Below are 57,671 nucleotides of genomic sequence, written 5' to 3'. Positions count from 1 at the left end.
GAATCGCAATTCAACCGGCTCTGGGAGCAACGCAACGTCCAGTTGCCGATGCTCAATGCGATGCGCGACCCGAAGGGCCTGGGTGCCTTCTGGTGCGACAACTCGCGCACGCCCGCCCACGAGAGCTGTGCGGACACGATCGGGCTGGCATGGCAGCGGGCGATTGCCGATCTGGATCGTCGCTATGGCGATGACACGGCCAAGTGGCGTTGGGGCAAGGCGCACACCGCGCGTTCCGAGCACAAGCCGTTCGGCAAGGTGCCGTACCTGTCCAGCCTGTTCAACGTGCGCGTGCCTACTGGTGGCGATACGTATACGGTGGATGTGGGCCGCCACAACCTCCGCGACGAGCACGCACCATTCGAGAGCACGCACGCGGCCAGTCTGCGCGCCATCTACGATCTGGACGATCTGTCGGAGTCGCGTTTCATGACATCGACCGGGCAGTCTGGCAATGCGCTGTCGCCGCACTACCGCGACTGGACCGAGGAGTGGGCCGCCGTGCAATTCATCACGATTGGCGCCCACCGGCGCAATCCGGGCGGGGACAGCTTTGACACGTTGGTACTGCGGCCGCTGACTGATGGCAACTGAGCGACGGCAACTGATCGACGGCAACTGACCCGCCCGATGTTGTCAAAGATTGTGTCAATGGAAATCATTCCCGGTAAGCGGGCAGTACCATGACGAGACCTTTCCTTGCAGGAGTCATTCGATGAGCGATACCCATGCACCTCGCAGCCCGCGCCGCACCGACGTGATCCAGCATGTGGGATTCGAGCACGCCGGCGTGATTGCCGATGCAGCCCGTGCGCGTGGTCACGAAATCCGCATGTATCAGGCCGGCGTGGATGACCTTGCACTGGTGCAGGATGATCCCGCCGATCTGCTCGTGGTGCTCGGCGGCCCGATCGGGGTCTATGAGACCGAAGCCTATCCGTGGCTCGAAGCCGAGATCGCCGTCATTCGCGAGCGTCTTCATGCGCGGCGGCCAATGATCGGTGCGTGCCTGGGTGCGCAACTGATTGCAGCCGCGGCCGGTGCGCGCGTGTATCCGGGCACGCGGGAAATTGGCTGGGCGCCGATCACGCCCACGGAAGCCGGTCGGCGGTCGCCGCTGGCCGCGCTGGCCGAGGCCGACTGGCAGGTGCTGCACTGGCACGGTGATACCTTCGACCTGCCCGCCGGCGCCGAACTACTTGCCTCCACGGCTGCCACGCCGCACCAGGCCTATGCCATCGGCTCGCATGTGCTGGCGTTGCAGTTCCACCCCGAGGTCAAGCCGGGCGATATCGAAACCTGGCTGATCGGGCATACGGTCGAACTGGGGCGCGCCGGCATTGATCCGCGCACGATTCGTCGCCGTACCGGTGAAATCGGCGCCGTCGTTGCCAATGCCGGTGAGCGGATGTTTGCACGGTGGATGGAAGAGGCCGGGGTTTGATGGATGCGGTGATCAACATCCCGATTGCCGCCGTATTGGCGGGCAGGGTAAAGCCGTTCGGCCCCAAAGGGGTACCGAGCGGGATCGAAAAGACAGTGGTCAGCGGGCCGGTTCGCATCACGAAGCTCGGCTTCGATATCGACGAGCAGGGCGATCCGAAGCATCACGGCGGCCCGGAGAAGGCGCTGCACCACTATCCGCGCGACCACTATCCGGTCTGGCACGAAACGCTGGCGGCCCATGGCGGTAACGTCGACGTGCTGAATGGCCCGGGTGCCTTCGGCGAGAACTTCAGCACGCACGGTCTGACGGAGGCGGAAGTCTGTATTGGCGACCGCTTCCGTGTCGGCACGGCGCTGGTGGAAGTCTCGCAGGCCCGGCAGCCGTGCTGGAAGCTCAATCATCGGTTCGGCTATGCGGCCATGTCGCGCTCGGTGCAGGAAGGCGGACGCACGGGCTGGTACTACCGGGTGATCGAGGAGGGCGAAGTGTCCGCCGGCGACAGGATGGTGCTCGTAGCGCGCCCTTACCCGCAATGGTCCCTGCAACGGTTGCTGCACGTGCTCTACGTGGATCGCCTCAACTACAGGGCACTGGCCGAGATGGCCGATCTGGCGCCGCTGGCGGAAAGCTGGCGCAAGCTGGCCCGCCAGCGCGTGGCGAGCCATCTCGTGGAGGATATGGAGAAGCGGCTGGCCGGAGGCTAGGGTCAGCCAGCGCGGCGTATCTGCCGGTCAATCCGGCTGGAATCGACGCGCCGTGCCTTCGCGGGTGATCCGCTCCCAGATCACCTGCTTTTCCTCGTCGGAATAGAACACCCAGTTGCTGACCTCGGCCGCCGTGCGACCGCAGCCCTGGCAGATCTCGTCGAACAAGGTCGAACAGATGCCGATGCAGGGGCTGTCCGGACGATCGCTCAACTTCGCCTGACCATCGGTATCGACGGTGGCGGACGGGGCAAGTGACGCGGACGGGTTGACGGGCATAAAGACGGAGTGGCGGCGACAGGAACGACAGGCCGCACATTATAAACGCCTGTCCGATTCGGAATTACCCCCGAGGTCATTGTGGTTGGCTGGTCACCCGTCTACGCTTGATGGGTCATGTTTCCACCGCAACTGATTACCGGGAGATTGCCGATGTCCGAGTCCGCCAACGCTGTCGACCCGCGCAATGCCGCAATGATCGAATCGGTGCTGATTGCCTCGCCGGTGGCGCAAGCGCTGGGTATCCGGCTCGATGCGCTTGCTGCCGAGCGCGTGGAGATGCTGCTGCCATTCAGCATGAAGAACATCACGGTTGGCGATATCGTCCATGGAGGCGTCATTGCAACGCTGATCGATGTGGCCGGCGCGGCTGCGGCGTTTTCGAAAGTCGATCTGGATGTCGTCAAGACCGGGGCGACGGGTTCGCTGTCGATCCAGTATCTGGCGCCGGCGCGGGCAGCCCCACTGCGGGCCGTGGCCGAGGTGATTCGCCGTGGCAAACGGCAGGTGGCGACCGAGGTCTCGGTCTATGCGGAGGGCGATGCCGAGGCCGTGCTCGTTGCCAAGGCATTGATGAGCACGGCCCTGATCTAGTTCACACCAGGTTCACCAGGATCAGTACTTCCAGAAGATGTCTTGCAGTGCCTTCGGGTCGTTGGTCTTGGTCAGTGCCAGCGCCATCAGGATGCGAGCCTTCTGCGCGATCTGGTCGTCGGTGACGATCCAGTCGTACTTGTCGTCGGGCTGTTCGCCGTTACGGATCACGACGCCGCTGCCCGTGCGCGAGGCACGCACGATGAACACGCCCTTGGCGCGGGCGGCCTTGAGCGGTTCGACCATGTAGTCGCCGACGCTGCCATTGCCGGTGGCGTCGAAGATGATGGCCTTGGCGCCGCTCTTCACCGCGGCATCGACCGCAGCAGGGTTCATGTTGCCGTACGCGTAGACCACGGCCACTTCAGGCAGCTTGTCGATCTTGTCGATGTCGAACTCCGTCTGCGTCGTGTGAGGACGGGCCGGCAGGCGGAAGTACAGCGTGCGGCCTTCCACCACGTAGCCGAGCGGTCCGAACGGCGAGCGGAACGTCTCGACCTTGAACGTGTTGGTCTTTGTCACGTCACGGCCGGTCTGGATCTCATCATTGAGCACCACCAGCGTGCCCTTGCCCTTCGAGGCGGGGTTCGACGCTACCAGCACGGCGTCGTACAGGTTCAGCGCGCCATCGGCGCCCAGCGCGGTGCCCGGGCGCATCGAGCCAACCACCACCACGGGTTTGTCGCTCTTGAGCGTCAGGTTCAGGAAGTACGCGGTCTCCTCGATCGTGTCAGTGCCGTGCGTGATGACGATGCCGTCGACGTCGGGCTGCTTGAGCAGTTCGGAGACGCGCTTGGCCAGCTTGATCAGGCGCTCGTTGTTGAAGCTTTCGGAGCCGATCTGGAAGACCTGTTCACCCTTGACGTTGGCGATCTTCGAGATCTCCGGCACGGAAGCGATGATCTTGTCGACTGGCACCACGGCGGACTGATAGGCCGCGGTATTGGTGGCGGCAGCACCCGCGCCGGCGATGGTGCCGCCGGTGCCGATGATGACGATGTTGGCCTTGCGTGCTTCGGCGGTCGTGCCTGTCGGCGCATTGGCGCTGGCGGCCGGCGTGGGGCTGAGCTGGGCGTGGGCCACGCCAGTGAACAGGCTGGCCGAAAGCATCAGGGCGGCCAAGGGTTTGAGACGGGCAGTGCGTTGCATGATTCTCCTCATATCGGCGAACGGCGCGCGTCTTGTGGAAGCGCGAGAGCCGCAGGTTTTCGATTCATGGATTCCATTCGTCAGGCGCCGCAGGGTTTTCCAGCGGTCGTTTCCGGGAATGGAGCGAGCACTATACCGAGGCCCCAGAGTTGCGTCGACAACTGCACAAGCAGGGTCACAGCCGCATACGTATGCCTGAAAAGACAAAGCGGCATCCTCTGCGAGAGAGGATGCCGCTTTGCACAAGCAGCGAGGAACTTCCGTCTGTACGCGCTTAGAACGCGTCGCCCGGAATGCGAACCCAGCCTTCCATCAGCACGCGTGCACTGCGGCTCATGATGGCTTTCGTCACGGTCCATGCGCCATCGGACTGGACGGCCTGCGCGCCCACGCGCAGCGTGCCGGATGGGTGGCCGAACCGCACCGCCTCGCGTTCGCCGCCGCCGGCCGCCAGGTTCACCAGCGTGCCAGGTACCGCAGCCGCCGTGCCGATGGCCACCGCAGCCGTGCCCATCATCGCATGGTGCAGCTTGCCCATCGACAGCGCACGCACCAGCAGGTCCACGTCGCCGGCATTGACGGTCTTGCCGCTCGATGCCGTGTACGTCGCCGGCTTCGCCACGAACGCCACCTTCGGCGTGTGCTGGCGACGCGCGGCTTCGTCGATGTCGCGGATCAGGCCCATGCGTTTGGCGCCATAGGCACGGATCGTCTCGAACATCGCCAGCGCCTTCGGGTCGCCGTTGATGGCTTCCTGCAGTTCCGTGCCGGTGTAGCCGATGGCCTCCGCATTGACGAAGATCGTCGGAATGCCGGCATTGATCATCGTGGCCTTGAGCATGCCGACGCCGGGCACTTCGAGGTCATCGACGAGGTTACCGGTCGGGAACATCGCGCCGCCACCGTCATCGCCTTCCTCGGCGGCCGGGTCCATGAACTCGAGCTGGACTTCGGCCGCGGGGAACGTGACGCCGTCGAGCTCGAAGTCGCCCGTTTCCTGCACCGCGCCGTTGGTGATCGGCACGTGCGAGATGATGGTCTTGCCGATGTTCGCTTGCCAGATCCGGATCGTCACGGTGCCATTCTCGGGAATGCGCGCCGCGTCGATGAAGCCGTTGCTGACCGCGTACGGACCGACCGCCGCCGACAGGTTGCCGCAGTTGCCGCTCCAGTCGACGAACGGTTGGTCGATCGACACCTGGCCGAACAAATAGTCGACGTCGTGGTCTGGTCGGGTGCTCTTCGAGATCAGCACGGTCTTGCTGGTGCTCGAGGTGGCCGCGCCCATGCCGTCGATCTGCTTGCCGTACGGATCGGGGCTGCCGATCACGCGCATCAGCAGCGCGTCACGCGCCTTGCCAGGGACCTGCGCGGCCTCTGGCAGGTCCTGCACGCGGAAGAACACGCCTTTGCTGGTGCCGCCACGCATGTAGGTGGCGGGAATCCTGATTTGGGGTACATGTGCCATTCGTCGGTCTCCCGTCATGCCGCCGCGCGCGAGGACTCGAGGAAGTCCTGCGCAAAGCGTTGCAGCACGCCGCCTGCTTCGTAGATCGAAACTTCCTCGTCGCTGTCCAGGCGGCACAGCACCGGCACTTCCACGCGCTCGCCGTTCTTGCGGTGGATGACCAGCGTCAGTTCCGCGCGCGGCTTGCGCGCGCCGATGATGTCGAAGGTTTCCGTGCCGTCGATGCCGTACGTGGCGCGGTTCTCACCGGCCTTGAACTCCACGGGCAGCACACCCATGCCGATCAGGTTGGTGCGGTGAATGCGCTCGAAGCCTTCGGCGACGATGGCTTCCACGCCGGCCAGACGCACACCCTTGGCGGCCCAGTCACGTGACGAGCCCTGGCCATAGTCGGCCCCGGCCACCACGATCAGCGGCTGCTTGCGGTGCATGTACGTCTCGATCGCTTCCCACATGCGCACGACCTTGCCTTCCGGCTCGATGCGCGTCAGCGAACCCTTCTTGACCGCGCCTTCGACCACGGCCATCTCGTTGATCAGCGTCGGGTTGGCGAATGTGGCGCGTTGCGCGGTCAGGTGGTCGCCGCGGTGCGTCGCGTACGAGTTGAAGTCTTCTTCCGGCAGGCCCATCTTGGCCAGATACTCGCCGGCCGCGCTGTTCAGCAGGATCGCGTTCGACGGCGAGAGGTGATCGGTGGTGATGTTGTCACCGAGCACCGCCAGCGGACGCATGCCGCGCAGCGTGCGCTCGCCGGCCAGCGCGCCTTCCCAGTACGGCGGACGGCGGATGTACGTGCTTTGCGGGCGCCAGTCGTAGAGCGGGCTGATCGACGTGTCGTTTTCCGCCTGCAGCGCGAACATCGGCTCGTAGACCTTGCGGAACTGCTCGGGCTTCACGCTCTGCTTGACGATCGCGTCGATCTCTTCGTCCGTCGGCCAGATGTCCTTCAGGTACACCGGCTTGCCGTCGGCATCGGCGCCCAGCACGTCGCGTTCGATGTCGAAGCGGATCGTGCCGGCGATGGCGTAGGCCACCACCAGCGGCGGCGATGCCAGGAACGCCTGTTTCGCGTACGGGTGGATGCGGCCGTCGAAGTTGCGGTTGCCGGAGAGCACGGCCGTGGAGTAGAGGTCACGGTCGATGATTTCCTGCTGGATCTTCGGATCGAGCGCGCCGGACATGCCGTTGCAGGTCGTGCAGGCGAACGCCACGATGCCGAAGCCGAGCTTTTCCAGATCGGGCAGCAGGTTGGCTTCTTCCAGATAAAGCTCCACGGCCTTCGATCCCGGCGCCAGCGACGATTTGACCCAGGGCTTGCGCGTCAGGCCGCGTGCGTTGGCGTTGCGCGCCAGCAGGGCGGCGGCAATCACGTTGCGCGGGTTGCTGGTGTTCGTGCAGCTGGTGATGGCGGCGATGATCACGGCGCCGTCGGGCATCTGTCCCGGTACTTCTTCCCACTTGCCGGCGATGCCGCGGGCAGCCAGGTCGGAGGTCGGCAGGCGCTTGTGCGGGTTCGACGGGCCGGCCATATTGCGCACGACCGTGGACAGATCGAAATGGAGCACGCGCTCGTACTCGGCCTTCGTCAGCGCGTCGGCCCACAGGCCAGCGGTCTTGGCGTAGGTTTCCACGAGCTGGACCTGTGCCTCGTCACGGCCGGTCAGTCGCAGATATTCGGTGGTCTGGTTGTCGATGAAGAACATGGCGGCGGTGGCGCCGTACTCGGGGGCCATGTTCGAAATCGTCGCGCGGTCGCCGAGCGTCAGCGACGAAGCGCCTTCGCCACGGAATTCCAGATACGCGCCAACCACTTTTTCCTTGCGCAGGAATTCGGTCAGGGCCAGCACGATGTCGGTGGCGGTGATGCCAGGCTGGCGACGGCCGGTCAGTTCCACGCCGACGATGTCCGGCAGGCGCATCCACGAGGCGCGGCCGAGCATCACGTTTTCGGCTTCCAGGCCGCCCACGCCAATCGCGATCACGCCGAGCGCGTCGACGTGCGGCGTGTGGCTGTCGGTGCCGACGCAGGTGTCGGGGTAGGCCACGCCGTGGTCGGCGTGGATCACGGGCGACATCTTCTCCAGATTGATCTGGTGCATGATGCCGTTGCCCGGCGGGATCACGTCGACGTTGCGGAACGCCTTCTTGGTCCAGTTGATGAAATCGAAGCGGTCTTCGTTACGGCGATCCTCGATGGCGCGGTTCTTCGTGAACGCATCGGGGTCGAAACCACCGCATTCAACGGCCAGCGAGTGGTCGACGATCAGTTGCACCGGCACCACCGGATTGACCTTGGCGGGGTCGCCGCCCTGGTCGGCGATGGCGTCGCGCAGGCCGGCCAGGTCCACCAGCGCGGTCTGGCCCAGAATGTCGTGGCAGACCACGCGGGCCGGGAACCACGGGAAATCGAGCTCACGCTTGCGTTCGATCAGTTGCTTGAGCGATGCGGTCAGCGTGGCGGGGTCGCAGCGGCGCACGAGGTTCTCGGCCAGCACGCGCGACGTGTAGGGCAGCTTGTCATAAGCGCCCGGGGAGATGGCTTCGACCGCGGCACGCGCATCGAAGTAGTCGAGCTTGGTGCCGGGTAGCGGCTTGCGGAATGCAGTGTTCATGGCGTCGTGTGAGGACTGTTTCGCGCCGGCCGTCCGTGCCCTGGGGCGCGGACGGCGGCACGTTTTTCTTGCGGATCTTGCCTGCCTGGGTATCGAATCAGGCGCGTTTTTCGATCGGCACGAACTTCAGGTTTTCCGGGCCGGTGTAGTTGGCGGTCGGGCGGATGATCTTGTTGTCGATCCGTTGCTCGATCACGTGCGCGGCCCAGCCCGAGGTACGGGCGATCACGAACAGCGGCGTGAACATCGCGGTCGGCACACCCATCATGTGGTAGCTCACCGCGCTGAACCAGTCCAGGTTCGGGAACATCTTCTTGGCGTCGGCCATCACCGTTTCCAGGCGCTCGGCGATGTTGAACATCTTCATCGAACCGGCATCCTTCGACAGCTTGCGCGCCACGTCCTTGATCACCACGTTACGCGGGTCGGAGATCGTGTACACGGGGTGACCGAAACCGATCACCACTTCCTTGTTCTCCACGCGACGACGGATGTCGGCCTCTGCCTCGTCCGGCGTGTCGTAGCGCTTCTGGATCTCGAAGGCCACTTCGTTGGCGCCGCCGTGCTTCGGACCACGCAGCGCGCCGATGCCGCCGCAGATGGCCGAGTACATGTCGGAGCCCGTGCCGGCCACCACGCGGCAGGCGAACGTCGAGGCGTTGAATTCGTGCTCAGCGTACAGGTTCAGCGAGGTCTGCATCGCGCGTTCCCACAGCTTCGACGGGGCTTCGCCGTGCAGCAGGTGCAGGAAGTGGGCGGCGATCGAGTCGTCATCGGTTTCCACTTCGATGCGGCGGCCGTTGTGGCTGTAGTGGTACCAGTACAGCAGCATCGAGCCCAGGCTGGCCATCAGGCGGTCGGCGATATCACGCGCGCCCGGGGTGTTGTGGTCGTCCTTTTCCGGCAGCACCGTGCCCAGCACCGATACGCCAGTGCGCATCACGTCCATCGGGTGGGCGCTGGCCGGCACCCATTCCAGGGCGGCCTTCACGTTGGCGGGCAGGCCGCGCAGTGCCTTCAGCTTGGCCTTGTAGGCGGCCAGTTCGGACTTGGTCGGCAGCTTGCCGTGGACCAGAAGGTGAGCGATTTCCTCGAATTCGCAGGTGTCGGCGATGTCGAGGATGTCGTAGCCACGATAGTGCAGGTCATTGCCGCTGCGTCCCACGGTGCACAGTGCGGTATTGCCGGCGGCGATACCTGACAGGGCAACGGACTTCTTGGGCTTCGGGGTGGCCAGCGGTTGGGCTTCGGACATTTGGGTCTCCTGGTTAAGCTTGGTGTGTTTACGTGCGGTCATGGCTGTGGGTGCTGGATCAGCGGCCCTTGCCTTGTGCGAAGAGCGCGTCGAGCTTCTGCTCGAAGTCATGGTAGCCGATGCGGTCGTACAGTTCGGCGCGCGTCTGCATCGTGTCGACCACGTTCTTCTGGGTGCCCTCGCGGCGGATCGCCTGGAAGACATTCTCGGCCGCCTTGTTCATGGCGCGGAACGCCGACAGCGGGTAGAGCGCCATGGCAACGCCGGCGTTGCGCAGTTCGTCCAGCGTGTAGTACGGCGTGGCGCCGAATTCGGTCAGGTTGGCCAGCACGGGCACCTTCACGGCATCGACGAACTTGCGGTACATGTCCATGTCGGTCATAGCCTCGGGGAAGATGGCGTCGGCGCCGGCTTCCACGCAGGCCACGGCGCGTTCGATCGCGCTGTCGAGGCCTTCGACGGCCAGGGCGTCGGTGCGGGCCATGATGACGAAGTTCTCGTCCGTGCGGGCATCGACGGCGGCACGGATGCGGTCGACCATTTCGCCCTTGGTGACGATTTCCTTGTTCGGACGATGGCCGCAGCGCTTGGCGCCGACCTGGTCTTCGATATGCATGGCGGCTGCGCCGAACTTGATCAGCGAGCGCGTGGTGCGGGCCACGTTGAATGCCGAGGCGCCGAAGCCGGTGTCGACGTCGACCAGCAGCGGCGTGTCGCACACGTCGGTGATGCGGCGGATGTCGGTCAGCACGTCGTCCAGGTTCGAGATGCCCAGGTCAGGCAGACCCAGCGAGCCAGCGGCCACGCCGCCGCCCGACAGGTAGATCGCGCGATAACCGGCCCGCTTGGCCAGCAGCGCGTGATTGGCATTGATGGTGCCCGGGATCTGCAGGGGGCTTTCATCGATCAGGGCCTGGCGGAAGCGTGCGCCGGCGGAGCGGGCGAGTTCGTTGGCGGTAAAGGTCATGGCGTGAATCCGTTATTCGTGAATGCTGAAACCTGTCGGGACAGGGCGGCCCTATGGCGCAAGGGGTGTGCCAGCTGCCAAGTGATGCTTGCGGCAGGTGTCGGTCGGGCCCGATTTTCGACGATTTTTCCTTATCGATCAGTGGTTTATCCCATGTGGGTGCAGTGCGCGGCCCATGCCGGAAAGTGGCGCCGATGGCATTCCAGTGTTCGGCTTTGAAATTCACGCATTTCAAAGTTGAAATGCCGGGCTGGCCGGTGCAGAATCCACATCGACTATACGCCCGCGTTGGAAGCTGTTCCATGACACCGTCGCACCCTACTGTTCCTCAGCCGATTTCCCTCAACCCCGCTGGCCCCGTCGCCCCTGGCGCCCGCCCGAGGATCTGGGCCATGGGCATCAGCCGTCTCTCGCGCGCCTTTGCCGAACTGATTCCGGCCTACGCGGGCCGGGCGGAATTCCGGATCGTTGGCCGGGCCTTCGAAGCCGCAGCCAGCGCCATCAACCGGGAGGCACGGGAGAACCGCGTCGACGTGGTGGTGGCGGGCGGATCGAACGGCGCCTACCTGCGCCAGCACGTCGATGTGCCGGTGGTGCTGGTCAAGGTGACCGGCTTCGACGTCATGAGCGCGTTGGCCACCGCCCGGCGTATTTCGCCGAAGGTGGCGCTGGTGACGCATGCGTCCACCTACGCCGAGGTCGACGAGTTCGTGCGGGCCTTCTCGCTCGATATCCCGCGCTACACCTATCTGACCGAAGACGATGCGACGGCGCGCGTGCGGGCGCTCAAGGAAGAGGGCGTGCGCGTGGTGGTCGGGCCGGGCCTGGTGACAGACATGGCCGACAAGTACGGGCTCGTCGGCGTGTTTCTCTACTCGGGCAATGCCGTGCGGCTGGCGCTGGAGGATGCGATCGAGGCCGCGCGGTTGCGTCGTATCGAATCCACGCGACGCGAATACGTGAACACGATTCTTGCCCACCTGAACGAAGGCGTGGCTGCGGTCGATGGCGAGGGGCGGGTGCAGGCGTTCAATCCGGCGATGGAGCGATTCCTCGGCACGCCTGCCGGGGTTGCGGTGGGTCGCAAGCTATCCACGCTGGCGCCCGGACTGTCCCTCGACGGCGTGATGCAGAGCGGCGCGCGCGAGCTCGAAGCAATCCATCGGCTGGGCGACAAGATGGTGGTGGTCAACCGGATTCCGATCATGAGCGAGGCCGGCACGACCGGTGCCGTGCTGACGATCCAGGACGCCAACGCGATTCACCGCGCGGACCGCAACCTGCGCTCGCGCACACGCGCCCGGGCGGCTGGCGTGCGTTACAGCCTGGACGACCTGGCGGGCGATTCGCCGGCGATGAGCGATCTGCGCGCGCTGGCGCGGCGCTATGCGATGGTCGATTCGACCGTGCTGGTCAGCGGCGAAAGCGGTACCGGCAAGGAAGTGCTGGCGCAGGGGATGCACGACGCGAGTCCGCGCCGCGCCTTTCCCTTCGTGGCGGTCAACTGCGCGGCCTTCCCCGAGACACTGCTCGAATCCGAGCTGTTTGGCTACGAGGAGGGGGCGTTCACGGGCGCCCGGCGTGGCGGCAAGGCTGGCCTGTTCGAGTCGGCGCACAACGGCACGCTGTTCCTCGACGAGATCGGCGATATGCCGCCTGCGCTGCAAACGCGCCTGCTGCGGGTGCTGCAGGAGAAACAGGTGCTGCCGATCGGCGCGATCGAGGCCGTGCCGGTCAATGTGCGGGTGATCGCCGCCACGCACCGCGACCTGGCCGCGCTCGTGCGCGATGGGGCATTCCGCCAGGATCTCTACTACCGCCTGAACATCCTCCGCATCGAGATGCCGCCTTTGCGTGACCGCGCGGGAGACCTGCCCGTGCTGGCGGAACTGCTGTACCGGCGCGCGCAGGAACGGCTCGGCATGTCGGATGGGGAACCACTACCCGCGATCGTGCGGGCACGGCTGGCGCGCTACGTATGGCCGGGGAATATTCGCGAACTCGAGAACGTGACCGAGCGGATTGCAGTGCTGGTGGCCGGCGCGAACCTGACACCTGTGGCGTTGCAGCGGGAGTTGCAGGCGGCGGTGCCGGAACTGTTTTCCGGCGATTACGGGACGGCCATCGAGATGTCCGACGGCGTACCCGCGCAATCGCTGGCAGGGGTGGCCAAGGCAAGCCAGGCCGAGCATATCCGCCGTGTGCTGGCCGATTGCGGCGGTAACCGCGCAGCGGCCTGTGCCCAGCTAGGTATCAGTCCGACGACCCTTTGGCGACGGTTGCGCGAGGAGTGACCGACATCCGATCCTTCATGAAGTCCGTTATTTCGCAATTAACGGCCAGAATTATTCGCCACCAATAATTTGGGCTAAACGTCCAAGGTCTTGAAAAACCGATAAAAAGACGACAAGAAAGACCGAAAGGGACTGGCTTACGTGTCAGACATCGTCCGCAAGTCGCACCCCAGTGAACTGCCAGCGCTGGTGGGGATAGAAGAAGTTGCGGTAGCTTGCGCGGATATGGGATTCGGCGGTGACGCAGGAACCGCCGCGCAGCACCATCTGGCTGCTCATGAACTTGCCGTTGTACTCGCCCACGGCCCCCTCGCGTGGCCGGAAGCCGGGATAGGGCAGGAAGGCACTGCCCGTCCACTCCCACACGTCGCCGAACATCTGGCGCAGGGAGCCAGCCGTGTTCTGACGATCGGGCAGGGGACGTAGCGCACGGCCTTCCGCGAAATTGCCGGTGGCGGGCAGATTGTGCGCCGCGTGCTCCCATTCAGCTTCGGTCGGCAGGCGGCGCTCCGCCCAGCGCGCGAATGCGTCGGCCTCGAAGAAACTCACGTGCGTGACCGGGCTGTCCGGATCGACGGGCTGCATCCCACGCAACGTCATCTGCCACCACGTGCCGTCGCGCTCTTCCCAGTACAGGGGGGCTTCGATCTGGTTGTCGCAGACCCAGCGCCAGCCATCGGAGAGCCACAGGCCGGTCGACTGGTAGCCGCCATCCTCGATGAATTCAAACCACTGGTGGTTGCTGACCGGGTGCGAGCACAGCAGATATGGCTGCAGCAGTACCTGGTGGCGCGGGCCCTCGCAATCGAACGCGAAACCGTCTCCACTGTGGCCGATCGTCACCACGCCGCCCGGAAAGGCGATCCACTCTGGCGCAGGGCGGGGGTCAGCGATAACCGGGGACGGCAGCGTCGGCGCATAGGCCGGGCGCAGCGGATTCTGCGCGAACAGGTGCAGGATATCGGTCAGCAGGAGTTCCTGATGCTGCTGCTCGTGATGCAGGCCAAGCGTGATCAACGCCGCTTCGTCGTCGGTCTGGGCCCGCATCAGTAGCGATTCCATCACTTCATCGACGGCTTCGCGATACGCCAGTACCTCGTCGAGCGACGGGCGTGTCAGCAGGCCGCGGCGCGGACGCGGGTGGCGCGCGCCGACCGCTTCATAGTACGAATTGAACAGATAGCGATACTGCGGATCGACCGGCTCGTAATCGGGCAGCCGGGCGGATAGCACGAACTCCTCGAAGAACCAGGTGGTATGGGCAAGATGCCACTTCGCTGGGCTGGCGTCGTCCATGGATTGCACGGTGGCGTCAGCATCTGACAGGTCCGCCACCATCGCTTCCGTGGCGCTGCGCACATGACGGTACTGGCTGAGCAGGGCGGGTTCTTGCGGTGGATGACTGGCGGCGGCAGGCAGCAGGGCTGAGGTCATGCAGACTCCTGGAAGGCGCGGCAAATGTCGAACAATCATAGACCCATCCGCATGTCGGGGCGAGCGGCAAGGCCATCGGAGTTTGACGTAGGTGGGCGTTTGCGAGGCCCACAAAAAAACAGGTGCCTGGGGGAGGCACCTGTCTTAAGGATCGCCGGCACCGGGGAGGGCGCCGGGAACTACACGGAGAGGGAGAGACTGTCAGGCTCAGGCAGCGGCGCGCAGCGCGGCGTCGTTGAGCGCGGCGATCTGCGAGCGGGCAGTCGTGAGACCGGCTTCGCGCGCGTCGGGGCCCATGGCCAGACCGTGAGCGCGGACGATGCTAATGTCGGTGATACCGAGGAAGCGCAGCACTGCATCAATGGTGACTTCGTGCAGGTCCAGCGTGTTGGCGTCCTGACGCACGCCGCCTCGCGACGACACCACGATCACGCGCTTGCCGACTGCCAGGCCTTCAGGGCCGTTGGCGGTGTAGCGGAAGGTGCGGCCGGCTTGCGCGATACGGTCGATCCAGGCCTTGAGCTGGCTCGGGATGCTGAAGTTGTACTGCGGCACGCCAATCACCAGCACATCGGCAGCCATGAATTCGGCCAGGAACGTTTCGGTGCGCTCGAGTTCGGCTTGCTGCACGGCGTTCAGGCCGTCCTTCGGGCCACCCAGCACCGGCAGCAGGTGGTTGCCGAGGTGGGCGGGGGCTTCCTTGTCCAGATCGCGTACGGTCACCTTGGCGCCGGGGTTCTTGGCAACGAGGTCGGCCACGATGCTGGCGGTCAGGGAACGCGATACGGAGTTGTCGCCCAGTACGCTCGAATCGATTTGCAGGATGTTCATGTCTGGCTCCACTTGGGAATTCGGTTTGGATGGCTGAAAGATAGAGGTTCCCCATTGGTGCCGGTAGTGAGGCAAAATGCAAATGATTGTTCTATCGCTGCAACGGCATGCGCCTCGCCGCCTACGTGCCGTTGCCCGCCTTGAAGGAGCCCGCCATGCAGGATCTCAACGATTTGTCGCTGTTTGCCCAGGTGGTGCAGCACGGCAGCTTTTCAGCGGCAAGCCGGGCCACCGGCGTGCCGAAATCGCGACTTTCCCGCCGGATTGCACAGCTCGAGAAGGAGTTGGGTGTGCAATTGCTCCGCCGGACCACCCGACAAGTGCGCGTGACGCCGCTTGGCGAGGCCTACTATGCCCGCTGCCGCGAAATGCTCGATGCGGCGGAGGCCGCCCGCGAAGTGATCGAACATGCTCGCGACCAACCGGGAGGCTTTCTCCGAATCAGTTGCCCGGTCGGTATCGCACAGGTGCTGCTGGCACCCTCGATCGGTCATTTCATGCGGGCCAACCCCGGCATCCAGCTTGAAGTCGAAGCCACCAACCGTCGTGTCGACGTGATTGCGGAGGGATTCGACCTCGCCCTGCGCGTGCGAAACGTGCTGGAGGATTCAAGCCTGGCCGTGCGCACCTTCGGCAAGAGCGAGTTGCGGCTGGTGGCCAGCCCGGCACTGCTCGACAGCATTGGCCGGCCGCGCACGCCCCAGGCGCTGGAGGGGATGCCCGGCGTCAATCAGAAGCCTCACGATGGCAAGCATGTGTGGCCGCTGGTCAGCAAGACCGGCGAGCAGGTCCATGTGAGCTACGACCCTAAGCTCATCTCCGATGAGTTCGCGCTGCTGCGGGAAGCGGCAATTGCCGGTGTCGGCGTGGCACTGCTGCCGAGCATGTACTGTCGCGATGAAGTCGAGCGGGGGGAGCTTGAAGTACTGCTGCCGCAATGGGACTTGCCGATGGGGGTGCTGCACGCGGTTTTTCCGTCGCGGCAGGGGGTAACGCCCGCATTGCGCCGCTTTCTCGATTATCTGGGCGAAGTGTTGCCCGAATGCGCGCGCAAGATGGGGATGATTCCGAACGTCAGCCTGGGAATGCATGTGGCACCACCGACCGAGCCCGCGCAGCGTGGCGGCGGCAAGGCGAAGGAGCTGGAGGCGTCCTGACAGTCCCGACAGTTCCGAGAGTCCCGACAGCGGGCAACCTGTACGGTGCTGCGCCTTTACCTTCACGCCAGCACGACCTAATGTAGGGAGTACAGGTCACATGCGTTCCATGTGATACCGCATCGTCCAATGCAAGGAGCCGTCGAAATGAGTCACTCGCAAGGATCGCAGGATCTTGGCAAAGCCGTACTTCGTATCGTGCTGGGGGTGCTGATTCTGTTGCACGGTATCTCGAAGATCATGGCTGGCCCGGGTTTCGTAGTGAAGGTGGTCACCGACGCCGGCCTTCCGGTGGAGCTGTCCTACCTAGTCTACGTGGGCGAGGTGCTGGCCCCCATCCTCCTGATCGTCGGCCTGTGGACCCGGGCGGCGGCGTTGATCGTCGTCGTCAACATGCTCTTCGCGTTTGGGCTCGTCCACACCAAGCAGCTCATGGAGATGGCGCCAACCGGTGGCTGGGCGCTGGAATTGCAGGGGATGTATCTGGCGGGCGCGCTCGCGGTGGCCCTGCTCGGTGCCGGACGTCTGAGCTTCGGCGGTATTGATGGCAGGTGGAACTGACGGAGGCACCGCGATGCTGAGTCTTGGTCGATTTCGTCGTGCCGCGCCCTGGATGGTGGTGCTGGTGTCGCTGGCAGGCTGCGCGACTGGCCCTGATATTCGTGCCGACTACAACCATGCGAACGACTTCTCGAAGTACCGGACGTTTGGATTCGTGGCGCATCCCGGCACGGACCACAGCGGGTATGAGAGCCTGACTACGCAATACCTGAAGACGGCGGTCGACCGGGAGATGTCCGCGCGCGGCTATCGATATGCGGCTCATCTGCCCGACTTGCTGGTCAACTTTAACGCGCAGTTGCGCGAGAAAGTCGTCAGCAACCCGGCCCCGATGCCGCCGCCCGGATACGCCGGCTACTACGCGTATCGCGGCGGTCTCTATGCGCCATGGCCCGGTTACGGGTTCTACAGCGATACCTACACCTACACCGAAGGCACGCTGAATATCGATATCGTCGATGCGCAGAGGAACCAGCTCGTCTGGGAGGGCGTGGCGCAGGGCGACGCGAGCGACGTGGACCCGCAGACCCGCCAGCAGGCTATCGACAAGGTCGTGACGCAGATTTTCCTCAAGTACCCGTTCCGCGCGGCGCAGTAACGCGTCGCTACCCGTCGCCGCGCACCTTCATCCCTGCGTCACCATCTTTTCTCACCAAAATCGGCGCTTTCCGCGACATCGCGTCACAAATTCGCGCATGGCACCAGAGCCAGACCCGCTACAATCGCTGCCCGTAGTTTTGAACGTGTCAAATTGATCATGGGTCTGGGCTGGTTCGGATTGTCGACCTTGTGGCTGTTGCCGCTCGTATGGCAAACAGTGGGGCGTGTGCTGGCCGGCGAGCGGCGGCTGCTTGGTCGTGGCTCGCTGCGCGTGCTGCTTGGCACGGTACTCGTGCTGGGTGCCAGCGCCACGCTTGAATCGCTGACTGGCGGCGAAGGCGAGACCGCGGGCGGTGCCGTCGGGCACGCGCTGGCCGGCGTGGCATCCGGAGTGCTCGGCTGGACTGGCGCGCTGCTGATGATGCTGGCGGTGCTGGGCCTGACCGCGCCCATGGTATTCGGCGAGACATGGCGCAGCCTGTTCCTGCTGCGCAAGCCGCGCGTGGAAAGTGACGAGGACCGTGGCGACACCCGGACGAAGTCGCGCGCCGATTCCCGATTCGAATCGCGAGCCAGCACCCGTACAACAGATTTCCGTCACGACACGCGCAGCGAACCGCGCGGCGAACTCCGTAGCGATAGCACCGCGCCGCAGGCTTCGCCGCGTGATTCAGTCGAACGCTGGGAGACCACGTCGCTGCCGGCGCAGTCGGCCGGCGGCTGGCAGCCCACGCAGCCGCGCCAGAAAGGTATCGAGGCGGTTTCCGCCCGCCGTCAGCCCGCGTGGCAACCGCCGCCCCGCACGCGTGAGTCGCCGCCACAACCGGGCGAGATCTGGCTGCATCATGCCGAGGCGCCAGGGGCGGTGAAGCCGGTGGCGCCGGTGGTGCCCAAGCCTGCTCCGTCTACCGCGCAGAAGTCTTCCACGACGCCACCCACGCCTCGCGCGGCCAACCCTGTGCCGACGGCCGTCCGTCCCGCCGCAGCCGCACCGGTCCAGGCGAAGGCGGAAGCCACGGTTGCGCCGAAGCCGGCAGCACCGCGCGCGACGGTTGTCAGCAGCCCGTTCCGCAATCCGCAGCTCGGCCTGCGCTCGGCAGTTACCACGCTGCCCGAGCCGGCGGTTGCGACCACGGTGGCTGCGTCGGCGGCTACCGTCGCCCCGGCTGCCACGGCGGAGGCTGTCGAACAGGCGGTAGCCGTTGCGGCTCTCGCGGATGACCTTGCCGTCGAAGGTCAGGGCGCGTCCGCCGCTTTGGAAACGTCCGCAGTCAACGACGAATCCGAGGCGCCCGGCGAAACGCCGGAGTCGTCAGTGACGATGGACGCGATTCGCGAGGAGGCGCTGGCCTTGTTGGCCGAGTTGCAGGCGTTGGCTGGCCGGCACGTGCAGCCATCGGTGGCAGTGGAGCCTTCGCCGGTGGCAGAGGCAGTGCCCGAAGCCGCGCCGATGGTAGCCGAGGCGCTGCCGGCACGCATCGCGGAGCCGGTATTGGCTGACGTCCCGGACGTGCCAGCCGAACAGGGCGATGCCGACGACATGGCGATCCAGGTGGCCGTGGCGGCTTCAATGGCCGAGGCGGAGATCGCCCAAGCGGAAGCCATCGATGAGGCGCCAGCCGAAGCCGCAACAGCAGCCGCAACCGCAACCGCAGAACAAGAGACCACCGAAGCGATCCTCGCCGAGGCCGTCCCGGCCAGCGACGAAGCAAGCACCCCGGTGGCCGATGCCGGCGATCCCGAGTCTGACGAATCCCGAATCGAATTGCAGGCGGCAGCGGAGGAAGCAGGGGAGGGCGAAAATCAGGCCGACGATAGCCAGGCCGACGACCCGTCCGCCGTGGTGGATGCCAACACCTTCGTCCAGCCAACGCCCAAGCCACGCATCGTCCTGCCGGCCGTAGTCGGGCGGACGGTGGCACTTGGCGCCCAGGCGCCGGCGACGGTTGCCCCGGTGATGGCCGCGCCTGTGCCGCCGTCACCCCTGGCAGCGCCCCCTGCGCCGCCAGCGCCGCGAATCGTCGACTACCGCCTGCCGGGCACCAGCCTGCTGGAAGCGGCAGACGAGAACGCCGAGCAGGTGTCCGAGGAGCGGCTGGAGCAGACCGGCGAACTGATCGCCCAGCGCCTGGCCGAGTTCAAGGTGCCGGTGTCCGTGGTCGGGGCCAGCGCGGGTCCGGTCATCACACGATTCGAAGTCGACCCGGCAATGGGCGTGCGCGGCGCGCAGGTGGTGGGCCTGATGAAGGATCTGGCCCGCGCGCTGGGCGTGACATCGATCCGCGTGGTCGAGACGATTCCAGGCAAGACCTGCATGGGTCTGGAACTGCCGAACGCGAAGCGGCAGATGATCCGTCTGTCCGAAATCGTCAATGGCGGAGCGTTCCAGGCGCACGCGTCGAAGCTCGTGCTGGCCATGGGCAAGGACATCACCGGCAACCCGGTGGTGACCGATCTGGCGCGCGCGCCGCACCTGCTGGTGGCCGGCACGACCGGCTCGGGCAAGTCGGTGGCCGTCAACGCCATGATCCTGTCGATGCTGTACAAGGCCACGCCGGAAGACGTGCGTCTGATCATGATCGACCCGAAGATGCTCGAGTTGTCGGTCTACGAGGGCATTCCGCACCTGCTGGCACCCGTGGTCACGGACATGAAGCAGGCCGCGCACGCGCTCAACTGGTGCGTCGGTGAAATGGAAAAGCGCTACCGGCTGATGTCGGCGCTCGGTGTGCGCAATCTGGCGGGCTACAACCAGAAGATTCGCGTGGCGGAAGCCGCCGGGGAGAAGGTGCCGAACCCGTTCTCGCTGACGCCGGATGCGCCCGAGCCGCTGTCCACGCTGCCGCTGATCGTGGTGGTGATCGACGAGCTGGCCGATCTGATGATGGTGGCCGGCAAGAAGATTGAGGAACTGATCGCCCGGCTGGCGCAGAAGGCGCGCGCGGCCGGCATCCACCTGATCCTGGCCACGCAGCGGCCGTCGGTGGACGTGATCACGGGCCTGATCAAGGCCAATATCCCGACCCGCGTGGCGTTCCAGGTGTCTTCGAAGATCGACTCGCGCACGATCCTGGACCAGATGGGCGCCGAGAGTCTGCTGGGGCAAGGCGACATGCTGTTCCTGCCGCCGGGCACAGGCTATCCTCAGCGTGTGCACGGCGCATTCGTGGCCGACGAGGAAGTGCATCGCGTGGTCGAACACTGGAAGCAGTTCGGCGAGCCCGACTACGACGAGGCCATCCTGGCAGGCGACGCGCCCGAAGGCGCCGCGGATCTGTTCGGCGACAACGGCAGCGACGGCGAGTCCGACCCGCTCTACGATGAGGCCGCCCAGTTCGTGCTGACATCGCGGCGCGCGTCGATTTCCGCCGTGCAGCGGCAACTACGCATCGGCTACAACCGTGCCGCGCGCCTTATCGAACAGATGGAAGCGGCGGGGCTGGTATCCCCGATGGGCCGCAACGGCACGCGCGAAGTGCTGGCGCCGGGGCCGTCCGACTAAGGAACTGACGATGACGGCGACCACCGGCAATCTACTGCGAGACGTACCAGTTCACGCATCGGCGGAGATCTTTGCAGATCTGATGGCATGGCAGGCGGCGGGTCGGGTGCGCATCGAGCGCATTGTCTCGAACGGCCAGGCCAGCGCGCCCGACTTCTGGTACGACAGCACCGACGACGAGTGGGTGCTCGTGATCAGCGGCAGTGCCGCCGTGGAAGTCGACGACGGCACGACGCACACGTTGGGCGCCGGCGACTGGCTTCATTTGCCGGCCCACTGCCGCCACCGCGTGGCAAGGACCGACGCGGCACAGCCGACCATCTGGCTGGCGATCCACGTCTCCCCAACGGCCACCTGATCCGCCTGACACATCTGATCTGCCGCGGCGCTTGCCGGATGCCCTTATGATGGGGGGACATCACCGAGCGGAGGCTTCGGCTTGTCTCATTCATTCACGCGGTTCGCCCTCCGGCAATGCCGCATCCTTGGCGCGCTGTTCGTGCTGCTGGTCATGGCCTGTGGCCCGGCTGCCGGTGCCGACACGCTGCGCATCGGCTCCAAGCGATTTACCGAGTCCTACATCCTGGGCGAGATCCTGAGGCAGGTTGCCGAGCCGCACGGCCCGGTGCGATATCTGCCAGGGCTGGGCAACACCGCCATCGTGTTCCAGGCGCTCCAGGCCGGCAGCATCGACCTATACCCGGACTACACCGGCACGCTTGCCAGCGAGATTCTGAGACTGCCGGGTACCGCCACGCTGGAGCAGATCAACGCCGCGCTGGCGCCGATGGGATTGGGCGCGGCCATCGCGCTCGGCTTCGACAATACCTATGCGATCGCGGTCTCCGATGCCCAGCCAGTCAGCCTGCGCGCGCTTGGCGACCTTGCGGGGCAGCCGGATCTGCGGATCGCCCTGTCGCATGAGTTTCTTGGCCGTGCCGATGGCTGGCCCGCGCTCAAGCGCGCGTATGGACTGCCTCAGCGACCATCGGGGATCGATCATGGCCTCGCCTACGAGGCATTGGCGCACGGGCAGATCGACGCGACCGACATCTATTCGACTGATGCCAAGATCAGCAAGTACCACCTGCGCGTGCTCGAGGACAACCAGCGCGTGTTCCCGCGCTACGAGGCGGTGATCGTCTACCGGCTCGACGTGCCGGCGCGTCATGCGGCGGCGTGGCAGGCACTGCGGCGTCTGGCCGGCACCATCGGAACGCAGGACATGATCGCCATGAATGCGGCAGCGGAAGTCGATGGGAAGACGTTCTCTGCTGTGGCCCGGAATTTCCTGTCCGGGCATCCAGGGGTATCGGTGAACGGTGTGGCGAGATCGGATCAGCGCGACAACCTGGCGGCGATGTTGACGAACGCGGAGACCGGGCGCCTGACGGCCCGGCATCTGGCGCTGGTCGGCGGCTCGGTGGGAGCCGCCACGCTGGTCGGCGTGCCGCTGGGTGTGGTGGCTGCGCGCCGGCGCCGGTTCGGTCAGGTGCTGCTGGCCCTGGTCGGTATGCTGCAGACCATCCCGTCATTGGCGCTGCTGGCGATGCTGATACCGGCGCTGGGCCGTATCGGCATCTGGCCGGCACTGGTCGCGCTGTTCCTCTATGCCTTGCTGCCGATCGTGCGCAACGCGTGCACCGGCTTGCAGGAAGTGCCGGCGGGGATGCGCGATGCTGCCCTGGCACTGGGGATGCGGCCGTTGCAAGTGCTATGGTACGTGGAGTTGCCGCTGTCCCTGCCGGTGCTGCTGGCCGGTATCAAGACCGCGGCCATCATCAGCGTAGGCACGGCGACCATCGCAGCATTTGTCGGCGCGGGCGGGTACGGCGAGCGGATCGTGACCGGACTGGCGCTGAACGACGCCACCCAGCTTCTCGGCGGCGCGATCCCGGCCGCGGTGCTGGCATTGGTGGTGCAGGGTGGCTTTGGTCTGGCCGAATACTTGCGGGATCGAAAGCGCGCACGCATGGCGAAATTTGGGTAACAATGCGGTGTCCCCGAGGTGCATCACAACAAGAACGGTACCGCGATGCGTGGATTCGCAATCGGATGGCTGGCATGGATGACGTGGCTGTCGGTGAGCACCGCATGGGCGGCGCCGCCCGCTGCTTCCCAGGCGCAGGTAGAGCGCGGCCGCTACCTGGCGCGCGTCGCCAATTGCGTTGCCTGTCACACCGCCGAGGGTGGGGCGCCGATGGCCGGCGGGTTGCCACTGCAGACGGGCGCCGGCACCGTCTACTCCACCAATATCACGCCTGAGGCCAGTACCGGCCTGGGCCGCTATTCGCTCGACGACTTTGACCGTGCCGTGCGGCGCGGCGTGGCCCGTGACGGCCGGCGCCTGTATCCCGCCATGCCGTATCCGTCGTACGCGCGTATGACGCGGGACGACGTGGCCGCCGTGTATGCTTGGCTGCGCGCCGAGGTCAAGCCGGTAGCGCAGACCAATCGTGATGCGCAGATGCGCTGGCCATACAGCATGCGGTGGCTCATGGTGCCGTGGAACTTGCTCCATCTGGAGGAAGGGCCGATACCGGCCAGCGCCGATCGGGGCGCGGCATGGAATCGCGGCGCTTATCTCGTCCAGGCCGTGGCGCACTGCGGCGCCTGTCATACCCCGCGTGGCACGCTGTTCGGCGAGAAAGGGACCGATACACGCAGCCGCGACTTTCTGTCCGGCGCAACGGTCGAGGGGTGGTCGGCCACGAACCTGACCGGCGACATGCTGACCGGGCTTGGCGCCTGGTCGCTGGCGGAGATCGTCGAATACCTGCACACGGGGCGCAACGCCCATGCCACGTCGTTCGGACCGATGTCGACGGTCATTGCCTCGTCAACCCAGTACATGACCCCCGGCGATCTCGACGCCGTGGCGACCTATCTCAAGTCGATCCCGGGCGCGCGCCGGGAGGTAGAGCCGTTCCGTTATGACGCGACCGTTGCCACGCAACTCGAGCAGGGGCGGTTCGATACCGCTGGGGCACGCCAGTACGCGACCTACTGCATGCCGTGCCACAACGCCAGCGGCAAGGGCTACGCGCGGGTATTTCCGCCACTGGCCGGCAACCCGACGGTGGTGGATCCGAATCCCGCATCGCTGGTGAACCTGCTGCTCAATGGCGCCGTCACGGCGCGGGTCAACACCGCGCCCACGGACTACCACATGCCCGGCTATGGCTGGACCATGGAAGACCAGGAACTGGCACATTTGCTGACCTTCATCCGCAGCAGCTGGGGGAATCGCGCCGCGCCCGTGACGGCGCAAACCGTGGCGGAACGCCGCAAGGCAACAGGAAAGCAGGCGACGAACGCACGATGACCATAACTCGCAGAGACTTCCTGAATGGTACGGCGCTGACGATTGCCGCCGGGCTCGCGCCGGCCAGCCTGCTGCGTGCTGCGGAGGCGCAGGGCCCTGCCTATCCTCCCGCACTGACCGGCCTGCGTGGCAACCACCCCGGTACGTTTACGCTCGCGCACAGCCTGGCGCGGGAGGGTGCGAAGTATCCGGGCGTGCTGGCGCGCGAATCTTATGATCTGGTGGTGGTAGGTGGCGGCATCGGTGGGCTGGCTGCGGCGTGGTTCTACCAGCAGCGCTTCGGTGGCAACGCGCGCATCCTGATCCTCGACAACCACGATGACTTCGGCGGTCACGCCAAGCGGAACGAGTTCACGGTGCGTGGCCGCACGCTGGTTACCTACGGCGGTAGTGCCGAGATGCCGCCGTCGGCCAGCGACAACGCGGCCGTGCGGGCGTTGCTGGCGGGGCTCGACCTGGCGCCGACGATCCAGGCGCGCCCCGGGGACGACTATGCGCGGCGCGGCCTTGGGCGTGCTGTGTTCTTCGATGCCGAACATTTTGGGCGCGATCAATGGCTGGCTGGCGATCCGTTCGCGGCGCTGGTCGACGCGCGCAACGCCGGGATGCGTCCAGCACTGGACGATTTGGGCGCCTTCCTGAACGCCGCGCCATTGCCGCCAGCCGACCGGCAGGCGCTTCAGCGTCTTGCGCAAGGTGAGACTGACTATCTGTCAGGCATGGCTGGCGAGGCGCGCGCCCGTTACGCGCAATCCACGCGCTATGCGGTGTTTCTGCGCGAGAAGGCCGGGCTAGGGCTACCGGGGCTGCGGTTCCTGCGCAGCCGCAGCCAGGACGCCTACGCGCTCGATGCCGACGGCATTACGGTGGCGCAGGCCATCTCGATCGGATTGCCGGCCGGTGCCGGCATGGCCGCCCCGGCGATCGACCCGAGGCTGGGCAAGTCACCGGCGTCGCGGCTCTGGTTCCCGGACGGCAACGCCACGCTGGCGCGAGCGTTGGCGAGCAAGCTGGTGCCAGGCGTGGCGGCGGCGCAGGGGCAGGAAATCGTCGGCGCGCGTTTCGACTACGGCAAGCTCGACCGGGAAGGGAATCCGGTGCGTATCCGTTTGAACAGCACCGCCATCGCGATCGAACCCGACGTGCGGATCACGCGCGTGACCTACGGGTGGCAGGGCAACCTGCAACGCGTGGAAGCCGCGCACGTCGTCGTGGCCGGCTACGACATGATGGTGCCGTTCATCCTGCCTTCCTTGCCGGCGCCAGCCAAGGCCGCGCTGCGCTCGTGCGTGAAGGCGCCGCTTGTCTACACCAAGGTGGCGCTCGACAACTGGCGCGCGTTCGATGCGCTGAAGACGTGGCGGATCCATGCGCCGACCATGGCCTACTCGGACCTCTGGCTCGAATCCGCGCCGGGCGGCAAGGATGACCCGGTCGTGCTCCACATGCTCTATGTGCCGACCGTGCCCGATAGCGGCATGTCGGCCCGCGAGCGGTTCCGCGCCGGTCGTGCCTTTCTGCTTGGTACGCCGTTCGAGGCGCTCGAGCGCGATATCCGCACCCAGCTCGACCGTATGCTGGCGGCGGGCGGATTCAAGTCCGTCCGGGACATCCAGGGCATTACCGTCAATCGCTGGGCGCACGGATACAGCTACATGCCATCCGGGTTCGCGCCCGACGACGCAAACCTGCAAGTTGCGCTGGAGCAGGCAGGGCGGGGCGTGGGGAACATCCGCATTGCGGGGGCCGATACGGCCGGGAGCCCGTCGGTGACAGCAGCGATCGAGCAATCGATGCGGGCGGTGGGGTCTCTCAATCCCAAGGCCTGAGTGAGTGAGGGGGGCGGGCCAGCGCAACGGCCTGCGTCCGTCATGCGCTGACGCGAGGCGCAGCCGGCGCACGACCTGGCCGGTCGCGCGCTCAACTCGCCAGATGTGGTCAACCCATAACAAACTTTTGCAGCAGGCGCCGGAATTCGTCGAACTCTTCGGGCGTGAATGCCTTCAGTCGCTCATTCAGCACTTCCGGTGCGATCGACGGGATCTCTGCCGAAACAAGTCTGCCCTTGGAGGTCAGGGTCAGATTCACCACGCGACGGTCGTCGATGCTGCGACTGCGCTCCAGCAGGCCTTTTTCCTCGAGCCGGTCGAGCATGCGCGTCATCAGGCCGCTGTCGATGCCGAGCAGCTTGCTGATCTCAAACGGCGTACCCGCCATGCCGCGGGTCAGCGCCAGCAGGATGCCCATCTGTTGCCCATTGATGTCCAGGGGACGTAATGCGGAATCCATTTCCAGAAGCAGGCTGTTGCGCGCCTTGTTCAGGTGGAAACCAATGCTCTGGGTGAGATGGAAGTTCTCGGGTGTGTAGTGTTTCACTATCGTGTCCTTTTTCGATGATCGAGAGACTTGTGATGCAGACACTTGCCGAAAAGAAGTCTGGCGAATTCGCGACAGAATGGGAATTTAGTTTTGTTGTGAGTCGATGTAGAAGAAATGAAATTGAGTGCGATTTCCCAAAACCGCCGTCTGGCGCGGATGTCCGGTCATTGGAAATGCCCCAATTGGGGTATTCGAAAAGGTGCGCGGGGAAAAAAATCTAAATTCTGCGGACGAGAAAGTTCATCACGCATAGCGCCGCGTCGCGGGTGTTGCTCCGGTACAGTCGCGGATAAATCAGAAAAAGGGATCGAAGTGTCACTCTATTCGACCCCGGCAAACTGAGTAAGGGGGCGGTGTCCCGCAGAGGACCGTCGTTGCCGGTTTCAATATGACATCTGGAAAATGACGCGCGCGATTCTGATATCTGCATTGGCGCTGCTGGCTGCTGCCGCCGGATCGCCGGTTTATGGACAGGCTCAGCCCGAAGATCAGGGCCAATCTCAGTCTCAGACGCAAACGCAATCACAACCGCAGGCGGAATCCACAAAACCGTCCGAATCCGCCAAGCCGGCGGACCAGATGCAGCCTCCGGCAAAGAAGAAACTGACGTTCTTCGATCCGGAGGACGGCAAGCTCGACATGAGCGACTTCCTGCTCAATCACAAGGGCGCGCTGCCGGTGCCGACGATCATCACCGAACCGGCGGTGGGTTACGGCTTCGGGCTCGGACTGCTGTTCTTCTCCGAATCCATGGCGGATGCGGCCGCCGAGGCCCGGGCCAGTGGCAAGGGGCCGGCGCCGCCGAATATCACGGTGCTGGGCGGTGCCTATACCGATAACGGCACGTGGGCGGCCGGCTTCGGGCATTTCCACACCTGGGATGGTGATCGCATCCGTTATCTGGGCGGTATCGGCAAGGTGGACGCCAATCTCGAGTACTTCGGTGTCTCGAACCAGCCGCGATCCTATGAGCTGAGCGGCTTCGCGCTGGTGCAGCAGGTGCTGATCCGGGTGGGCGACACGCACTGGTTTATCGGTCCGCGCTACGTATTTGCCGATACGTCCGCGACCTTCAAGTTCGGCAACTCTGCGCAGGAACTGGGCAGCTTCGAGCGCGACCAGCGTATCGGCAAGGGCGGTATCGTCATCGACTACGACTCGCGCGACAACATTTTCTATCCGAACAAGGGCACCTACGCCGAGCTGGAAGCGCAGTTCGCGCGAGCCGGCTTCGGCAGCACACAGACGTTCGACATGTACAACGCGCGTGGCTTCACGTGGATTCCGGTGGCTCGCACGCTGATCCTCGGCCTGCGCGGCGATACGCGTTTCTCCACAGGTGATGTGCCGTTCTACGCGCAGCCCTATGTGGACCTGCGCGGTGTGCAGAAGGGGCGCTATCAGGACCGCAACGCCGTAATGACCGAAGTCGAACTGCGCTGGGACGTCACGCCGCGCTGGTCGCTGCTGGCGTTCTCGGGCGCGGGCAAGGCGTACGGGCGGTGGAACGATTTCTCCGATGCGTCTACCGTGGTCAGCGTCGGTGGCGGTTTCCGCTACATGATCGCCCGCAAGCTGGGCCTGTCGATGGGTATCGACGTGGCGCACAGCCGCGACCAGAATGCGTTCTATATCCAGGTGGGCAGCGCGTGGCACTAGCCGGGCAAGCGTGACGCCACCGATGCTGAAACGGGCCCATACGGGCCCGTTTCCTTATGCTACGGCCGGGAAGTCCAGGGTCGTGTCGTTGACGCGATTGATCATATTGGTGAACAGGATCGCGCTGATGGCCTGAATGGCCTCGACGATCTGCCCATCGCTGTAGCCGGCGGCGCGTATCGCGTCCAGGCTTGCAGCCGGTACCGTGCCGCGCGTGCTCACCAGTTCCACCGCGAAGCGGGTTAGCGCGTCAATTTTTGCGTCCTCTGGGTAGCTGCCCCGACGAAGCTGGCGCATTTGATCGCCGGTATAACCGGCCATCTTGCCCGTCAGCGTATGTGCGGCAAGGCAGTAGTCACAACCGCTGTGCTCGCTCACGGAGAGGTTGATGGCTTCCAGTTCGCGTGCCGACAGGTTGCCCTTCTTGAGCGCCGCATTCGTCTGCAGCGCCTGCGCGAGCACAGCCGGCGCGTTGCTGCCGATCGTCGCGTAGGCGTTCGGCACCTTGCCGATCGCACCGCGGAGCGCGCCAAAAAGTTCGGCGGTCTGGCCGGTGGCGTCCTGGACGGCGATGGTATGCAGGCGGGTGGTCATGATCTTTCTCCTTCGTGTCACGGGTATCGGGGTTCGGAGGCGCCGGTATGTGGCAACGCTTCCATGGACTCCATGGTAGGTGCGAGTGCGATTCGCATGGATTAGAATCGGCTCATCTTTTTGCTCGATCGTCTCACATCGGGGCGTGCTCCATGGACAGCCTTAGCGAACTCGTGCGCCTGCTGGCACCAGCCGGCACGGTGGACCTTCATTGCCGCGTGGCGGGTGCGTGGTCGGCCCACAATGAACAGGCGCCACCCGGTCACGTGCCATACCACGTGATCCTGGATGGACAGGCCAGCGTGCAGGTGGGCAAGGAGACGCTGCAGGTTGGCATGGGCGATGTGCTGCTGTTTCCGCATGGCGCCGCCCATACGTTGCATGGCATGCAGGGCGGCCGGCGCAGGGCGGCGGAGTCGCGGCAGTTCAACGGGGTGGTGACGGAAGTGTCGGTGCCGGGCGCGGCGGCGCCGCTCGACATCCTGTGCGGCACGTTCGTGCTTGGCAGCGCGTCCAAGGTTCTGCTGAGCGCGTTGCCGGAGATGCTGTGCGTCGGCACAAGAGGCAACGGCGATGGTGAAGGCGAGGGCGGCGCGGACGATCTGGCCTGGCTGCGCGGCCTGATCGGCATGATGCATGTGGAAGCGGAGCGCCCCGGCCCGGGTAGCGCTGCGATCATCGCCGATCTCTCGACCGCGCTGTTTACCGTGCTGCTGCGCACGCTGATCGCCCAAGGGGGTGTTTCGCAGGGCGTCATTGCCTTGATGGCTGACCCTCGGATGGCACGCGCCGTCGACGCCGTGGTCCGGGCGCCCGAGCAGCCGTGGACTCTCGATAGTCTCGCTCAGGTTTGCAACGTGTCGCGCGCCACGCTGGCCCGTCGCTTCTCGCAACTGGGCATGACGCCGCTGGAATTGGTGACGACGCTGCGCATGGAACGCGCCGCGCGGCTGCTGCGCCAGGATGATCTGTCGGCGGCGGCCGTGGCCGAGCAGTGCGGATATGCGTCGCAGGCGGCGTTCGGCCGCGTTTTCACGCAGCAGTTTGGCATCGGGCCGGGCGCATACCGGCGGCAGCATCGCGCGCTGCGCCATGGCGCCCGAGACCCCATTACTGATTTGACTCCAACTGGATTGACGAATGCCATCCGCGACCAGACCCAATGACAACTGGGATGACTACCGGTACTTCCTGGCCGTTGCCCGGTCGGGCACGCTCTCCGCGGCTGCCGAGCAACTCGGCACAGAGCACACGACGGTGGCACGCCATATCCACGCACTCGAGCGGACGCTCAACACGCGTCTGTTTCACAAGAGCCATACGGGCTATGCGCTGACAGATGCGGGTGAGCGGCTGCTGGCCACCGCCGAGACGATCGAAGGCGCGCTGCTTGCCTCCAAGGCCGCGGCGGCTGGCGAGCAGGAGATCGCCGGCATCGTGCGGATCGGCGCGCCCGACGGCTTCGGCAGCATGTTCCTGGCGCCGCGTATCCATGCGCTGACCGAACGGCACCCCAGGCTCGAGGTGGAGATCTTCGCCGCCGCCCGGATCTTCAGCCTGACCCGCCGCGAAGCCGATATCGCCATTGGCCTGTCGGGTGCGGAGCATCTGCGTGTGGCGTCGCGACGACTGACCGACTACCGCATGTTCGTCTACGGGACGAAGTCGTACCTGAAGCGCGCTGCGCAGATTCGTACCAAGGCAGACCTCGCGCAGCATCCCTTCGTCGGCTACGTGGAGGAATTGCTGTTCTCGCCCGAACTGAGCTTTTCCGGCGCGGTCGGCGTCGAGCTTCCGGCGCGTGTGCGCTGCACGAACCTGCTGACCCAGGTTCACGCCACGCTCTCCGGACATTGCCTCTGCATCATCCCGGCTTACGTGGCGGCGGATTTCCCCGCGCTGGTGCCGGTGCTGCCCGATGCCGTGGCCGTGACGCGCACCTTCCACATGCACGTTCACGAAGACCACTGGAAATCGGCGCATGTGCGTGCCGTGGCCAACTTTATCGCCGAGGAAGTCGAGGCGAATACCGGGCTGTTCCTCGACGGTACGGGCTGATCGGTCACTGTAGTGAAAGGGCGAGGTTGTGCATCTTTGCACAACCGATGCGGATTTGCGGCCTGTCGTTGTGCACGATCTCGGCGAATAATTGGCGCATGTCAGGTTTGCTGCCCACCGCCATGTCCGCCCCCGCCTCCACGTCCGCGTCTTCTGCCAGTTCCGCCAGTACCGCCATGTCCGCCATACCTGCCGGCTCGCGCCACCTGCGCACGCTCACGCAGGTTGGCGGGCTCCTCGCCGTCTGGTTTGCCGCCGATTCGCTCACCCGGGCGTTCGGGTGGTCGATGTCGCCAGGTGTGCTGGGGCTGCTGGCCGTGCTGGTCCTGTTGCTGTCCGGCCGCCTTCAGGTCGGCTGGGTCAAGGATGGGGCCAACTGGATGCTTGGCGAGCTGGTGCTGTTTTTCATCCCGTGCGTGGTGGCCGTGATCAACTATATGCCGCTGTTCCGGCGCGAGGGCGTCCAGCTGGTCATCGCCGTGACGGCAGGCACGGTGCTCGTTATGGCCGCCACGGCGCTGGCGGTCCATGCCGGCTGCCGGCTGGAGGCGCGGCTGGTGCGGGCGCGCTCGAACGGAGAACAGTGAGATGCCTGCGCTCTCCGGCTTGCATCTGGCCCCGCCCGTGGCGTCGTTTCTCTGCCTGGCATGGACCGTCGCGCTGTACTTCGCTGTCAAGCCGTTGTACCAGCGCCTGCCACGGATCTGGCTGTCGCCGGCAATCGTCGTGCCGGCGCTGACCATTGCGCTGCTGCTGATCACCGGCATTCCCTACGCCGAGTACGTTGCCGATACCCGGTGGATGGTCTGGCTGCTCGGACCGGCCACGATCGCGTTCGCCGTGCCGATCTATGAGCAACGCGAGATCGTGCGCCGTCACTGGATCGCGCTGGCGCTTGGCGTGATCGCCGGGATGCTGGTGGCGATACTCAGCGCGCGGCTGCTGGCCGATGCATTTCATTTCAGCAGCGAGGTGTCGAGCAGCCTGATGGCGCGCTCCGTATCCACGCCATTCGCTGTGGCCGTCGTCGCCCATACGGGCGGGTCCGCCGAACTGGTGTCGCTATTCACCGTAATGACCGGGCTCGCCGGCATGATCGTCGGGGACACGGTGCTTGGCCTGCTGCGCCTGCGCTCGCCCGTGGCGCAGGGTGCATCGCTTGGCACGGCCGCGCATGGTTTCGGCACCGCGCGCGCCCGGCAGCGTCACGCCGAAGAGGGTGTGGTCGCCAGCCTGACGATGGTGCTGGCCGGGGTGCTAATGGTCATCGCCGGCCCAACCTTGACGGGCTGGGTCACGGCGTTGGTGGGCTGAGGCTCCCTGGTTTCAGGTTGACGGCGACAGTCGACCCGTAGTCCATCTCAGGCCGGATCGAATACCCGCCCGGGGTTCAGGGTGCCCTTCGGGTCGAGAGCTGCCTTGATCGTGCGCATCAGCGCGAGCTCCGCAGGTGTGCGCGAGTTGCCGAGGTAGGGCTTCTTGTGGATGCCGATGCCATGCTCCGCCGACACGCTCCCGGCGAACTCGCGAACGATGGCATAGGCTACCGCGTCGATCTCGGTTTCCGGGAACGCCGCCGCGTCCACCCCAGGCAGGTGCACGCTGAAGTGCAGATTGCTGTCGCCGACGTGTCCGAAGTTCACCAGTTCGGCGCTCGGCCATCGTTCCAGGATGGCGCTACGCAGTGCGTCGGCGAACCGCCCGATGCTGCCAATCGGCAGGCTGACGTCGAAGGCCGCGTTGGGTGCCCACATTTGTGGAAACTCGGCCACCGCATCGCGCAACTTCCAAAAACTCTCTGCTTCCTTACCACTCGCGGCCACCGCAGCATCGACAATCAGGCCGTCTTCCATCGCACCTTCCAGCATCCGTTCGAACGCGGCGGCATCGGCATCGGCGTCGCTGCCTTGCAGGTCGAGCAGCACATAGAACGGATGCCCTGCCGCAAGCGGTGCGCGTACGCCCGGAACGCGCGTGGTGACTAGCGTGTAGTAGTCGGCCCACATCGCTTCGAAGGCAGAGACACGGCCGGAAAGCGCGCGCTGCGCATGGCGCAGCAGACGCACCACATCGTCGAAACTGTTCAGCGCGCAGAGCGCCGTTTGCGTGGCTGACGGCAGCGGTGCGAGCCGCAGGACCGCGCGCGTGATCACGCCGAGCGTGCCTTCGCTGCCCACGAAAACCTGGCGCAGGTCGTAGCCAGCGTTGTTCTTGAGCATCTTGTTCAGTGATGTCAGCACGGTGCCATCGGCCAGCACGACTTCAAGCCCGAGTACCTGGTCGCGCATCATGCCGTAGCGGATCACGCGATTGCCGCCCGCATTGGTGGCGATATTGCCGCCGATCTGGCAGCTGCCGCGTGCGCCGAGATCCACCGCCAGCAACCATCCGGCCGCGCGAGCGGCTTCCTGTGCCGCCTGCAGCGTGGTGCCCGCCCAGATCGTCATCGTGCCAGCTTGCTCGTCGATCTCTTCGACGCCACGCATCCGTTCGAGGGATAGCACGATCTCGCCTTGCCCGGGCGTCGCGGCAGACGCCAGGCCAGTCAGGCCTCCCTGGGGAACGACTGGCTGGCCATGCCTGTGGCATGCGGCAAGGATGGCCGCGACGTCCGCCGTCGTACGCGGCCGCACGACGGCCAGAGGCGGGTTACCCAGCGGCGCGTACCAGTCCTTGCGGAAGCGTGTGTCGATGGCGTCGCCGGTTTGCAGGCCGGCAGGGTCGAGGATCGCGGCGAGTTCGGAGAGGAGGGCGGGTGTATTGGACATCGAGTAGCAGAATGGAAAGGGTCAGCGTATGCCGCGCGACAAAACCTGATCGTAGGAATCCATCACGTCAACGTAAAGTGCCATTCGTCGCCTTCGTGATGGCACCAGACATCAAGCGCCGCTCCACGCCTCTGCGTTGATCCTCGCGGCAATCGGCTTTGGCGGCTCCTGGGTGCGCGCCAGATGCTCCAGGGCGGGCTCGATGACTTCGGCCAGTTTGCGAAAGGCAGGACCGATCTCGGCTTCGGGCACGCACGCGTAGCCGAGCAGCAGCCCCTGTTGCGTCGCCGCCCCCTCGCTGTAGTAGCGCGATAGCGGCCGGGCCGACAGCCCCTGCGTGCGCGCGGCCATGCTGATGCCGAGATCATCGGCGCCACGCGGCAGATGCATCACCATGTGCAGGCCGGCCTCATGCGTGGATGTGGGCCAGTCGGCGCCGAAGCGGTCGGCGATGGCTTCGCGTAACAGCGCCTGCCGCTGCGCGTACCGCTGACGCATCCGGCGGATATGCGTGGCGTAGTGGCCTTCCTCGATGAAGTCCGCCAGCACCGCCTGCTGCACGAGCTGGCCCTCGCGATAGAGCTCGGACAGCCCCGTGGCGAAGTGCGGCGCCAGCGGCTTGGGCAACACCATGAATCCCATGCGTATGCCCGGGAAGAGCGTCTTCGAGAACGTGCCCATGTAGATCACGCGATCGTTGTCATCGAGCCCCTGCAACGACGCCACCGGCCTGCCTTCGAAGCGGAACTCGCTGTCGTAGTCGTCCTCGATGATCCACGCACCGCGCTGCCGCGCGTATTCGAGCAACATGCGTCGGCGCGAGAGGCTCATCATCATGCCAAGCGGATACTGGTGCGAAGGCGTGACGAAGATGAAGCGTGGCGGATTCTGTAGCGTCGCGGGGCTTGGCGCGATCCCTTCGTCGTCGACCGGTACCGGGATTGGCTCCACGCCCGCGCTTGCCAGCAGGCTGCGTGTGCCCCAGTAGCCGGGATCCTCCATCCATGCCTTGTCGCCGGGGTCGGCCAGCAGCCGGGTGGTCAGGTCCACGGCCTGGTGAATGCCGGTGGTCAGGATGATCTGGTCTGGCTCGCAGCGCACGGAACGCACTAGACGCAGGTGTTCGGCCAGCAGCTTCTTCAGCGGCAGGTAGCCGCCGTGATGCGCGTACGTCAGCAACTGCGGGCTTGGATTGCGCCAGTGCTTGTTCAGCAGGCGCGCCCAGACCGCGTGCGGAAACAGCGAGACATCAGGCACGCCCGCGACGAACGCGCCCCATTGGCGATCCGACGCGCTGGCGTGGGACACCAGATGCTGCCCCCGTCGCGACAGCGCGAATCGGTTTGGGTGTTGCTGCACTGCGGGCACAGTGATGGTGCCATTCGTCGCACTCCCGTTGTGCAATGCACGATGGTCGGGAACCGTATGCGACACGAAGGTGCCACTTCCGGTGGATGCGGTTACATAGCCTTCGGCCAATAACTGCTCGTACGCATACAGGACGGTGTTGCGCGAGACGCCGATTTCCTTGGCCAGCAGGCGCGACGCCGGCAGCTTGCTGCCCGCTGGCACAGCACCTGCAAGGATCTCCTGACGGATGATGGCGTAGAGCTGTCGGTTCATATGCTCGCCCGATTTGCCGGTGACTGCACCAGCGGGGCGCTCAAGTCGCTGAAGCAGCAGGTCGGAAAGAATGGTCTCTTTCAAAGTGGCTCCGGGCAAAAAACAGGATATGGACCTACCGATGGTACCAACCATCGGATAATTTTCCATCCGTGCTGATGCTGTTTTTTTTCGATGTCCCCATCGCGGAGCCCCCATGCCGAATGCAGCCACCGTTGCGTCTCCTGAATCGACAACGCTCACCACGCAGGCGATTGCCGATGCCGTGCGCGCACTCACGCCGTACATGGTGAAAACCCTGAGTGACTTCGTGGCGGCTGAGAGCCCGTCGGGTGCGGAGCAGCCCGCGGTGGACTTCATGGACGGTGCGCTGCGCGAGCTTGGACTGGAGTCGGAACGCATCGTCCTGAACACGGCGCAGCTGAAGGACATGCCGTTGTTCTCCACGCCGTGCTGTCCCGATGGTGGGCGCTACAACCTGCTGGCTACACATCGTCCGCGCGAACGCGGTGGCCGCTCGGTACTGTTCAATGGTCACCTCGACGTGGTGCCAACCGGCCCCGATTCGATGTGGCGCGAGTCGCCGTTCAAGTCGTATGTCGAGGATGGCTGGCTCTACGGGCGCGGCGCAGGTGACATGAAGGCGGGCATCGTCTGCGCGCTGGCCGCGTTCAAGGCACTGAAGGAACTGGGTGTGCAGCCTGCCGGCAACGTCGGATTCAACGGCGTGCTGGAAGAAGAGAGCACCGGCAACGGCGCGCTGGCCACGGTGGCTTCGCTGCGTAGCGCGGTGGGCGCGGGCAAGCTCGCTTCGTTCGACACGGTGTTGATCCCCGAGCCGCTTGGCGAAGCCCTGATGAGCGCGCAGATGGGTGTGTTCTGGATGTATGTGGAATTGACGGGCCGCCCCGCCCACGCCGCGTACATGACCACCGGCGTCAATCCCGTGGAGGCTGGCATCGCGGTGATGGAGGACCTGCGTTGTCTCGAAACCGAATGGAACCTGCCGGAGAAGCGGCCCGCCGCCTATCGCGACCACGCGCATCCGATCAACTTCAACCTGGGCCAGATCCACGGCGGCGAATGGAACTCATCCGTGCCATGTACCTGCACGCTTGGTATCCGCATCGGCTTTTATCCGCAGATGGATGTCAACGATGCCAAGGCCATCGTTGCCCAGCGCGTTCGTGATTCGCTGGCGCGTCTGGGTAGCACGCTTGACCTGAACATTCGCTACGAAGGCTTTCACGCGCCCGGCTGCGAATTCGATCTCGATAACGCGCCGATGCTGGCGCTGGCCGAGGCGCACCGCAAGGCCCACGGCAATGTGCTCAAGCGCCAGGCCACCACGGCTACCACCGACGCCCGGCACTTCCGCATCACGCTCGATACGCCTGTTACCTGCTACGGCCCCGAAGCTCGCAACATCCACGGCATCGACGAATCGGTGTCGATCGAAAGCATGGTGCGCGTGGCCACCACGTTCGCACAGTTCATGCACGACTGGTGCGGTGTAGAGCCGGCCGCCGACCAGACCTAGAAACCGGTTTTCCCTCGTTGCTGTACCGCCTGGGCAAATGCGCCACCACGTGGTGGGGCGTTGCCCGTTGCCCTCGCTTGTCCCAAGAAAAGGAAACGACCGATGAAACGCATCACTGCCAGCGTCCAGTCGCGCATCAGGGGGAGCCTGATGTCGATGGCCTTTGTTGCCGCCGCCAGCCTCATGGCTGGCACCGCGCTTGCCCAGACAACGGGCGGCACGCTGTCCGGCATCGTGCAACCCGAGCCGCCGATCCTGGTCAGCGCGCTGAACTCGCAGGCACCCACGCAGTACATCGCCGGCAAGATCTATCAAGGTCTGCTGACCTATGGTCCCGACCTGAAGCCGCGCCCCGAACTGGCGAAGTCGTGGCAGATCTCGCCCGACGGCCTGACCTACACGTTCGAACTGCAGCAGGGCGTGAAGTGGCACGACGGCAAACCTTTCACCTCTGCCGACGTGGTGTTCTCGATCGACAAGATGCTGCGCGAGGTACACGTGCGCACACGCGCCGTGATCAACAAGTACATGGCGTCGATCCGCGCGGTCAACGACAGTACCGTCGAGATCAAGCTCAAGGAGCCGTTCCCGCCGTTTATCTCGATGTTCGAAACCGGCACCATGCCGATGATGCCGAAGCACATCTACGACGGCACCGACTACCGCAACAACCCGGCCAACCAGAAGCCGGTGGGCACCGGCCCGTTCATGCTCAAGGAGTGGAAGAAGGGCGCCTATATCAAGCTGGCCAAGAACCCGAACTACTGGAAGAAGGGCAAGCCGTACCTGGACGAGCTGGTGTTCTACGTGATCCCGGACTCGGCATCGCGCGCGGTGGCGTTCGAGAAGGGTGACGTGCAAGTGCTGCGCGGTGGCGACGTTGACAACGTCGACGTCAAGCGCCTGCGCGCGCTGCCCAACGTCGAGTACACGACCAAGGGCTGGGAAATGTTCGCGCCGATGACGAGCCTGCTGCTCAACGAGCGCAAGCCGCCGTTCAACAATGTGAACGTGCGCCGCGCCGTGATGCACGCGCTGAACCGCAAGCTGATTGTCGACAACATTTTCTTCGGCATGGGCAAGCCGGCCGTGAGCCCGTTCTCGTCGAGCACGCTGTTCTTCGACAAGAACATGCCCACCTTCGACTTCAGCATCAAGAAGGCGCGCGAGGAACTCAAGGCATCTGGCGTGGACGTCAGCAAGTATCCGGTGAAGATCCTCTCCACGTCATACGGCGCCAACTGGGACCGCCTGGACGAGTACATCAAGCAGATGCTGGAGCAGATCGGCTTCAAGGTCAGCATCGAGTCTGCCGACGCCGGTACGTGGTCGTCGCGGGTCAGCAACTGGGACTACGACATGACCGTGACCTACACGTACCAGTACGGGGATCCGGCACTCGGCGTGGAACGGCTGTACGTGACGCGCAACATGGTCAAGGGCACGCCGTTCGCGAACGTTCAGGGCTACAGCAACCCGAAGGCTGACGATCTGTGGGCCAAGGGCGGCAACACCATGGACCCGGTGGAACGCCAGAAGCTCTACAGCGAACTGCAGCAGATCCTTGTGAGCGAGGTGGCCAATGCCAACCTGTTCGAGATCGAGTTCCCGACGTTGTATCGCAAGAACATCAAGAACCTCGTGACCACGGCCATTGGCCTGAACGAGTCGTTCGACAACGTCTCGATCGAGAAGAACTGATCGCGCCGCCAGGCTCCCCGGTGACAAGTCGCCGGGGAGCGGCGGGGATGTGCACGCGGAGGTTATCGTGAATTTTCTGTCTTTCTTTCTATCCCGGCTGGTCAAGGCTCTGGTGGTGGTGATCGGCGTGGTCGTCATCAACTTTTTCCTGATCCGCATGGCGCCCGGCGACCCAGCCACCGTGATGGCTGGCGAAGCTGGCGCTGGCGATGCCACCTATGTGACGCAGTTGCGTGAGCAGTTTGGGCTGGACCAGCCTGTGCTGACGCAACTGGGCATCTATCTCAAGGGCGTGGCGAAGCTCGACCTCGGCTACTCGTATCGCAACCACCTGCCGGTGCTGGACCTGATCCTTGATCGTCTGCCAGCCACCTTCTTGCTGATGAGCGGGGCATTCCTGTTCTCGATTGTGGTGGGGGTGCTGCTGGGCGTGATTGCGGCGCGGACGCGCTACGAAAACCGCCGGCGCTGGATCGACAGCGCAGTGATGTCCGGCGCGTTGCTGCTGTACGCCACGCCGCTGTTCTGGCTCTCGCTGATGGCCATCATCCTGTTCTCCGTAGTGCTCGGCTGGTTGCCTGCTTTCGGCATGGAGAGCGTCGGGGCCGGATACACGGGACTGGCCCGCGTGCAGGATATCGCGCTCCATCTGGTGCTGCCGACGATTTCGCTGGGCTGCTTCTTCATGGCTGTCTATGTGCGACTGACGCGGGCTTCGATGCTCGAGGTCATGGGCATGGACTTCGTCAAGACGGCGCGCGCCAAGGGTGTGCCGGCCCGCCGTGTGATCCGCGTGCATGTGCTGCGTAACGCGCTGCTGCCCGTGATCACGTTCGCTGGCATCCAACTCGGTCAGATGGCCGGTGGCGCGGTGCTGACCGAAACCGTGTTCTCGTGGCCTGGTATTGGCCGGCTGATGTTCGATGCGCTGCTGCAACGCGACTACCAGTTGCTGCTCGGCATCTTCTTCGTGACCTCGGCGCTGGTGGTGTTCTTCAACCTGGTGACCGATGTGATCTACCGCTTCATCGACCCCCGCATCGCCATCGGCGGCAAGGAGGCCACGGCATGAAATCGTTCTTCAAGCGCTATTGCCGCAACTACGGCGCCATGATCGGCCTGATCGTGCTGCTGGCGGTGGTTGTGGTGTCCTTCGTCGCGCCGATGCTTTACGAAGAGTCGCCCTGGATGATGGTGGCGGAACCGCTGATGAAGCCGTTCGCGGACATGGCCTATCCATTCGGCACGGATATGCTGGGCCGGGACATCACCGCTGGGCTGCTGTATGGCGCGCGCGTGTCGCTGCTGGTCGGGGTGATCTCCACGGCGGTGGCGCTGGTCGTCGGCGTGCTCGTGGGGTCCGTGGCGGGGTACTGCGGTGGCCGGATCGACGACGCGCTGATGCGGGTGACCGAGTTCTTCCAGACCATTCCCCAGTTGGCCATGGCAGTGGTGATCGTGGCCATCTTCAATCCGTCGATCTACTCGATCGTTGGCGCGATTTCGGTCGTGTCGTGGCCGCCAGTAGCGCGTCTGGTGCGTGGCGAGTTCCTTTCGCTGAAGCAGCGTGAGTTCGTGCAGGCCGCGATTGTGATCGGCCAGCGTCCGCTGCGCATCATCCTGACGCAGATCCTGCCCAATGCGATGTCGCCGATTATCGTTTCGGCGTCGTTCATGGTGGCCACCGCCATCCTGACCGAGTCGGCGCTGTCGTTCCTGGGGCTTGGTGACCGCAACATGATGAGCTGGGGCTTCATGATCGGCGCCGCGCGCACCATGATCCGCGAAGCCTGGTGGATGAGCGTCTGGCCCGGCGTGGCAATCCTGCTGACGGTGCTGGCGATCAACCTGATCGGGGAGGGGCTCAACGATGCCCTGAACCCGCAACTGCGCCGCCGCGGCGAGTAAGGAGCGCTACGATGACGCAGACCAATTCCTCCCGACAACCGCTGTTGTCGATCCGCGATCTTTCCATCGCGCTACCGGCCGGCGGCGACCGCGCGCACGCGGTCAAGGACATCTCGTATGACCTGCACGCGGGCGAAATCCTCTGCATCGTAGGGGAGTCCGGCTCGGGAAAATCGATGAGCGCCAACGCGATCATGGGCCTGCTGCCGAGCTACCTGAAGCCTGAACGTGGCGAGATCCTGTTCCAGGGGCGCGATCTGCTGAAGCTGGACGAAACCACGCTGCTCGGCATGCGTGGCAAGGACATGGCAATGGTGTTCCAGGAGCCGTTGTCCGCGCTGAATCCCGTGATGACCGTTGGTGACCAGATCGCCGAAGTCATGCGCGTGCACCGCGCTTATCCGGGCGAAGCCTGCCAGCGGCGCGTGATGGAACTGCTCGAGTTCGTCGGGTTGCCCGATCCGGCCACGCTGGTGCATAGCTATCCGTTCCGGCTGTCCGGCGGGCAGCGTCAGCGGGTGGTGATCGCGATGGCGCTGGCACTGGAGCCGACGTTGCTGATCGCGGACGAGCCCACCACGGCGCTGGACGTGACCACGCAGGCGCAGATTCTGGCCCTGATCCGGCGCATCCAGGCAGAGAAAGGCATGGGCGTGATGTTCGTTACCCACGACTTCGGGGTCGTGGCCGAGATCGCCGACCGCGTGGCTGTGATGGAGAAGGGCGTGCTGGTCGAGATCGGCACGGCGCAGCAGGTGCTCAATCACCCGCAGCATCCCTATACCCGGCGGCTGATCAGCGCCGTGCCACATGGCCGCGCGCGCGATGGCGGCCATGCGGACGACCGCACCGTGCTCGACGTGCGAAACCTGCGCAAGACCTACGTTTCCGGTGGCGGGCTGTTCTCGAAGAAGCGTGTGACGCACGCCGTGGATGACGTGTCGTTCAGCGTCAAACGCGGCGAGACGCTCGGTATCGTGGGCGAATCGGGCTCGGGCAAGTCGACCATCGGCAAGTGCCTGCTGCGCCTGACCGGCGTCGACGGTGGCCAGATGCTGTTCGACGGCCAGGACATTGCGCGCCTCTCCGAGCGCCAGTTCCGCCCGATGCGGCGCGACGTGCAGATGATCTTTCAGGACCCGTTTGCGTCGCTCAATCCGCGCCATACGGTTGGCCGCATCATCACCGATGGCCCTGTCGCCACAGGCGTGCCACTGGCCGATGCCCAGGCGCGGGCGCGCGAACTGCTGCAACTGGTTGGACTGGAAGCCTCCGCGTTCGACCGCTATCCGAACCAGTTTTCGGGCGGCCAGCGTCAGCGCATCGGTATCGCCCGGGCCCTGGCGCTGGAGCCGAAGCTGCTGGTAGCCGACGAATCGGTTTCGGCGCTCGATGTCTCCGTGCAGGCGCAGGTGCTGCAACTGCTGGCAGACCTGCAGAAGCGGCTCGATATCGCGCTGATCTTCATCACGCACGACCTGCGCGTGGCTGCGCAGATCTGCCATCAGGTCATCGTCATGCACCGGGGCCGGGTCGTCGAAGCAGGCCCGCCCTCGCAGATTTTTGATGATCCGCAGCATGACTACACCCGTCGCCTGATCGACGCCATTCCGGGCAAGACCTGGGACCCGACGCTGATTCGCGTCGCGGCCTGAGGTCTGCCGCACACAGCACCACGAATTCACTGGAGCCAATCAATGAAGAACGCCGAACTGGTCCGTCGCAAGGATGCCGCTACCCCGCGTGGGGTAGGTGTGATGTGCAATTTCTACGCCGACCGCGCCGAGAACAGCGAAATCTGGGATGTCGAGGGCAAGCGCTATATCGACTTCGCTGCCGGCATCGCCGTGCTCAATACGGGCCATCGCCACCCGCGGCTGTTGGCCGCGCTGCAGGCGCAACTGAATCGCTTCACCCATACGGCGTACCAGATCGTGCCGTACGCCAGCTATGTGGAGCTGGCCGAGAAGATCAACCAGCGCGCGCCGGGGCGCTCGGCTCGCAAGACCGCCTTCTTCACGACCGGCGCGGAAGCCGTAGAGAACGCCGTCAAGATCGCGCGCGCCGCCACCGGCCGGCCCGGTGTTATCGCGTTCTCTGGTGGGTTCCATGGCCGCACGATGATGGGCATGGCGCTGACTGGCAAGGTGGCCCCGTACAAGACCGGCTTCGGGCCGTTCCCCGGCGAGGTCTTCCACGCGCCTTACCCGTCTGCGTTGCATGGCGTGACGGTGGAGGATTCGCGCCGCGCGCTCGAACACCTGTTCAAGGCCGATATCGACCCGCGCCGCGTGGCAGCCATCATCTTCGAACCGGTGCAGGGCGAGGGCGGTTTCAACGTGGCGCCGCCGGAGTTCGTGCGGATGCTGCGCGCCGTGTGCGACGAACACGGCATCCTGCTGGTGGCCGATGAGGTTCAGACCGGTTTCGGCCGCACGGGCAAGCTGTTCGCGATGGAGCACTACGACGTCGCGCCGGACCTGACCACGATGGCCAAGAGCCTGGCCGGCGGGATGCCGCTTTCCGCCGTGTGTGGCCGTGCCGAAATCATGGATGCACCCGCGCCGGGCGGCCTCGGCGGAACCTACGCCGGCAATCCGCTGGCCGTGGCGTCCGCGCTGGCCGTGCTCGACGTGCTCGAGTCCGAGAACCTGATCGCGCGAGGCGCGGCGCTTGGCGAACGACTGACGGCCCGCCTGAACAGCCTCAAGCCGCGCGTGCCGCAAATCGCCGAAGTCCGTGGCATCGGCGCAATGGTGGCCGTGGAGTTCCGTCGCGCCGATGGCAGCCCGGATGCGGAGTTCACCCGCGAAGTGCAGAACCGCGCGCTGGAGAAGGGCCTGTTGCTGCTGTCGTGCGGCGTGTACGGCAACGTGATTCGCTTCCTGTTCCCGCTGACCATCCAGGACGCCGTGATGTACGAGGGCCTCGACATCCTGGCAGACGTACTGACCCGCTGACCCGCCGAACGGAGCCACTGACATGACCCGACCCCAGGCAGTACCGACCGTCCAGGTCGACAACGAACGTGTGGCCGTGACCGAATGGCGCTTCGCCAAGGGCGCCGAAACCGGGCATCACCGCCATGGCTATGACTATGTGGTGGTGCCGATGACCACCGGGCCGCTGCTGCTGCAGACGCCGGAGGGCGAGGTCACGAGCCAGCTCGTGGCCGGGCGCGCCTATTACCGGGCAGCCGGCGTCGAGCACAACGTGATCAACGCCCATGACGGTGAATGCGTGTTCGTCGAAATCGAAATCAAGCGCGGAGACCAGGCATGAGCGCGCCACGCGAACGGAATGGCGGCCAGATTCTGGTCGAACAACTGCGCATCCAGGGCACGAAGCGCGTGTTCCTGGTGCCGGGCGAGAGCTATCTGCCGTGCATCGACGCGCTCTACGACCATCAGGATGCGATCACGCCGATCGTCTGCCGGCAGGAAAGCGGCGCCGGATACATGGCGGAAGCCTACGGCAAGCTGACCGGCGAGCCCGGCGTCTGCTTTGTCACGCGCGGCCCGGGTGCGACCAATGCGAGCATCGCGGTGCATACGGCGTTTCAGGACTCCACACCGATGATCCTGTTCGTCGGTCAGGTTGGTAATGACTTCTACGAGCGCGAGGCATTCCAGGAGATCGACTACCGCCGCATGTTCGGCCAGATGGCCAAGTGGGTGGCCCAGATCGACCGCACCGACCGGATCCCCGAGTTCGTGGCGCGAGCCTACGCGGTGGCCACCAGCGGGCGTCCCGGTCCGGTGGTGCTGGCGCTGCCCGAGGACACGCTCTGGGGCCGCGCCACGGTCGCCGACATGCCACGTTATGAGCGCGTCCACGGCGCCCCGACGCCGGCGGCGCTCGACAAGCTTTCCACCTTGCTGGCGGGCGCGAAGCGGCCGTTCCTGCTGGTCGGGGGCTCGGGCTGGACGCCCACGGCCATGCGGCAGATCGAAGGCTTCGCCGAACGCTTCGGCCTGCCCGTGGGCGTGGCATGGCGGCGTCTGGAATGCTTCGACAACGGACATCCGAACTTCGCCGGCCACGTCGGTTGGGGGATGGGCGATGCGCTGCGCCAGCGGATTCACGAAGCGGATCTGGTGATCGCCGTGGGCACGCGCATGGGCGAGGCCACCACGGAAGGCTACACGCTGGTGGAAAGCCCGCAGCCACGGCAGAAGCTGGTGCACGTGTATCCCGATCCGGACGAACTCGGCCGGGTATTCCGCCCGACGTTGCCGATTGCCGCCGATGTGGTGTCGTTCGCGGCGGCCGTGGCGCAGCTATCTCCGGCGCAGACGGTGTCCCGAGAGGCGATGACGGCGGTGACGGCGGCCAATGCCAACTTCCTTGCGGAGCAGGCGCCCAAGGACGCGCCCGGCACGTTGAACCTGAACCGGGTGGCCTGCCACGTCCGCGACCACGTGCCGGACGATGCCTGCATCACTGTTGGCGCTGGCAACTATGCGTTGTTCGCGCACGCCTATCACCGCTTCCATGGCGTGGGCACGAGCCTCGCGCCGACGGTAGGGTCGATGGGTTACGGCTTGCCGGCCGCAATCTCGGCCAAGCTCGAGGATCCGTCGCGTACCGTGGTCTGCTACGCGGGCGATGGCTGCTTCCAGATGAACCTGCAGGAACTCGGCGTGGCCATGCAGTATCGGCTGGGCATCGTGATCCTGGTTTTCAACAACGGCATGTGGGGTACGATCCGCGCGCATCAGGAACGCGAGTTCCCGGGCCGGACGATTGCGCTCGGCTTCGACAATCCCGAGTTCAGCCAGCTGGTCAGGGCGTATCACGGCCACGGCGAAGTGGTGGATCGTGATGAGGACTTCGCGCCCGCTTTTGCCCGGGCGCTGGAGTTCGCCAATCGCGAGCAACTCCCCGCGCTGATCGAACTGCGCTACGAACCCGATGGCATCGCGCCCGGCGTCACGCTCTCCGGCATTCGTGCCGCAGCGCTGGCGCGGCAATCCGCCTGAGCGACGCAACACCACGACAACCGACGGAACCACCCGTAATTCCCACCATGCGCGCCTTTTTTTCGGATGACCAGTTGCTGCACCAGCCTCGGCAGTTCATGCGCGCAGGCCGGCTGTGCGAGCCGACCGACGTACCGGCCCGCGCCGCCGTGCTCCAGCGGGCGCTCGACGTCCGTGGCATCGAACTCGTCGCACCGCCCGACTACGGCCGCGCGCCGCTGGAAACGGTGCATAGCCCGGCTTACCTCGATTTCCTCGCCAGCGCGTTCGAGCGCTGGATGGCGCTGGCAACGCCAACGCTCGAACCGGGCATCGAGGTGCTGCCGAACCTTTCGCCGTATCACAGCGGCAAGATCGACAAGACGCGGCGTGGCCCGTGCCCATCGGGCAGTGTGATTGCCGAAGCGGGCTACTACCTCGGCGACCTGAGCTGTCCGCTCGGGCCCCATAGCTGGCAGTCGATCCTGCGCTCCGCGCATAGTGCGGTGGCGGCGGCGCGGCATGTGTGCGCGCCGCACGACGGCAATGGCATGGCCTATGCGCTGTGCCGGCCGTCCGGCCACCACGCCCACGCCGACCGCGCAGGCGGGTTCTGCTACGTCAACAACTCGGCGATCGCCGCGCAGACACTGCTGGAGCGCTTCGACAAGGTCGCCGTGCTCGACGTGGACGCCCATCATGGCGACGGCACGCAGCAGATCTTCTACCAGCGTTCCGACGTGATGACGATTTCGCTGCACGCGGACCCCGGCAGCTACTACCCGTTCTACACGGGCTACGCCACCGAACGCGGTCATGGCGCGGGCTACGGCTACAACCTCAATTTCCCGCTGCCACACGGCACCGGCGATGCTGGATTCCTGTCGGCGCTGGACAGCGCGCTCGATGCGCTGCGCGACTACCGTCCGCAGGCGCTGGTGCTGGCGCTCGGCTTCGACACGTACAAGCACGACCCGATCAGCGTGCTGCAGGTGGGACTGGAAGCCTATCGGGGCGTGGGCGAGCGTATCCACGCGCTGGGCGTGCCGACGGTGGTGGTGCAGGAGGGCGGTTACGAAGTGGATGCGATCGGCATCGCGCTGGAAGCATTTCTCGCGGGCTTCGTGCCTGCGATGGCATGAATCAGGAGTACACATGACGACTTTGAACATCGACGGCAAGCGGCTCTGGCAGTCACTGATGGATCTGGCCGCCATCGGCGCGACGCCAAAGGGTGGCAACGCGCGGCTGGCACTGACCGCGCTGGACGGACAGGGGCGCGATCTCGTGACAGGCTGGATGCGCGACGCCGGCCTGACGGTGACCGTTGACCAGGTAGGCAACATCTTTGGCCGCCGCGCGGGCCGCAACAATGACCTGCCGCCTGTCATGACCGGTAGCCACATCGACACGCAGCCCACCGGCGGCAAGTTCGACGGGTGCTTTGGCGTACTGGCGGGCCTGGAGGTGATGCGCACGCTTAACGACCACGGCGTGCAGACGGAGGCGCCGCTTGAGCTTGCCATCTGGACCAACGAGGAAGGCACGCGTTTCGTGCCCGTGATGATGGGCTCGGGCGTGTTCGCTGGCGTATTCCCGCTGGAAGTGGCCCTGAACGCCACGGATACGGCGGGCAAGCGCGTGGCGGACGAACTGGAGGCGATCGGCTATGCCGGCAAGCTGCAGGTTGGCGGGCGACCCGTGGGCGCGTACTTCGAGGCCCACATCGAGCAGGGTCCGATCCTGGAGGCTGCCGACAACGTGATCGGCGTGGTCACAGGTTCGCTGGGGCTGCGCTGGTATGACGTGACCGTGACCGGCATGGAGGCTCACGCAGGCCCCACGCCGATGCCGCTGCGGCGCGATGCGCTCTACGGCGCCACGCACGTGATGCAGGAAGTGATCCGCATCGCCAACGATTTCGCGCCGCATGGGCGCGGTACGGTGGGCGTGGTCAACGTTCACCCCGCCTCGCGCAACGTGATTCCCGGTGCGGTGACGTTCACGGTGGACCTGCGTCACCAGGACGCGGAGCAACTCAAGGTGATGGATGCGCGTTTCCGCGCGGCCTGCGCGGCGCTGGCCGAAGGCAAGACCACGGGCACGGCGCTCGATGTGAAGATCGAGGACGTGCAGTACTTCGCGCCAACGCCGTTCGCGCCGGAGCTGGTTGGCCACGTCCGGGCAGAGGCGCAGGCACGCGGTTTCAGCTATCAGGACATCGTGACGGGCGCGGGTCACGACGCGGTGTATATCGCCGGCGTGGCGCCGACCGCGATGATCTTCGTGCCGTGCAAGGACGGCATCAGCCACAACGAGGTGGAAGACGCCCGGCCCGAGCATCTGGAGGCTGGCGCAAACGTACTGCTTGGCGCCATGGTGGCGCAGGCGGGCAAGGGGCGTGACCAATGAGCGAACTCAAGGATCTCGAATACTGGCGGGGCCGGGCGCGGGCGCTGCCGATTCCGGCACACGCTTATATCGACGGCCAGTGGACCAGCGCAGCCGATGGCGCGACGTTCGACTGCATCAACCCGGCCACCGGCGAACAACTGGCGCGTGTGGCGGCCTGCGGCGCAGCGGACGTCGACCGTGCCGTGGCTGCGGCCCGGCGCGCGTTCGAGGCCGGAGTCTGGTCGGCGATGCCCCGGCGCGAGCGCAAGGCCGTGCTATTGCGTCTGGCGGCCCTGATCGAGACGCACCGGGAAGAGCTGGCGCTGCTGGAAACGCTGGACATGGGCAAGCCGATCGGCGACACCATGCTCTATGACATCCCCGAAGCGGCACGCACCTATGCGTGGTATGCCGAGGCGATCGACAAGGTCTATGACGAGATCGCGCCGACCGATGCGGGGGTGCTGGCCACGATCACGCGCGAGCCGCTTGGTGTGGTGGCGGCCGTGGTGCCGTGGAACTATCCGCTGCTGATGGCGAGCTGGAAGGTGGCGCCAGCGCTGGCCGCGGGCAACAGCGTGGTGCTGAAGCCGGCCGAGCAATCGCCGCTGACCGCGATCCGCCTGGCCGCGCTGGCGGAAGAGGCTGGCGTGCCGCCCGGCGTCTTCAACGTGGTGCCCGGGTTGGGCGCTGAGGCAGGGCAGGCGTTGGGCCGCCATCCCGATGTCGACTGCCTGGCTTTCACGGGCTCCACGGCTACCGGCAAGCGATTTATGGAATATAGCGGCCAGTCGAATCTCAAGCGCGTCTGGCTCGAATGCGGTGGCAAGTCACCGCATATCGTGTTCGACGACTGCCCGGACCTCGACCGCGCCGCGCTGGCCGCCGCCATCGGTATCTTCAACAACCAGGGGGAGATTTGCATCGCGGGCTCGCGGCTCTACGTGCAGCGCGGCATCTACGACACGTTCATGGCGAAGCTGGAGGCGCATGCGGCGGCCATGCAGCCGGGGGATCCGCTCGACCCACGCTCCGCGATGGGCGCGATCGTCGACGGGCGGCAGTTCGACCGCGTGATGTCGTATGTGGAAGCCGGCCAGAGGGAGGGCGCAAGGCTGCGTGCGGGCGGTCAGGCCGCGCGCGCCGAATCCGGGGGCTGGTTCGTCCAGCCGACGATCTTCGAGTGCCCGACGCAGTCGCTGTCGATCGTCAAGGAGGAGATCTTCGGCCCGGTGCTGGCCGTGACCGTGTTCGACACCGAGGTCGAAGCCGTGGCGATGGCCAACGACTCGGCGTACGGGCTAGGCGCGGGGCTGTGGACGTCGGACCTGTCGCGCGCGCATCGTGTCTCGCGCCGGCTGCGTAGCGGGCTGGTCTGGGTCAACTGCTACATGGACGGCGATATCACGGTGCCGTTCGGCGGCGTCAAGCAGTCGGGGTTCGGCCGCGACAAGTCGTTGCACGCGCTGGAGAAGTACCAGGACCTGAAGACGACCTGGATCCGGCTCGAGTAGTTGCTGCGGCCTGTCGGCGCACCGGCGACCTCATCAATCCATCGCCGCGTGCGCCAGGCTGTCGTCTGCGTGCTTCGCGCCGGGGCGGATCATCAGGATCAGCGGCACCACCACCAGCGTGGCGATGAACATCGCCTTGAAGTCGTTCAGATAGGCGATCATCGCCGCCTGCTGGTTGATGGTCTGGTTCAGCACCGCGATGTCGATCCGTGAGCCATGCGTGAGCATCGACTGCAGCGCGGGGTTGTACGGGTTGATATGCGTGACCAGGTCGCTGTGCGCCACCTGCGCGTTGCGGGTCATCATGGTCTGGATCAGCGAGATGCCGATGCTACTGCCGATATTGCGCATCAGGCTGTACGTGGCGGTGCCATCGGCGCGCAGGGACGGCTCCAGTGTGGAGAACGTCAGCGCTGACAGCGGCACGAACACGAGCCCCAGGCCGAAGCCCTGGATGATGCCCGGTACGACGATATCCGACATCGACAGGACCACGGTGTAGCCCATCATCTGCCACAGTGCGAAGGCGGAGATCAGGAAGCCGGAGAGCAGGAGCAGCCGCGCATCCACGCGCCGCAGCAGGCGGCCTGCCAGCATCATCGCGATCATCGTGCCCAGCCCGCTTGGCGCGGTAACCAGCCCGGTGGTGGCCACCGGATAGCCCATCAGGTTCTGCAGCATCGGCGGCAGCAGCGCGCGGGTGGCATACATGACCGCGCCGATCACGAAGATGAAACAGGCCCCGGTGACGAAATTACGGTCCTTGAGCAGCGCGGAACGGAAGAACGACTTTTCGCCGGCCGTGGCCGTATGGATCAGAAAGTAGGCGAAGGCGATCACGCAGATCAGCGCCTCGATCCGGATTTCGAGCGAGCCGAACCAGTCAAGTTGTTCGCCGCGGTCCAGCATGGCCTGCAACGCCCCGATAGCGAGACTCAGCGTGGCGAAGCCGAACGCGTCGAACCTCATGCTGCGCGCCGGCGTGCGGTTCGGTAGCGAGGCCAGCACGCCGAACAACGCGAACAGGCCGATCGGCACGTTGATGAAGAATACCCAGCGCCAGTTATAGCTGTCGGTCAGCCAGCCGCCCAGCGTGGGCCCGAGAATCGGCCCGACCATCACGCCCATGCCCCACACGGCCATGGCCTGCCCCTGGCGCGACGGTGGATTGATATCGAGCAGGATCGACTGGGACAGCGGCACCAGCGCCGCCCCAAAAACCCCTTGCAGCAGCCGCGCGGCCACGATCTGGGTGAGGGAGTCCGCCATCCCGCACAGCGCCGAAGCCACGGTAAATCCGCCGATGGAGATTGCCAGCAGCCGCTTGACGCCGAGCTGGTCGGACAGCCAGCCGGTCAGCGGCGTGGCGATGGCTGCGGCGACGATGTAGGACGTCAGCACCCACGTGATTTCGTCCTGCGAGGCCGAAAGCGTACCCTGCATGTGCGGCAGGGCCACGTTGGCGATGGTGCTGTCGAGCGTCTGGATCAGCGTGGCCAGCATGATCGAAAGGGTGATCATCGGCCGGTTGAGCGGGGCAGCGGCGGGCTGTGCCGAGGCGGAAACCACGGAGGACATTGGGGGAAGGCTGGAAGGGCTGGTGCAGATTAATAAGCGTGCTTATTATAGTCATGGACTGGCGTTTTTGGGCGATCACGCGAGTCACGGACGGCCAGAAAAGCGGATCGAGCGCCCCGACTCCCTATAATCGCGCGATGGAAACAAATCTTGAAAGGCGCTTCGGCTTTCTCGTGGCGGACGTTGGCCGGCTGACCGGCAGGCGATTTGACGAGTTGTCCCGCGCGGCGCTAGACCTGACGCGTGCGCAGTACCGTGCGCTTGCGTGTCTGACGCACTATGGGGAAATCAATCAGGCCTGCCTGGCGGACCTGATGGAAGTGGCGCCGATTTCGGCCGGGCGGTTGCTGGACCGTATGGAGGAGGGTGGCTGGATCGTTCGCCGGCCCAATCCGGCGGACCGCCGCGAGCGCATGGTCAGCGTGACGGAAAAGGCGGAGCAGGCACTGCACGCCGCGCGCGAGGTGGGGGATGTGGTGACATCGGAGGCGCTCAACGGCTTCAACGCAGAAGAGGCGGAGCAGTTCATCGGCTTTCTGCAGCGCGCCCGGTCAAATCTGTCGAAACCGGCCCTGGCCCAGACGCAAGCGCAGGCGCAGGGAAAGTAACCACCACGGTCAGGCCGCCGCCCGGCGTGCTTTCCAGCGCGACGGCGGCGCCATGAATGCGGGCGATCTCCCGCACGATCGACAGCCCCAGGCCGCTGCCATCGCGGCTGGCGCTCGACTCTCCACGATAGAAGCGCTTGAAGATCGACTCGCGCTCGAATGCGGGTACCCCGGGACCGTTGTCCTCCACGGCCAGCCGTTGCCCGTCAACGCGCACCGTGACCATCGAGCCGGCACCCGCATAGCGGATGGCGTTGTCGATCAGATTCCCGAGCAGTTCCTGCAGCAGTTCGGTCTGGCCGTCGATGTCGGCTTGGCCGCGACCCTCGAAACCCAGATCCACCCCCGCGCGCCGGGCCAGCGGCGCCCATTCAAGCGCCACGTTCTGCGCCAGCGTATCCAATCGCAGGCGCCGCAGCGTGGGTGCGTAGCCGCTGTCTGGCTCGAGCCGCGACAGCGACAGCAACTGGGCGACTTCCTTGGCGGCCTGCTGCACGGATCCATGCAGCCGCTCGACGTGCGCGCGCACGCTCGGCAGGTCCTTCTCGCGCAGCGCGAGTTCCGATTCGGCCTGGATGATGGCCAGTGGCGTCTTGAGCTGGTGCGCGGCATCGGCAAAGAAGCGCTTGCGGCCTTCGATCATGCGGTGCAGCCGGGCCACGTACTGGTTCACTGCGGCCACCAGTGGTTTCATTTCGACCGGCAGCGCGGTGTCTTCCAAAGGTTCCAGATCGTCGGGGCCGCGTGCGGACATGGCGTCGGACAGCCGTTGCAGCGGCAGCAGGCCCCGTCGCACGCCAAGCCAGACGATGCCCAGCGCCAGGCTGATCAGCATCAGTTCCTGCAGCAGCGAGCCGATCAGGATGTCGCTGGCAAGCTGCTCGCGCGGCTCGGTCGATTCAGCCAGCAGCACCCAGACCATTTGCGTGCGGGCCGAGCGGACGTCGTGCAGCGGCAATGGCATGGCCGCCATGCGGACGGGCACGCCAAGGTACACGGCGTCGTAGAACTGGGTGCGATAGAGCGAATTCACCGGTCCTTCCGGCATCGGCAGCCCTTCATAGCCGGTGATCGTGGTGCCACGCTCGTCGCGGATCTGGTAGTAGACGCGCGAGCCATCCTCGGCATCGAAGACTTCCAGGGCCAGATTGGGGATTTCCACTTCGACGCGCCCGTCGCGCAGCGAAATCCCTTCGCGCATGGACTTGAGCGACGCGGCCAGCGTGCGGTCGAATGCCTGGTGGGCCGCGGACATCGCGCGCCGATCGGTCAGCCAGGCGTCGAACGCCAGCAGCCCCAGCAGCGGTATCAGCAGCCAGAGCGTGATCTGCAGCCTCAGGCTGCCTGTTTTCATTGGTGCGCGTCCGTCGTGGCGGTGTCGCGTGATTCCAGTAGATAACCGAGCCCGCGCAGCGTGACGATGCTTACGCCGCTGCCTTCCAGCTTCTTGCGCAGGCGGTAGACGTAGATTTCGATGGCGTCGGCATTGACCGACTCATCGATGCCGAAGATCTTCTCCGACAGCGCGGCCTTGTTGACGGCACGGCCATCGCGCATCAGCAGCACTTCCAGCACGGCGCGTTCACGTCCTGTGAGTTGCAGCAGTTCACCGTTGAGCGTGAAGGCGCGGCTCACGCTGTCATAGCGCAGCGGGCCGCATTCGAGCGCGGTGCGATCATGGCCGTGGCTGCGACGGATCAGCGCGCGCGCCCGGGCTTCCAGTTCGTTCAGCGCGAACGGCTTGGCCAGGTAGTCGTCGGCACCCAGGTCCAGCCCGCGCACGCGGTCTTCCACCGAGCCATGCGCGGTCAGGATCAGCACAGGTACCGGGTTGCGCCGCTGACGCAGCCGACGCAGCACTTCCAGGCCGTCCAGGCGGGGCATGCCGATGTCGAGGATGGCCAGGGCGTAGTCCTGCGTGGTCAGCAGATGGTCGGCGCTGGCGCCGTCATGCATGCAGTCGACGGCAAAGCCACTCTGGCTCAGGGAATCCACCAGTGATTCGGCCAGTTTGAGATTGTCTTCGGCAAGCAGGATACGCATGGGAGGGATACAGCGGGCAGGTCTAAGTCTTGTCTCGGGCGAACCAGTGTCGCGCGACGAGTGATACCTGCATTGGGTCCGGTATGCCTAGTTAGGGAAATCCCGATCGTGGTGCATAACCCACGCCTCAGATACCCACGAATCGAAAGCGAACTGAAAGTGAGGCCCAAATACCATCCGTGCCGTTCCACAACTACAAGCAGACAAAAGGAGACTTGTATGAAACGGAAGGCATTGGCCCTGGCTACGTTGGGTTGCGTGGCATCGGGTGGCGCAGCAGCTCAGTCGAGCGTGACCCTGTACGGTCTGGTCGATTCGGGTATCGAGTACGTGAGCCACGCAGGGCCAACCGGCAGCTCGGTGGTCAAGATGACGTCGGGCGGCAAGAACACGTCGCGTTGGGGTCTGCGCGGCACTGAAGACCTTGGCGGCGGGCTGAAGGCAATCTTCACGCTGGAATCCGGCATTGCCCTCGACACCGGCAAGCTCGACACGGACAACACGCTGTTCGATCGTCGCGCCTGGGTGGGCCTGCAGGACAAGACGCTGGGCAGCATCCGCATGGGCCGTGATTTCACCACGACCTATGACTTCATGCTCCCGTTCGACCCGATGGGTTACGCGCCGAACTATTCGTGGGCCACGTCGGCCACCGCCACGGGCGGCCGCAAGGACGGCATGTTCTCCCGCTCCACGAACGTGCTGCGCTACGACGGCAAGTTCGGTCCGGTCAAGGTGGGCGGCACGATGGCCATGGGCGAAGTGCCTGGCAGCTTCAAGAGCTCGTCCAAGTACGACCTGGGCGTGGGCTATGAAGCCGGCAAGTTTGCCGCGGCCCTGACCTGGGATCGCCAGAACGGCGCGGGCACCAGCACCACGCCGGCTGATAGCGTCGACTACATCCAGGGCATCCACGCCGGCGCCAGCTACGACTTCGGTTCGCTGTCCGTCTACGCGGGCTACCGGAACTACCGCAAGACGTTCACGACGTCGGCCGCCAAGCAGCTCAGCGACATGTACTGGCTGGGCGCCGCGTACGACTTCACGCCGGCCTTCACGCTGTACGGCGCGATCTACAAGCAGAACATCAAGGGCGACACCGACGCAGATCCGATCCTGTTCTCGCTGCGTGCCCAGTACAATCTTTCCAAACGCACCATGGCCTATCTGTCCGCCGGCTATGCCAAGGCGCGCAATGGTCAGAACGTGAGTGTCTCGCGTGACAATATTGGCTATGCCAATAACCAGGTCGGCGTGACGGCGGGTCTGCAGCACCGCTTCTGATCTCGCTTTCTGATCGTTGTTTTCGACCGTCGTGGTGGACGGTCGCCCGGCGGTGCGAGGGGCTCGCGCCGCCGGTTTTTGCGTTTTTTTGCGTTTTCTTTGCGTTTGCGGCCCAGCCGAATTCCTTTTCAGCCCAGCAGGCCATGCCGTTCGTGCCATTCCCGCAGAGACTCGGCCGGCCATGTGCGGGCGTGCCGGTGTCCCTTGCCGCGTGGCACGTCGACCCAGGGGGCTGCGTAATCGAGCGCTGCCTCGATGACTTCGGGGGGCTTTGGTAGCGGCGTGTCGATGGCGCTCGCGTTCGGGTGCACCAGTTCCGGCCAGCGCGGATCCCACAGCCATAGCGGGCTGCCGCATTTCAAGCAGAAATGCCGGAACGCCTTCGATCGCACCGGCCGCTTGCCGGGCTCGCGTATTACCGCGTGAAACCGTCCCACATGCGTCTTGCCGCGCACGCGCAGCGTGCTGGCATCGCCCCCGAGATTGATCCCGTATCCGCCACCACCGCCGGTCTTGCGGCAGATCGAACAATGGCAATGCATAAACGGGTAGGGCGAATCCGATTCCAGGCTGAACCGCACGGCGCCGCACTGGCATGAGCCTTCGAGATGCATGTAGCCTCCGGGGATAGGGTGTCGATGCGATCCAGTGTGGGTGAGGCGATGCGGGGATTCAAGGCGGAACGACCGCCCTTCGGGTCACGTTCAAGGCTCGCCCTCTATCCAGAGAGGCATTGTCAGTGGATGCCGGCGTGAATATGATGGGGCGTTCATCGCCACGAAGCGAATGCAACGACGCGGCTCCAGTGGTGCGCCGACCGGGCGACTATTTCTCCCACTGAAATGATCAGACCTGGCCGATTGACCTGACACGGAAGACGGCAACCATGGAATTGTTACTCCAGGCAGTGCTATTCCTCGCATCGGCCCTCGTGGTGGTGCCACTCTCCATCAGGCTCGGGTTCGGTTCCGTCCTCGGCTATCTGGTCGCCGGGATGCTCATCGGTCCCTCCGCGCTCGGGTTCGTCACGGATGTCAATGCCGTGCTGCATATCGCCGAACTCGGCATCATGCTGATGATGTTCATCATCGGCATCGAGATGGACGTTCGAAAACTCTGGAACCTGCGGCGATCGATCTTTGGTCATGGCGGTGCCCAGGTCCTGCTTTGCGCGGTACTGCTGGCTCTCGCTTTCATCGCCTTCGGGGTGAACTGGCGCGTCGGGGTTGCCGCCGGCTTCGCGCTGTCCCTGTCGTCGACGGCGATGGTGATCGCGATTCTGGAGCAGCGCGGGCTGATGCAGGCGCCGATTGGCCGGGCGAGCTTTGGCATCCTGTTGTTCCAGGACATGGCCGCCATCCCGATGATTGCGCTGTTGCCGCTGCTTTCCCCCGCACCGGCCACGACCAACACGATCGCGGGGTGGATCGTCGCGCTCGAGGCGCTGGGCATGCTGGCTGCCGTGGTGTTTGGCGGAGCCATTCTGCTGCGGTATCTGTTGCCGATCATCCGACGCAGCGGCACGCGGGACATGGTGACCGTATTCGCGCTGCTCTGGGTGATCGGCATCGCGTTGCTGATGCAAAGCGTGCATCTGTCGATGTCCCTGGGCGCGTTCGTGGCGGGGGTGTTGCTGGCGGGCTCCGACTGCCGTGAGGAAATCGAGGCGGACATCAGCCCTATCAAGGGCGTATTGCTCGGCCTTTTCTTCATGGCCGTGGGTATGTCGATCAAGTTCGATGTCCTGGCAAGCAAGCCGTTCCTCGTTGCCGTACTGCTCTTGGTGCTGCTGGTCGCCAAGATATCAGGCCTGCTTTTCCTCGCAAGGCAGATTCAGTTGCCGCGTGGGGACCGGGTCTACTTTGCGGTGCTTCTTTCACAGGGTGGTGAGTTCGCGTTCGTCGTGATGGCAGTGGCCGAGGCGGCACGCCTGTTGAATGGCGAGCAGGCGTCCATCGTGACCGCCGTGGTGGCGCTATCCATGGCCGCTACGCCGCTGTTGCTGATGGCGTTGCGCAAGAAGGAAACGGCGAGGGACGTGGAGCGTCCGCTGCCGGCCGCCAATCGCCATGCCGACGCGCCAGATGCCGACCTGCATTGACACTGGCTGAACGCGGGATTTCCGCACGATGACGGTACGACGACGCTCAGATCTGGCTCAGATCAGCCGCGCCCCCGGCCAGGCCCCCGACATCACGATATTCCGGACCGAAAGGCGCACCGTCTGCATGATGTCCCAGAGTTCCGGCACAGGTGGCCGGTTCCGTGCCGTGGCCAGCGCTACTTGGCGGGTGACCACCGGATCGACCAGCCGCGCGGAATGCAGGCGGCCTTGCGCGACGCGGTCCGCCACTGCGGCGAATGGCAACAGCGTCGCGCCACAACCGTCTTCGACAAGCCGCATCGACACCGTGTTCGACGCATCGCATTCCAGCGCCATGTTCAGCGTGGTGCCGACCCGTGCGGCCAGCGATTCGGCCAGCACGCGCAGGCCGTGCCCGGTGCTGGGCAGGATCATCGGCACTTCGCCCAGGCGGCGGGCCTGGAACGTCGGCCCGAGATGGCTCCACGACGTGGGCGTGACCAGTGTCAGGTCTTCTTCGAGCAGGATGTCGACCTTGAGCGCGCCTTGCTGCTCAGGCAGGTAGAGCAGGGCGACGTCGATCTCTCCGGCGGCCAGCCACGCCAGGATCGGGCTGGCCAGCCCTTCCACGAAACGCAGCTTTGTTGCCGGAAAGCGTGTCTTCAGTGCGGTGCCGATGGCCGCGAAGGCGGTGTTGGCGATGGTTGGCTGAGCTGCGATCACGAGCTGTGCCGGACCCTGGGCGGTCGAGGCGCGCACGGCGGCGCGCGCCTCGGTCAGCGTGGCGGCCACCTGCC

At 65.2% G+C, this 57,671-nt stretch carries 50 protein-coding genes (1 of these 50 running past the window's edge); 32 read left to right on the top strand and 18 right to left on the bottom strand.

Going from position 1 to position 57,671, the window contains the following annotated elements; translation table 11 throughout:
• The 3 genes from D769_RS22235 to D769_RS22225 all read left to right on the top strand — a co-directional run.
• Nucleotides 1-594 carry the 3' end of a penicillin acylase family protein gene (locus D769_RS22235; protein ID WP_008649694.1) on the top strand. The gene continues 1,872 nt to the left of window position 1, outside the view, so only the last 594 of its 2,466 coding nucleotides appear in the window; its start codon lies off the left edge, out of view; the stop codon is at nt 592-594.
• A 121-nt stretch (nt 595-715) separates the two neighbouring features.
• Complete coding sequence (locus tag D769_RS22230; RefSeq protein ID WP_008649692.1) at nt 716-1,444, top strand: glutamine amidotransferase; 729 nt, start codon at nt 716-718, stop codon at nt 1,442-1,444.
• On the top strand, nt 1,444-2,151 hold the full coding sequence (locus D769_RS22225; RefSeq protein WP_008649691.1) for an MOSC domain-containing protein: 708 nt from the start codon (nt 1,444-1,446) through the stop codon (nt 2,149-2,151). The genes D769_RS22230 and D769_RS22225 overlap by 1 nt, the downstream gene beginning before the upstream one ends.
• 27 nt (nt 2,152-2,178) lie before the next feature.
• Here D769_RS22225 and D769_RS22220 read toward each other — a convergent pair whose 3' ends face one another.
• Nucleotides 2,179-2,430: a DUF1289 domain-containing protein gene (locus D769_RS22220; RefSeq protein ID WP_008649688.1), complete on the bottom strand. Its 252-nt coding sequence runs from the start codon at nt 2,428-2,430 to the stop codon at nt 2,179-2,181.
• 153 nt (nt 2,431-2,583) lie between these two features.
• Between D769_RS22220 and D769_RS22215 the strand changes: the two genes are divergently transcribed.
• Entirely contained in the window at nt 2,584-3,024 is a 441-nt protein-coding gene (locus tag D769_RS22215) for a PaaI family thioesterase (protein ID WP_008649687.1), read from the top strand.
• Nucleotides 3,025-3,045: 21 nt separating this feature from the next.
• On the opposite strand, the gene D769_RS22210 is transcribed toward D769_RS22215, so the two are convergent.
• From D769_RS22210 to prpB, 5 genes are all read right to left on the bottom strand, one after another.
• On the bottom strand, nt 3,046-4,173 hold the full coding sequence (locus D769_RS22210; protein WP_008649684.1) for an asparaginase: 1,128 nt from the start codon (nt 4,171-4,173) through the stop codon (nt 3,046-3,048).
• A gap of 274 nt (nt 4,174-4,447) precedes the next feature.
• A complete protein-coding gene (gene prpF / locus D769_RS22205; protein WP_008649682.1) occupies nt 4,448-5,641 on the bottom strand; it encodes a 2-methylaconitate cis-trans isomerase PrpF in 1,194 nt (397 codons plus the stop codon).
• A gap of 14 nt (nt 5,642-5,655) precedes the next feature.
• On the bottom strand, nt 5,656-8,253 hold the full coding sequence (gene acnD, locus D769_RS22200; protein ID WP_008649681.1) for a Fe/S-dependent 2-methylisocitrate dehydratase AcnD: 2,598 nt from the start codon (nt 8,251-8,253) through the stop codon (nt 5,656-5,658).
• Between the two features lie 97 nt (nt 8,254-8,350).
• Nucleotides 8,351-9,508, bottom strand: coding sequence for a 2-methylcitrate synthase (gene prpC / locus D769_RS22195; protein ID WP_008649680.1), 1,158 nt, complete (start codon nt 9,506-9,508; stop codon nt 8,351-8,353).
• Between the two features lie 58 nt (nt 9,509-9,566).
• Nucleotides 9,567-10,475: a methylisocitrate lyase gene (gene prpB / locus D769_RS22190; RefSeq protein ID WP_008649667.1), complete on the bottom strand. Its 909-nt coding sequence runs from the start codon at nt 10,473-10,475 to the stop codon at nt 9,567-9,569.
• Nucleotides 10,476-10,777: 302 nt separating this feature from the next.
• Between prpB and prpR the strand changes: the two genes are divergently transcribed.
• Nucleotides 10,778-12,769: a propionate catabolism operon regulatory protein PrpR gene (gene prpR, locus D769_RS22185; protein WP_080709691.1), complete on the top strand. Its 1,992-nt coding sequence runs from the start codon at nt 10,778-10,780 to the stop codon at nt 12,767-12,769.
• Between the two features lie 144 nt (nt 12,770-12,913).
• Here the strand turns inward: prpR and egtB are convergent, their stop codons facing one another.
• Together egtB and D769_RS22175 are read right to left on the bottom strand one after the other, a co-directional pair.
• Nucleotides 12,914-14,203 (bottom strand): ergothioneine biosynthesis protein EgtB, encoded by a 1,290-nt coding sequence (gene egtB / locus D769_RS22180; RefSeq protein ID WP_008649657.1) that lies wholly within the window; start codon nt 14,201-14,203, stop codon nt 12,914-12,916.
• Nucleotides 14,204-14,410: 207 nt separating this feature from the next.
• Nucleotides 14,411-15,034 (bottom strand): NAD(P)H-dependent oxidoreductase, encoded by a 624-nt coding sequence (locus D769_RS22175; protein WP_008649655.1) that lies wholly within the window; start codon nt 15,032-15,034, stop codon nt 14,411-14,413.
• A 155-nt stretch (nt 15,035-15,189) separates the two neighbouring features.
• Between D769_RS22175 and D769_RS22170 the strand changes: the two genes are divergently transcribed.
• The 8 genes from D769_RS22170 to D769_RS22135 all read left to right on the top strand — a co-directional run bounded on the left by D769_RS22170 (nt 15,190) and on the right by D769_RS22135 (nt 26,008).
• Nucleotides 15,190-16,191, top strand: a complete 1,002-nt coding sequence (locus tag D769_RS22170; RefSeq protein ID WP_052018144.1) for a LysR substrate-binding domain-containing protein — start codon at nt 15,190-15,192, stop codon at nt 16,189-16,191.
• Nucleotides 16,192-16,338: 147 nt separating this feature from the next.
• Nucleotides 16,339-16,752 carry a DoxX family protein gene (locus D769_RS22165; RefSeq protein ID WP_008649650.1) on the top strand — a complete coding sequence of 138 codons (414 nt, stop codon included), beginning with the start codon at nt 16,339-16,341 and terminating at the stop codon, nt 16,750-16,752.
• A 13-nt stretch (nt 16,753-16,765) separates the two neighbouring features.
• Nucleotides 16,766-17,350 (top strand): DUF4136 domain-containing protein, encoded by a 585-nt coding sequence (locus tag D769_RS22160; RefSeq protein WP_008649649.1) that lies wholly within the window; start codon nt 16,766-16,768, stop codon nt 17,348-17,350.
• A gap of 159 nt (nt 17,351-17,509) precedes the next feature.
• Nucleotides 17,510-20,854 (top strand): DNA translocase FtsK, encoded by a 3,345-nt coding sequence (locus tag D769_RS22155; RefSeq protein WP_008649648.1) that lies wholly within the window; start codon nt 17,510-17,512, stop codon nt 20,852-20,854.
• Nucleotides 20,855-20,864: 10 nt separating this feature from the next.
• Nucleotides 20,865-21,212 carry a cupin domain-containing protein gene (locus D769_RS22150; protein WP_008649647.1) on the top strand — a complete coding sequence of 116 codons (348 nt, stop codon included), beginning with the start codon at nt 20,865-20,867 and terminating at the stop codon, nt 21,210-21,212.
• A gap of 153 nt (nt 21,213-21,365) precedes the next feature.
• Complete coding sequence (locus D769_RS22145; RefSeq protein ID WP_241227894.1) at nt 21,366-22,844, top strand: glycine betaine ABC transporter substrate-binding protein; 1,479 nt, start codon at nt 21,366-21,368, stop codon at nt 22,842-22,844.
• 18 nt (nt 22,845-22,862) lie between these two features.
• Nucleotides 22,863-24,179, top strand: coding sequence for a cytochrome c (locus D769_RS22140; protein WP_008649645.1), 1,317 nt, complete (start codon nt 22,863-22,865; stop codon nt 24,177-24,179).
• Complete coding sequence (locus D769_RS22135; RefSeq protein WP_008649644.1) at nt 24,176-26,008, top strand: NAD(P)-binding protein; 1,833 nt, start codon at nt 24,176-24,178, stop codon at nt 26,006-26,008. Before D769_RS22140 ends, D769_RS22135 begins: the two co-directional genes overlap by 4 nt.
• A 109-nt stretch (nt 26,009-26,117) precedes the next feature.
• Here D769_RS22135 and D769_RS22130 read toward each other — a convergent pair whose 3' ends face one another.
• A complete protein-coding gene (locus tag D769_RS22130; protein WP_008649643.1) occupies nt 26,118-26,555 on the bottom strand; it encodes a MarR family transcriptional regulator in 438 nt (145 codons plus the stop codon).
• A 582-nt stretch (nt 26,556-27,137) separates the two neighbouring features.
• Between D769_RS22130 and D769_RS22125 the strand changes: the two genes are divergently transcribed.
• The gene (locus D769_RS22125) at nt 27,138-28,217 is read left to right on the top strand and encodes a BamA/TamA family outer membrane protein (protein ID WP_234818993.1); all 1,080 of its coding nucleotides are present in this window, start codon (nt 27,138-27,140) and stop codon (nt 28,215-28,217) included.
• A gap of 54 nt (nt 28,218-28,271) precedes the next feature.
• On the opposite strand, the gene D769_RS22120 is transcribed toward D769_RS22125, so the two are convergent.
• On the bottom strand, nt 28,272-28,811 hold the full coding sequence (locus tag D769_RS22120; protein ID WP_008649639.1) for a carboxymuconolactone decarboxylase family protein: 540 nt from the start codon (nt 28,809-28,811) through the stop codon (nt 28,272-28,274).
• Nucleotides 28,812-28,963: 152 nt separating this feature from the next.
• Between D769_RS22120 and D769_RS22115 the strand changes: the two genes are divergently transcribed.
• Together D769_RS22115 and D769_RS22110 are read left to right on the top strand one after the other, a co-directional pair.
• Nucleotides 28,964-29,977, top strand: coding sequence for an AraC family transcriptional regulator (locus tag D769_RS22115; protein WP_008649638.1), 1,014 nt, complete (start codon nt 28,964-28,966; stop codon nt 29,975-29,977).
• Nucleotides 29,952-30,869 (top strand): LysR family transcriptional regulator, encoded by a 918-nt coding sequence (locus D769_RS22110; RefSeq protein ID WP_008649637.1) that lies wholly within the window; start codon nt 29,952-29,954, stop codon nt 30,867-30,869. Before D769_RS22115 ends, D769_RS22110 begins: the two co-directional genes overlap by 26 nt.
• Before the next feature lie 4 nt (nt 30,870-30,873).
• On the opposite strand, the gene D769_RS32775 is transcribed toward D769_RS22110, so the two are convergent.
• A complete protein-coding gene (locus D769_RS32775) occupies nt 30,874-31,047 on the bottom strand; it encodes a hypothetical protein (RefSeq protein WP_008649635.1) in 174 nt (57 codons plus the stop codon).
• On the opposite strand from D769_RS32775, the gene D769_RS22100 reads away from it, so the two are divergent.
• Both D769_RS22100 and D769_RS22095 read left to right on the top strand, forming a co-directional pair.
• On the top strand, nt 31,046-31,456 hold the full coding sequence (locus D769_RS22100; RefSeq protein WP_008649634.1) for a CidA/LrgA family protein: 411 nt from the start codon (nt 31,046-31,048) through the stop codon (nt 31,454-31,456). The two genes, D769_RS32775 and D769_RS22100, sit on opposite strands and share 2 nt — an antisense overlap.
• A 1-nt stretch (nt 31,457) precedes the next feature.
• Nucleotides 31,458-32,183, top strand: a complete 726-nt coding sequence (locus D769_RS22095) for an LrgB family protein (protein ID WP_008649632.1) — start codon at nt 31,458-31,460, stop codon at nt 32,181-32,183.
• A gap of 47 nt (nt 32,184-32,230) precedes the next feature.
• Here the strand turns inward: D769_RS22095 and D769_RS22090 are convergent, their stop codons facing one another.
• Nucleotides 32,231-33,637 (bottom strand): FAD-binding oxidoreductase, encoded by a 1,407-nt coding sequence (locus tag D769_RS22090; protein WP_008649631.1) that lies wholly within the window; start codon nt 33,635-33,637, stop codon nt 32,231-32,233.
• Between the two features lie 111 nt (nt 33,638-33,748).
• A complete protein-coding gene (locus tag D769_RS22085; protein ID WP_008649629.1) occupies nt 33,749-35,344 on the bottom strand; it encodes a PLP-dependent aminotransferase family protein in 1,596 nt (531 codons plus the stop codon).
• Nucleotides 35,345-35,456: 112 nt separating this feature from the next.
• On the opposite strand from D769_RS22085, the gene D769_RS22080 reads away from it, so the two are divergent.
• The 11 genes from D769_RS22080 to D769_RS22030 all read left to right on the top strand — a co-directional run bounded on the left by D769_RS22080 (nt 35,457) and on the right by D769_RS22030 (nt 49,278).
• On the top strand, nt 35,457-36,800 hold the full coding sequence (locus tag D769_RS22080) for an ArgE/DapE family deacylase (RefSeq protein WP_008649621.1): 1,344 nt from the start codon (nt 35,457-35,459) through the stop codon (nt 36,798-36,800).
• Nucleotides 36,801-36,956: 156 nt separating this feature from the next.
• Nucleotides 36,957-38,501, top strand: a complete 1,545-nt coding sequence (locus D769_RS22075; protein WP_234706969.1) for an ABC transporter substrate-binding protein — start codon at nt 36,957-36,959, stop codon at nt 38,499-38,501.
• A 67-nt stretch (nt 38,502-38,568) separates the two neighbouring features.
• Nucleotides 38,569-39,573: an ABC transporter permease gene (locus D769_RS22070; RefSeq protein ID WP_035882108.1), complete on the top strand. Its 1,005-nt coding sequence runs from the start codon at nt 38,569-38,571 to the stop codon at nt 39,571-39,573.
• Nucleotides 39,570-40,409: an ABC transporter permease gene (locus D769_RS22065; protein WP_008649614.1), complete on the top strand. Its 840-nt coding sequence runs from the start codon at nt 39,570-39,572 to the stop codon at nt 40,407-40,409. The genes D769_RS22070 and D769_RS22065 overlap by 4 nt, the downstream gene beginning before the upstream one ends.
• Before the next feature lie 11 nt (nt 40,410-40,420).
• Entirely contained in the window at nt 40,421-42,064 is a 1,644-nt protein-coding gene (locus D769_RS22060; RefSeq protein ID WP_008649612.1) for an ABC transporter ATP-binding protein, read from the top strand.
• A gap of 42 nt (nt 42,065-42,106) precedes the next feature.
• Complete coding sequence (gene gabT, locus D769_RS22055) at nt 42,107-43,369, top strand: 4-aminobutyrate--2-oxoglutarate transaminase (protein WP_008649610.1); 1,263 nt, start codon at nt 42,107-42,109, stop codon at nt 43,367-43,369.
• A 22-nt stretch (nt 43,370-43,391) separates the two neighbouring features.
• The gene (locus D769_RS22050; RefSeq protein WP_008649608.1) at nt 43,392-43,691 is read left to right on the top strand and encodes a cupin domain-containing protein; all 300 of its coding nucleotides are present in this window, start codon (nt 43,392-43,394) and stop codon (nt 43,689-43,691) included.
• Nucleotides 43,688-45,391 (top strand): thiamine pyrophosphate-binding protein, encoded by a 1,704-nt coding sequence (locus tag D769_RS22045; RefSeq protein WP_008649607.1) that lies wholly within the window; start codon nt 43,688-43,690, stop codon nt 45,389-45,391. Before D769_RS22050 ends, D769_RS22045 begins: the two co-directional genes overlap by 4 nt.
• Nucleotides 45,392-45,438: 47 nt before the next feature.
• A complete protein-coding gene (locus tag D769_RS22040; protein WP_008649606.1) occupies nt 45,439-46,512 on the top strand; it encodes a histone deacetylase family protein in 1,074 nt (357 codons plus the stop codon).
• Nucleotides 46,513-46,525: 13 nt separating this feature from the next.
• On the top strand, nt 46,526-47,782 hold the full coding sequence (locus D769_RS22035) for a Zn-dependent hydrolase (protein WP_008649605.1): 1,257 nt from the start codon (nt 46,526-46,528) through the stop codon (nt 47,780-47,782).
• Nucleotides 47,779-49,278 (top strand): aldehyde dehydrogenase, encoded by a 1,500-nt coding sequence (locus D769_RS22030; RefSeq protein WP_008649604.1) that lies wholly within the window; start codon nt 47,779-47,781, stop codon nt 49,276-49,278. The genes D769_RS22035 and D769_RS22030 overlap by 4 nt, the downstream gene beginning before the upstream one ends.
• A gap of 33 nt (nt 49,279-49,311) precedes the next feature.
• Here the strand turns inward: D769_RS22030 and D769_RS22025 are convergent, their stop codons facing one another.
• Entirely contained in the window at nt 49,312-50,856 is a 1,545-nt protein-coding gene (locus D769_RS22025) for a DHA2 family efflux MFS transporter permease subunit (protein ID WP_008649602.1), read from the bottom strand.
• A 137-nt stretch (nt 50,857-50,993) separates the two neighbouring features.
• On the opposite strand from D769_RS22025, the gene D769_RS22020 reads away from it, so the two are divergent.
• The gene (locus D769_RS22020) at nt 50,994-51,464 is read left to right on the top strand and encodes a MarR family transcriptional regulator (RefSeq protein WP_008649600.1); all 471 of its coding nucleotides are present in this window, start codon (nt 50,994-50,996) and stop codon (nt 51,462-51,464) included.
• Here D769_RS22020 and D769_RS22015 read toward each other — a convergent pair.
• Together D769_RS22015 and D769_RS22010 are read right to left on the bottom strand one after the other, a co-directional pair.
• A complete protein-coding gene (locus D769_RS22015) occupies nt 51,382-52,818 on the bottom strand; it encodes a sensor histidine kinase (RefSeq protein ID WP_008649599.1) in 1,437 nt (478 codons plus the stop codon). The two genes, D769_RS22020 and D769_RS22015, sit on opposite strands and share 83 nt — an antisense overlap.
• Nucleotides 52,815-53,507 (bottom strand): response regulator, encoded by a 693-nt coding sequence (locus D769_RS22010; RefSeq protein WP_008649597.1) that lies wholly within the window; start codon nt 53,505-53,507, stop codon nt 52,815-52,817. The genes D769_RS22015 and D769_RS22010 overlap by 4 nt, the downstream gene beginning before the upstream one ends.
• A gap of 219 nt (nt 53,508-53,726) precedes the next feature.
• On the opposite strand from D769_RS22010, the gene D769_RS22005 reads away from it, so the two are divergent.
• Nucleotides 53,727-54,791, top strand: a complete 1,065-nt coding sequence (locus D769_RS22005) for a porin (RefSeq protein WP_008649596.1) — start codon at nt 53,727-53,729, stop codon at nt 54,789-54,791.
• A 128-nt stretch (nt 54,792-54,919) separates the two neighbouring features.
• Here D769_RS22005 and D769_RS22000 read toward each other — a convergent pair whose 3' ends face one another.
• Entirely contained in the window at nt 54,920-55,405 is a 486-nt protein-coding gene (locus tag D769_RS22000) for a GFA family protein (RefSeq protein WP_008649594.1), read from the bottom strand.
• 272 nt (nt 55,406-55,677) lie between these two features.
• Between D769_RS22000 and D769_RS21995 the strand changes: the two genes are divergently transcribed.
• Entirely contained in the window at nt 55,678-56,892 is a 1,215-nt protein-coding gene (locus D769_RS21995) for a monovalent cation:proton antiporter-2 (CPA2) family protein (protein WP_008649593.1), read from the top strand.
• Nucleotides 56,893-56,949: 57 nt separating this feature from the next.
• Here the strand turns inward: D769_RS21995 and D769_RS21990 are convergent.
• Nucleotides 56,950-57,671 (bottom strand): LysR substrate-binding domain-containing protein (locus D769_RS21990; protein WP_008649591.1); only part of this gene is annotated, 722 nt, incomplete at its 5' end.

This window comes from Cupriavidus sp. HMR-1 (assembly GCF_000319775.1).
In the GTDB taxonomy this organism is placed as follows: Bacteria; Pseudomonadota; Gammaproteobacteria; order Burkholderiales; family Burkholderiaceae; genus Cupriavidus; species Cupriavidus metallidurans.
The sequence above is the reverse complement of the archived record's forward strand: the minus strand, read 5'-3'. Positions and strand labels throughout refer to the sequence as shown.

Excerpts from the sequence above, each read along its gene's own strand:
- D769_RS22230 (WP_008649692.1), top strand. The coding sequence starts at position 716 with ATGAGCGATACCCATGCACCTCGCAGCCCGCGCCGCACCGACGTGATC.
- D769_RS22225 (WP_008649691.1), top strand. The coding sequence starts at position 1,444 with ATGGATGCGGTGATCAACATCCCGATTGCCGCCGTATTGGCGGGCAGG.
- D769_RS22220 (WP_008649688.1), bottom strand. The coding sequence starts at position 2,430 with ATGCCCGTCAACCCGTCCGCGTCACTTGCCCCGTCCGCCACCGTCGAT.
- D769_RS22215 (WP_008649687.1), top strand. The coding sequence starts at position 2,584 with ATGTCCGAGTCCGCCAACGCTGTCGACCCGCGCAATGCCGCAATGATC.
- D769_RS22210 (WP_008649684.1), bottom strand. The coding sequence starts at position 4,173 with ATGCAACGCACTGCCCGTCTCAAACCCTTGGCCGCCCTGATGCTTTCG.
- prpF (WP_008649682.1), bottom strand. The coding sequence starts at position 5,641 with ATGGCACATGTACCCCAAATCAGGATTCCCGCCACCTACATGCGTGGC.
- acnD (WP_008649681.1), bottom strand. The coding sequence starts at position 8,253 with ATGAACACTGCATTCCGCAAGCCGCTACCCGGCACCAAGCTCGACTAC.
- prpC (WP_008649680.1), bottom strand. The coding sequence starts at position 9,508 with ATGTCCGAAGCCCAACCGCTGGCCACCCCGAAGCCCAAGAAGTCCGTT.
- prpB (WP_008649667.1), bottom strand. The coding sequence starts at position 10,475 with ATGACCTTTACCGCCAACGAACTCGCCCGCTCCGCCGGCGCACGCTTC.
- prpR (WP_080709691.1), top strand. The coding sequence starts at position 10,778 with ATGACACCGTCGCACCCTACTGTTCCTCAGCCGATTTCCCTCAACCCC.
- egtB (WP_008649657.1), bottom strand. The coding sequence starts at position 14,203 with ATGACCTCAGCCCTGCTGCCTGCCGCCGCCAGTCATCCACCGCAAGAA.
- D769_RS22175 (WP_008649655.1), bottom strand. The coding sequence starts at position 15,034 with ATGAACATCCTGCAAATCGATTCGAGCGTACTGGGCGACAACTCCGTA.
- D769_RS22170 (WP_052018144.1), top strand. The coding sequence starts at position 15,190 with ATGCAGGATCTCAACGATTTGTCGCTGTTTGCCCAGGTGGTGCAGCAC.
- D769_RS22165 (WP_008649650.1), top strand. The coding sequence starts at position 16,339 with ATGAGTCACTCGCAAGGATCGCAGGATCTTGGCAAAGCCGTACTTCGT.
- D769_RS22160 (WP_008649649.1), top strand. The coding sequence starts at position 16,766 with ATGCTGAGTCTTGGTCGATTTCGTCGTGCCGCGCCCTGGATGGTGGTG.
- D769_RS22155 (WP_008649648.1), top strand. The coding sequence starts at position 17,510 with ATGGGTCTGGGCTGGTTCGGATTGTCGACCTTGTGGCTGTTGCCGCTC.
- D769_RS22150 (WP_008649647.1), top strand. The coding sequence starts at position 20,865 with ATGACGGCGACCACCGGCAATCTACTGCGAGACGTACCAGTTCACGCA.
- D769_RS22145 (WP_241227894.1), top strand. The coding sequence starts at position 21,366 with ATGGCCTGTGGCCCGGCTGCCGGTGCCGACACGCTGCGCATCGGCTCC.
- D769_RS22135 (WP_008649644.1), top strand. The coding sequence starts at position 24,176 with ATGACCATAACTCGCAGAGACTTCCTGAATGGTACGGCGCTGACGATT.
- D769_RS22125 (WP_234818993.1), top strand. The coding sequence starts at position 27,138 with ATGCAGCCTCCGGCAAAGAAGAAACTGACGTTCTTCGATCCGGAGGAC.
- D769_RS22120 (WP_008649639.1), bottom strand. The coding sequence starts at position 28,811 with ATGACCACCCGCCTGCATACCATCGCCGTCCAGGACGCCACCGGCCAG.
- D769_RS22115 (WP_008649638.1), top strand. The coding sequence starts at position 28,964 with ATGGACAGCCTTAGCGAACTCGTGCGCCTGCTGGCACCAGCCGGCACG.
- D769_RS22110 (WP_008649637.1), top strand. The coding sequence starts at position 29,952 with ATGCCATCCGCGACCAGACCCAATGACAACTGGGATGACTACCGGTAC.
- D769_RS22100 (WP_008649634.1), top strand. The coding sequence starts at position 31,046 with ATGTCCGCCATACCTGCCGGCTCGCGCCACCTGCGCACGCTCACGCAG.
- D769_RS32775 (WP_008649635.1), bottom strand. The coding sequence starts at position 31,047 with ATGGCGGTACTGGCGGAACTGGCAGAAGACGCGGACGTGGAGGCGGGG.
- D769_RS22095 (WP_008649632.1), top strand. The coding sequence starts at position 31,458 with ATGCCTGCGCTCTCCGGCTTGCATCTGGCCCCGCCCGTGGCGTCGTTT.
- D769_RS22090 (WP_008649631.1), bottom strand. The coding sequence starts at position 33,637 with ATGTCCAATACACCCGCCCTCCTCTCCGAACTCGCCGCGATCCTCGAC.
- D769_RS22080 (WP_008649621.1), top strand. The coding sequence starts at position 35,457 with ATGCCGAATGCAGCCACCGTTGCGTCTCCTGAATCGACAACGCTCACC.
- D769_RS22075 (WP_234706969.1), top strand. The coding sequence starts at position 36,957 with ATGGCCTTTGTTGCCGCCGCCAGCCTCATGGCTGGCACCGCGCTTGCC.
- D769_RS22065 (WP_008649614.1), top strand. The coding sequence starts at position 39,570 with ATGAAATCGTTCTTCAAGCGCTATTGCCGCAACTACGGCGCCATGATC.
- D769_RS22060 (WP_008649612.1), top strand. The coding sequence starts at position 40,421 with ATGACGCAGACCAATTCCTCCCGACAACCGCTGTTGTCGATCCGCGAT.
- gabT (WP_008649610.1), top strand. The coding sequence starts at position 42,107 with ATGAAGAACGCCGAACTGGTCCGTCGCAAGGATGCCGCTACCCCGCGT.
- D769_RS22050 (WP_008649608.1), top strand. The coding sequence starts at position 43,392 with ATGACCCGACCCCAGGCAGTACCGACCGTCCAGGTCGACAACGAACGT.
- D769_RS22045 (WP_008649607.1), top strand. The coding sequence starts at position 43,688 with ATGAGCGCGCCACGCGAACGGAATGGCGGCCAGATTCTGGTCGAACAA.
- D769_RS22040 (WP_008649606.1), top strand. The coding sequence starts at position 45,439 with ATGCGCGCCTTTTTTTCGGATGACCAGTTGCTGCACCAGCCTCGGCAG.
- D769_RS22035 (WP_008649605.1), top strand. The coding sequence starts at position 46,526 with ATGACGACTTTGAACATCGACGGCAAGCGGCTCTGGCAGTCACTGATG.
- D769_RS22030 (WP_008649604.1), top strand. The coding sequence starts at position 47,779 with ATGAGCGAACTCAAGGATCTCGAATACTGGCGGGGCCGGGCGCGGGCG.
- D769_RS22025 (WP_008649602.1), bottom strand. The coding sequence starts at position 50,856 with ATGTCCTCCGTGGTTTCCGCCTCGGCACAGCCCGCCGCTGCCCCGCTC.
- D769_RS22020 (WP_008649600.1), top strand. The coding sequence starts at position 50,994 with ATGGAAACAAATCTTGAAAGGCGCTTCGGCTTTCTCGTGGCGGACGTT.
- D769_RS22015 (WP_008649599.1), bottom strand. The coding sequence starts at position 52,818 with ATGAAAACAGGCAGCCTGAGGCTGCAGATCACGCTCTGGCTGCTGATA.
- D769_RS22010 (WP_008649597.1), bottom strand. The coding sequence starts at position 53,507 with ATGCGTATCCTGCTTGCCGAAGACAATCTCAAACTGGCCGAATCACTG.
- D769_RS22005 (WP_008649596.1), top strand. The coding sequence starts at position 53,727 with ATGAAACGGAAGGCATTGGCCCTGGCTACGTTGGGTTGCGTGGCATCG.
- D769_RS22000 (WP_008649594.1), bottom strand. The coding sequence starts at position 55,405 with ATGCATCTCGAAGGCTCATGCCAGTGCGGCGCCGTGCGGTTCAGCCTG.
- D769_RS21995 (WP_008649593.1), top strand. The coding sequence starts at position 55,678 with ATGGAATTGTTACTCCAGGCAGTGCTATTCCTCGCATCGGCCCTCGTG.